The organism is Xanthomonas sp. D-109, assembly GCF_017746095.1.
Classification (GTDB): Bacteria; Pseudomonadota; Gammaproteobacteria; order Xanthomonadales; family Xanthomonadaceae; genus Xanthomonas_A; species Xanthomonas_A sacchari.
In genome coordinates, this window is sequence record NZ_JAGHWV010000003.1 from 169,385 (window position 1) to 224,700 (window position 55,316).

Genomic DNA, 55,316 nt, shown 5'->3' on the forward strand with positions numbered 1-55,316 from the left:
GACCGCGAGACCGGACTGGTGCTCGCCTATCGCGGCAAGACCGGACTGGAACAGCAACAGCACTGGGACATCCAACGGGTCGACTACGGCCCGCAGCCGGATGCCTTGTTCCAGCCGCCCGATCTCGCGCACTGATCCCGCGTCACCTGCAATCCATGCGCACGTCGCCCACTCCTGGTCGACGCGGATTCATGGTTCTGCAGCAAGATCGGCCGATCGCGCCGTTACACTAGATTGGTTCGTCCCCCGACAAGGAGTATCTCCGTGAAAAGAGCAGTAGCGGCGACGTTGGCCCTGGCCGCCATCGCAAGCCTGAGCGCCTGCAAGAAGCATGAGCAGCCCGCGCATCCCGACGACCAAGCGGCGCCCCCCGCGGCGACCGCCAGCGCGACGCAGGACGCGTCCACGCAGCACGCTACCGCCAGCACGGCATTCGATCCGGCCAGCTTGCCGGTGTCCGACGTCGCACTGGGAGATTTCCCGTACATCGCACTGCCCACCGGCTATGTCACCGGCAGCACGCCGGACGTCGCGGACTTCGACCAGGTGCCGTTCTGGACCGGCGATCGGCTGCAGCCGGTCGAGGGCAAGGTCTGGTCGGCGCACATCGATGCGGCGCAGGGCAAGACCTTCTCCGACCTGGAACTGTCCCGCAACATCGAGGCCGTCGTGACCGCACTCGGCGGCAAGAAGATCTTCGACGGTCGGATTCCCGAGGCGGCGACGCAGAAGATCAAGGAGTGGCCGCGCGATTTCGCCACCAAGTACAACAGCGGCCTGGGCGACATCTGGAACAATCCGGCGCAGGTCTTCGTGGTGCATCGCGCCGACCGCGACATCTGGATCCACCTGTGCAGCTACCAGTTCGGTGGCGGCCTGCTGATCGCCGAGACCAAGCCGCTGCAGGTCACCGCCAGCCTGCTGCCGGCCAGCGAACTGAAGACGCAGATCGACAAGACCGGCAAGGTGGCCTTGCACGTCAACTTCGCCACCGACAAGACCGACATCCTGCCCGACTCGCAGCCGCAGATCGCGCAGGTCGTGCAATTGCTCAAGCAGGACGCCGCGTTGAAGCTGGCCGTCAACGGCTATACCGATGGCACCGGCGATGCCGCGCACAACAAGACGCTGTCGGAAGGACGCGCCAAGGCAGTGGTCGCCGCGCTCGTCGCGCAGGGTATCGACGCGTCGCGCCTGACCGCGGCCGGCTTCGGCGATGCCGACCCGGTGGCAGACAATGCGACCGAGCAAGGCAAGTCGCAGAACCGTCGCGTCGAGCTGGTGAAAAAGAGCTGAGCCGCACCGGGTACCGCTGCATGCGGTCACCCTGATGCGTGCGGGTCGTGGTGCGGCGCAACGGCATGACCGATTGCGCCGCATCGTCGACAGGATCGCACGCGCGCTCGTTTTCCGGCATGCGTTCCCGCAGTCGGACGCCTCCCACTCCATGGCGATCCACGTCTCATGCGTATCCTGATTCTCGGCGCCGGCGCGACCGGCGGTTACTTCGGTGGACGCCTGGCCCAGGCCGGCGTCGATGTCAGCTTCCTGGTGCGGCCGCCACGGGCCGCACGCCTGCAGCGCGACGGCCTGCGCATCCGCAGTCCGCGCGGCGATGCGGCGATCGCGGTGAGCACGCTCACCGCCGACACGCTGCCCGGCGCCGCGCAGGCGCGGCCGTTCGATCTGGTGTTGCTCAGTTGCAAGGCCTACGACCTGCAGAGCGCACTGGATGCGGTGGCGCCTGCGGTCCATGAGGGCACCAGCGTGCTGCCGATCCTCAATGGCCTGCGCCACTATCGGGCGCTGGATGCACGCTTCGGTGCGGAGCAGGTCGTCGGCGGGCTGTGCTTCATCAGCGCGGTGCTGGATGCCGACGGCGCGATCCAGCACCTGGCCAAGCCGGCTTCGCTGACCTTCGGCGAGCGCGACGGCCGCGGCGCCGACAGCGCGCGCGTGCGCGCACTGGCCGAGGCCTGCGCGCAAGCCGACGTGGACCATCTGGCCACGCCGCGGATCGCGCAGGAGCAATGGATCAAGTACACCTTCCTCACCGCACTGGCTGCAGCCACCTGCCTGATGCGTGCGCCGATCGGGCGTATCGTCGCCAGCGACGATGGGGTGACGCTGGTGCGCGGCCTGTATGCCGAATGCACGGCGGTGGCCGCGGCGGCCGGCGAACCGGTGCCGGAGGCAGCGCAGGCCAGCGCGCTGCACCTGCTGACCCAGCCAGGCTCGCCGATGAAGGCGTCGATGCTGCGCGACCTGGAGGCCGGACAGCAGGTGGAGGCGCAGCAGATCGTCGGCGACATGCTGGTCCGCGCCAGTAACGCCGGGCATGCGGCACCGCTGCTGATGGCCGCGTACTGCCACCTGCAGGCCTACCAGGCCGGTCTGCCCGCGCGCTGAGGTTTGCCGCGGGACGCCGGTGCCGCGTGCAACGCGCCCCTGCCCTGCGCACGCCGGCCACGGTGCTCCGGGCAGTGCCGTACCCGCGCCGTCCCGAGGGCGGCCGTGCGTCTTCGCGCGCCGCTGACGCGCCTGGCGCCTATGCTCGCCCACCACACAGGGGCGAGCGACGGGCACGCGCATGGAAAAACTGTTCCGCGGCGGGCATTTCCTCATCATCCTGCTGTTCCTGCTGTGCGCGGCCGGACTGATTTGCATGGCCGTGCTCGAGCTATGGCACGGCCTGACGCCGGGCGGCGAACTGGTGGTGCGCGACCGCTTCAACGTGGTGCTGGAAGCGATCGGGCTGCTCACCGTGGCACTGGTGACCCTGGAGCTGGGCCAGACCATCTACGAGGAAGAAGTGCAGCGCGACGTCAAGGTCAGCGGGCCGACCCGGGTGCGCCGCTACCTGTCGCGGTTCTTCGTGGTCATCGTCATCGCCCTGGCGATCGAGACCCTGGTGTCGATCTTCGAACTGATGCACGACGATCCGTCCAAGCTGCCCTACGCGTCTGCCGTGGGCCTGTGCGCGGCGCTGCTGCTGGTCGCCTGGGGCGTGTTCGTCAAGCTCAACCGCAGCGCCGAGGAACTGGAGCCGGAAGCCATGGCCGAAGCCAAGCGCGAGGACGCGCAGGTCGATTGAGGCGGGTGGGCGCCACCCGGGCAAGCCGACTCACGTTACCCACCTAGGAGCGGCTTCAGCCGCGACGGATGAAGCCCAACGCCGACTGACACCGTCGTGCGTCGGGACTGAAGTCCCTCCCACAAGAAAACGCCAACCCACTCCGTCCAGGATATCCACCGACGCATCGGCCGGCACGGTCGCGCAGAGGATCGGCATGACCACCGGACCATCGGCCGCGACCGCTTGACCGGTCGCGGCTGAAGCCGCTCCTACAAAAGACGCGTACAGGCAAACGCGCTTTTACGAATCCCCAATCACGAATCCCCAAACACGAAACCCGCTGCGCCAACGTCCTCAGCCCGGCATCGGCAAGCGGAAGAACGTCCGCGCAGCAGCGGTGCTGGCGGCGGCGACCGTCGCCACGTCTTCGCCACGATCGCGCGCCAGCTCCTCGACGATGTGCGCCAGGAACGCCGGTTCGTTGCGGCGGTCCTTCGGTGTCGGCTTGAGCGTGCGCGGCAGCAGGTACGGTGCATCGGTCTCGATCATCAGCCGCTCGGCGGGGATGTGCTTCACCAGCTCGCGCAGGTGCGCGCCGCGGCGCTCGTCGCACAGCCAGCCGGTGATGCCGATGTACCAGTCGCGGTCCAAGTAGTCGAACAGTTCCTCGCGGCTGCCGGTGAAGCAATGCACCACTGCCGGACCGAGCTTGCCGTCGAACTGGCGCATCAGCGCCATGAAGTCGGCATGGGCGTCGCGCTGGTGCAGGAACAGCGGCTTGCCGGTGTCCACCGCCAGTTGCAGCTGCCGCTCGAACGCTCGGTGCTGCGCCGGCCGCGGCGAGAAGTCGCGGAAGTAGTCCAGGCCACACTCGCCCACCGCCACCACCTCGGCATGCGCATGCAGCGCGCGCAGTTCGGCGTCGCACTCGGCGGTGTACTCCACCGCGTGGTGCGGATGCACGCCAGCGGTGGCGTACAGCAGGCCCGGATGCTGCTGCGCCAACTGCAGTGCCAGCGGCGAGTGTTCGCGGCTGGCGCCGGTGACCACCAGTTGCGCGACGCCGGCGGCGCGGGCGCGCTGCAGCACGGCGTCGCGGTCGCGATCGAAGGACTCGTGGGTGAGGTTGGCGCCGATGTCGATCAGGGTCATGCGGTTGCGCGGGAATCAGCCGGGACAGCAGCCAATTGTACGGGCCACGCGCCTGTCGTCGCTCCACGGCGGCGCGGCGGCCACGTATCCTTTGCCGATGACGTCCGCCGTGTTTCCGATCGATCCGCTGCTGCCGCAACTCCGCGACAGCCTCGCCGCCCACCCGCGCCTGGTGCTGGAAGCCCCACCCGGCGCCGGCAAGACCACCCAGGTGCCGCCGGCGCTGCTCGATGCGCCGTGGCTGCAGGGCCGGCGCATCGTGATGCTGGAACCGCGCCGGGTCGCCGCGCGCAGTGCCGCCACCTTCATGGCCCGGCAGCGCGGCGAGGCGCCGGGCGAGACGGTGGGCTACCGCATCCGCTTCGAGAACAAGGTGTCCGCGCGTACCCGCATCGAGGTGGTCACCGAGGGCATCCTGACCCGCATGCTGCAGGACGACCCGATGCTCGACGGCGTCGGCGCGCTGCTGTTCGACGAGTTCCACGAGCGCCACCTGGCCGCGGACCTGGGCCTGGCGCTGGCCCTGGACGTGCAGGCGCAGGTGCGCGAGGACCTGCGCATCGTGGTGATGTCGGCCACCCTGGACGGCGAGCGCCTGGCGCAGTTCCTCGACGCGCCGCGGCTGTCCAGCGCCGGGCGCAGCTTTCCCGTGGAGATCGCGCATTTCCCGGCGCGACGCGAGGAATCGCTGGAGGCGCAGGCCCGGCGCGCGGTCGAGCACGCGCTGCAGCAGCATCCGGGCGACGTGCTGGTGTTCCTGCCCGGGCAGCGCGAGATCGGGCGGGTGCAGGCGGCGCTGGAGGCGGCGGGGGTTGGGGGTGGTGCGGTGGTGGGTGGTGCTCCGGCAGGTGTCGCTGAGGGTCTTACTCCAGCCGGCACCGCCTCTGGCGCACCCTCATCCGGCGCTGCGCGCCACCTTCTCCCGCAGGGAGAAGGGAGCGGGATCGAGGTATTGCCGCTGCACGGCGAGTTGCCGGTGGAGCAGCAGACCAAGGTGCTGCAGCCCGATCCGCAGGGGCGGCGGCGGGTGGTGCTGGCGACCAACGTCGCCGAATCCTCGGTGACCCTGCCCGGGGTGCGCGTGGTGATCGACGCCGGGCTGGCGCGCGAGCCGCACTACGATCCCAACAGCGGCTTCTCGCGGCTGGACGTGACCGCCATCGCCCAGGCCTCGGCCGACCAGCGCGCCGGCCGCGCCGGCCGCGTCGCCAGCGGCTGGGCCTACCGGCTGTGGCCACAGTCGCAGCGCCTGGAGGCGCAACGCCGCGCCGAGATCCTGCAGGTGGAACTGGCCGGGCTGGCGCTGGAACTGGCCGCCTGGGGCAGCGATGGCCTGCGCTTCGTCGATCCGCCACCGCCCGGCGCGCTGGCCGCCGCCCGCGAACTGCTGCAGCGGCTGGGCGCGCTCGGCGCGAACGGGACCATCACCGCCAGCGGCCGGCGCATGCTCGCGCTGGGCACGCATCCGCGGCTGGCGGCGATGCTGCTGGCCGCCGGCGATGCGCGCGCACAGGCACTGGCCTGCGACCTCGCCGCGCTGATCGAAGCGCGCGATCCGCTACGCCAGGGCGGCGACGCACTGGCTGCGCGCTGGCGCGCCCTGGCCGCGTTCCGCCGCGGCCGCGTGCCGCACGACGCCAACCGCGGCGCGCTGGCGGCGATCGACGCGGCGGCCAGGCAGTGGCGGCGGCGCCTGCGCAGCGACGCCGCCGCGCCGGACAGCGTGGAGGCGCATGAACTCGGCGATCTGCTGGCGCACGCCTTTCCCGACCGCATCGGCACCCGCCATCCCAGCGATCCGCTGCGCTACCTGCTGGCCAACGGCCGCAGCGCGCGCCTGTTCGACAACAGCGACCTGCGCGGCGAACCCTGGCTGGTCGTCACCGAGCTGCGCCACGAGGCCAAGGACGCGCTGCTGCTGCGCGCCGCGCCGGTGGACGAGCGCTACCTGCGCACGCAGTTCCCGCAGCGCTTCGCGCAGGAGGACGTGGTGCGCTGGGATGCCGAGCGGCGCGCACTGAGCGCGCTGCGCGAGACCCGCTTCGACCGCATCGTGCTCGACAGTCGCCCCGCCGGCCGCGTCGCGCCGGCACAGGCGGCCGCGGCGCTGACCGAGGCGGTGCGCGAGCTGGGACTGCAGACGCTGCCCTGGAGCGAGGGTCTGACGCAGTGGCGCGCGCGGGTGGCCGGGCTGCGCCAGTGGATGCCGGAACTGGACCTGCCGGACCTGGGCGATGCCGCGCTGCTGGACAACCTCGACAACTGGCTGCGCCCGGCCTTCGCCGGCAAGACCCGGCTCGACGCGCTGGGCGAGGACGAACTGGGCGAGGCACTGAAGGCGCGACTGCCGTGGGACCGGCGCCAGGCCATCGACCGCCATGCGCCTGTGCGCATCGCGGTGCCCTCGGGCATGGAACGGCGCATCGACTACAGCCTGGACCATGCCGGGCAGCCGCAGCCGCCGGTGCTGGCGGTCAAGCTGCAGGAACTGTTCGGCCTGGCCGACACCCCGCGCATCGCCGACGGCCGCGTGCCGCTGCTGCTGCACCTGCTCTCGCCCGGCGGGCGGCCGCTGCAGGTCACCCAGGACCTGCGCAATTTCTGGTCCAGCACCTATCCGGAAGTGAAGAAGGAAATGAAGGGTCGCTACCCCCGCCACCCGTGGCCGGACGACCCGTGGACCGCCACCGCCAGCCACCGCGCCAAGCCGCGCGGCACCTAGTGGGTCAGGCGCACCGCATTCAGCGGGCAGACGAATCCACGGCGCTGCGCTAACGCCCCGTATACGGTACGAGGGCGACACTGCAGCCCTTCATTCCTGCCAGTAGGGGACGCCCATGAGCAAGCTGACCATCATCACCGACCGCGCCCTGGATCTCGCCAGCCACGCCGGCGACAGCCTCAAGCACTTCGGCCCGCAGGCGAACAAGTGGCTGCAGTCGGGCAAGGCGGTGGGCGCGCTCAAGGCGGGCGCTGCGCTGGGTGCGGTGAAGACCGGCACCAAGGTCGCGCGTACCGCGGTGCGTCGCAATCCGGCCGTGGCCATCGCTGCCGCCGCGGTGGGCGTGGGCCTGCTGGGTTACGCCATCTACCGCAAGCGCCAGCGCGACAAGGGTGCGCCGATCGAAGGCAATGCCCAGCGTATCGAAGCGGCCAACAAGCGCGGCAACGTCGGTGCGCGCCGCAGCGCTGCCAGCACCCGTGGCACGCGCCGCGCCGCAGCCGCGCAGGACGCCACCGAAGAGTGAACTGCGCGCGCGGCCTGACGGTCGTCGCAGTGCCACACACAGCGACCGGGAGAGATCCCGGTCGCTTTTTTTATGGATCAGCCGCGACCCGAAAACATCGGTAACGCCTCGGTCGCGGCTGAAGCCGCTCCTACGCGTCGCGCGGCACCGCACGCATTACAGCGCGCGCCACGCGCCCGGTGCCAGTCCGTCCAAGCGGTGCGCGCCCATCGCCGCGCGCACCAGGCGCAGGGTCGGCAGGCCGACCGCTGCGGTCATCCGCCGCACCTGGCGATTGCGTCCTTCGCGCAACACGACCTGCAACCAGGCATCTGGCACGCTCTTGCGGAAGCGCACCGGCGGATCGCGCGGCCATAGCGATGGCGCTGCCTCCAGCAACGTCACCTCCGCCCGCGCGGTCGGCCCATCGTTCAACAGCACACCGTCGCGCAGGCGTTGCAGTTGCTCCGGTTGCGGCGCGCCCTCCACCTGCACCCAGTAGGTCTTGGGCTGCTTGTGCCGCGGATCGGTGAGGCGATGCGCCAGCGCGCCATCGTCGGTCAGCAGCAGCAGGCCCTCGCTGTCGTAGTCCAGGCGTCCGGCCGCGTACACGTCGGCGGGCAGGCCGAACTCGGCCAGGGTGCGCCGCGGCGGCGTGCTGCGGTCGGTGAACTGGCACAGCACGTTGAAGGGCTTGTTGAAGGCGATCAGCATCGGCGGGAACGGCGGCGGGCCTGCGCCGCACGGCGCGGCGCAGGCATTGTCCCATGCGTCCGCGCCGCGTCGCCCGTGCGCCGGCTCAGCGCTTGACGAACTTCAGGGTCATGCGGTCGCTCTCGCCGATCGCCTGGTACTTGGCATCGTCGGCGGCCTCGTGCTGGTTGCTCGGCGGCAACGTCCACACTCCGCCCGGATAATCCTTGGTGTCGCGCGGATTGGCGTTGACCTCGCTCTTGCCGGCGAGCTTGAAGCCGGCCGCCTCGGCCATGGCGATCACCTGCGCCTGACCGACATAGCCGCTCTTGTCGTCGGCCGGCACGTCGGCCTTGGCACGGTGCTCGACCACGCCGAGCACGCCGCCGGGCTTGAGCACGTTGTAGAAGCCCTTGAACATGCCCTCGGCCTGGCCGGCCATGCGCCAGTTGTGCACGTTGCGGAAGGTCAGCACCAGATCGGCCGAGCCGGGCGGGCCGAACACCGGTGCGTTCGGCGCATACGCGACGATGCGCGCGTGGTCGTACTGCGCCGGCGCCGCGGCGAACTTCTGCTCCAGGCCGGCGCGCGCCTTCTGCTGGTAGTCGCGGCCGCGGCCTTCCGGTACCGCCGCCGGATCGACCACCGCGGCGATGTACTGCCCGCGCTCGCGCAGGTAAGGCGCCAGGATCTCGGAATACCAGCCGCTGCCCGGAGTGACCTCGATCACCGTCTGGGTCGGCTTGATGCCGAAGAACGCCAGGGTCTGGCCGGGATGACGGTAGGCATCGCGGGCGACATTGGCGCGGTCGCGCCAGCTGCCGTCGATCGCCGTCTGCAACGCGGCGTCCGGCGCCGGCAGCGTCGCGGTATCGGCGGGCTTGATCGCCTGAGCCGCGGGAGCGAGCAAGGCAGTGGCGACCGCCAGGGTGCAGGCGCAGGCGAGCGAGGTTCGAAGCGTCATGGCAGCATCCGCAAGAGAGGTTGCGCGAGCCTAGCACGCGGCCCGGTAGCGCCGAATGTTGCGCTTCCGTTAGCGCGCATCACGTCTACAGAACGATGTTTTCGCGAGCATTTGACGACCGCCCAACCCCTGGCGACTATCCTGTCGCCTCCCCCACAGTGGAACGTTTTCCATGCTGCACACGCGCGAACTCGGCCGCTCCGGCCTGCATGCGGCACCGCTGGCGTTCGGCGGCAACGTGTTCGGCTGGAGCGCCGACGCCAAGACCTCCTTCGCCCTGCTCGATGCCTTCGTCGAGGCCGGCTGCAATCTCATCGACACCGCCGACATCTACTCGGCCTGGGTCCCCGGCAACCACGGCGGCGAATCGGAAACGCTGATCGGGCAGTGGCTCAAGCGCAGCGGCAAGCGCGACAAGGTGCTGATCGCGACCAAGGTCGGCAAGTGGGCCGAACGCCCGGGCCTGTCGGCCGACAACATCGCCGCCGCCGCGGAGGACTCGCTGCAGCGCCTGCAGACCGACGTCATCGATCTGTACCAGGCGCACGAAGACGACGACTCCGTGCCGCTGGAAGCGACGCTGGCAGCGTTCGGGCGCTTGATCGAACAGGGCAAGGTGCGCGCGATCGGCGCTTCCAACTACGGCGCCGCGCGGCTGCGCGAGGCGTTGAACGTCTCGTCGCAGTATGGTCTGCCCCGTTACGAGACGCTGCAGCCGGAATACAACCTCTACGACCGCGCCGGCTACGAGGCCGAACTGGAACCGCTGGTGCGCGAACAGGGCCTGGGCGTGCTGTGCTACTACGCGCTGGCCAGCGGCTTCCTCAGCGGCAAGTACCGCCGCGCCGAAGACGCCGGCAAGAGCCAGGCGCGCGGCGCCAGCGTGGTCGCGCGCTATCTCAATGCGCGCGGCCTGCGCATCCTCGCCGCACTCGACGACATCGCCGGCAAGCATGCCGCCACGCCCACCCAGGTGGCGCTGGCCTGGCTGATGGCACGGCCGGGCATCGTCGCGCCGATCGCCAGCGCGACCAGCCTGGAGCAGTTGCAGGACCTGCTCGCCGCCGCGCGCCTGCAGCTGTCGGCCGAGGACATCGCGCAATTGAATACCGCAAGTGAGGAAACCGCATGACCGCCCCCACCCAGACCACCCGCATCGTGCTCGCCTCGCGCCCGCAGGGCGCGCCGGGCACCGACAACTTCCGCACCGAACAGGCACCGCTCGAGGCGCCGGGCCCCGGCCAGGTGCTGCTGCGCAACCGCTGGCTGTCGCTGGACCCGTACATGCGCGGTCGCATGAGCGATGCGCCGTCCTACGCGCCGCCGGTGCAACTGGGCGAGACCATGGTCGGCAGCACCGTGGCCGAAGTGCTGCAATCCAACTCTCCGGACCATGCGCCGGGCGATCTGGTGCTGGTGCAGAACGGCGGCTGGCAGACCCATCTGGTGGTCGACGGCGCCAGCCTGCGACGCAAGCTCGATCCCCGTTCGCCGCTGCCGCCGAGCACCGCGCTCGGCGTGTATGGCATGCCCGGCTTCACCGCCTACGCCGGCCTGCACGAGATCGGCAAGCCGCAGCCGGGCGAGACCGTGGCGGTGGCCGCGGCCACCGGCCCGGTCGGCGCCACCGTGGCTCAGATCGCCAAACTTCGCGGGGCCAAGGTGATCGCCATCGCCGGCGGTGCGGAGAAATGCCGCTACCTGCGCGAGGAACTGGGCGTGGACGTGGCCCTGGACCACCGCGCCAAGGACTTCGCCGAGCAGTTGCGCGCCGCCGCGACCGACGGCATCGACGTGTACTTCGAGAACGTCGGCGGCCACGTGTTCGATGCGGTGCTGCCGCTGCTCAACGACTTCGCCCGCGTGCCGGTGTGCGGCACCATCGCCACCTATAACGCCAACGGCGCGCTGCCGCCGGGGCCGGACCGGTTGCCGGCGCTGATGGGCCAGGTGCTGCGCCAGCGCCTGACCCTGCGCGGCTTCATCGTCGGCGACTTCGTCAAGCTGTATCCGGAGTTTCTGCGCGAAATGGGCGCCTGGCTCGCCGACGGCCGCGTGCGCTACCGCGAACACGTGGTGGACGGGCTGGAGAATGCGCCGCAGGCCTTCATCGACATGCTGAGCGGCGGCAACTTCGGCAAGCTGGTGGTGCGGCTGGGCGACTGAGGCCGGGGACCGAAATTCGAACCCCTCGTAGGAGCGGCTTCAGCCGCGACCGGGCGTTCCCGGGAACGCCCGGTCGCGGCTGAAGCCGCTCCTACAAGAATCGTGGATGTTCATCCGCCACCTGGTGGATGACGATGCTCGCGCACACCACGGCATCGACGCCCGCGGATGCAGCCACTACCATCGGACGCATCGCCGCCGCCGCCGCTTCCATGTCCGATTCCCCGCGTCCCCCTCGCGCACGCCGCACCGCGCGTGCCGCTACCGCTCCCACCCCGCCCGAGCGCGGCCTGGCCGCGGAGCTGATGCGGCGCATCGGCGAATGCGAAGGCGACCCGAACTTCATGACCTCGCTGGCGCGCGGCCTGGCCGTGCTCAGCGCCTTCGGCCAGCACAGCCGCGACGTCAGCATGGCCCAGCTCAGCGCCGACACCGGCATCCCGCGCGCGGCGGTGCGGCGCGTGCTGTACACGCTGGAGAAGCTGGGCTACGCCGGCACCCACGGCCGCGGCTACGTGCTGTTGCCGCGCGCGCTGGGCATCGGCAGCGGCTACCTGTCCACCGCCGCGCTGTCGGTGGCGGCGCAGCCGGTGCTGGATGCGCTGCGCGACGACCTGCACGAATCCTGCTCGCTGGGCGTGCTCGACGGCGACGACCTGCTGTACGTGGCGCGTGCGGAAACCGTGCGGATCATGTCGATCGGCCTGCGTGCCGGCAGCCGCCTGCCGGCGTACTGCACCTCGATGGGCCGGGTGCTGCTGGCGGCGCAGCCGGGCGACACCTTGAACAGCTACCTGGAGCGCAATCCGCTGCGCCCGCGCACCGAACGCACCGTCACCGACCGCGCGCAGTTCCAGGCCCTGCTCGAGCGCGTGCAGCGCGACGGCTATGCGGTGGTGGACCAGGAACTGGAAATCGGCCTGCGCTCGGTGGCGGTGCCGGTGCGCAACCGCCAGGACCGCGTGGTCGCCGCGCTCAACGTCGGCAGCTCGGTGGCGCGGATGACCCTGGGCAGCCTGCAGAGCACGGTGTTGCCGGCACTGCGGCAGGCGGCGCAGCGCCTGAGCCGGGTGCTGGACTGAGCGCCGCGGGCACGGCACCGACCCGACGCGTTGCCCACCAGAACAGCAACGCCAGCAGGCTGACCGCCGCCCCCAGGCGACACACGCCCACCCAGCCGGCCTGCGCGTAAGTCGCGGTCGTGCCGATCGCGCCCAGTCCGCTGCCCACCGCGTAGAACAGCATGTACAGGCCGATCAGCCGGCCGTGCGCGTGCGAACGGCCGCGCAGGATCATGCTCTGGCTGGTGACATGCAACGCCTGCCCGGCCAGGTCGAGCAGGACGATGCCAAGCAGCAGCGCGGCCAGCGAGTGCGGCAGCCACGACAGCGGCCACCAGGCCAGCACCAGCACCACCAGCGCCGCGGCGCTGGTGCGCTGGGCATGGCCGCGGTCGGCCCAGCGTCCGGCCCGCGCGGCCGCCAGCGCACCGACCGCACCGGCCAGACCGAAGGCGCCGATGGCGGTGTGCGAGAACGCGTACGGCGGTGCGCGCAGCGGCAGCACCAGCGCGCTCCAGAAGATGTTGAACGCTGCGAACATCAACAGCGCCAGCACGCCGCGCACCTGCAACACACGCTCCTGCCGCAGCAGCGTCAGCATGGACGCGATCAGGCGCAGATAGCGCAGTGGCTGCGGCGGCACCGGGAGCGCCGGCAACCAGCGCCACAGCGGCAGCGCGAGCGCCAGCATCAGCGCCGCGGCCCCACCATAGACCGCGCGCCAGCCGGCCAGGTCGCTGACGCCGCCGGCGAACACCCGCGCCAGCAACAGGCCGATGAACACACCGCCCTGCGCCGCACCGACCACCCGCCCCTGCTCCTGCGGCGCCGCGGCGCTGGCGGCATAGGCGATCAACCCCTGGGTCATCGCCGTTCCCAGCATGCCGACGGCGAGCATGCCGGCCAGCAACACCGGCGCCGACCGCGCCACGCTCACCGCAACCAGCGCCGCGACCAGTCCCAGCGCCTGCGCTGCCATCAGACGCCGACGCTCCACCAGGTCGCCCAGCGGCACCAGCAACAGCAGGGCCAGCGCGCAGCCGACCTGGGCGGCGCTGACCACGCCGCCCACCGCTGCCGGGCCGATGCGGAAATCCGCTGCAAGCGCATCCAGCAGCGGCTGCGCGTAATAGACGTTGGCCACGCTCAGGCCGCTGGCAATGGCGAACAGCCAGACCAGACGACGCGGCATGGAGGGCACCGCGGTGACGGAGTGCATGATCGAAGACTCGCCCATTCCAGTTTCAAAACGAAACTTGTTTCAGGCTAGGCCGATAGGTTTTAAAATGCAACCACTGCCGCCGAGCGCCGACCGGAAACGCCGATGCCGTCCCGCCCTGCCCTGCCCGCGTCGCCCTGCCCGGTGGCGCGCAGCGCCGACCTGATCGGCGACCGCTGGTCGCTGCTGATCGTGCGCGATGCCTTCGATGGGGTGCGCCGCTTCGGCGACTTCCAGCGCAGCCTGGGCATGGCCCGCAACATCCTGGCCGACCGGCTGCGCAAGCTGGTCGAGGCCGGCATCCTGGAGACGCGCGAGGCGTCCGACGGCAGCGCCTACCGCGAGTACGCGCTGAGCGCCAAGGGCGAGGACCTGTTCGCGGTGGTGCTGGCGCTGCGGCAATGGGGCGAACGGCATCTGTTCGACCAAGGCGAGCGCCACTCGGTGCTGATCGACACGCGCAGCGGCAAGCCGGTCGCGCGCATGCAGCCGCGCGCCGCCGATGGCACGCGGCTGAGCCCGGCGGTCACCGAAGTGCGCAAGGTGCGCTGAGCGCGCGCGGCGCGCGCTATGCGCCGCCTTCGGCGGCCTGCTCGGCCAGGATCGGCGCGGCCAGGGCGAAGGCGTGGTTGGCTGCGGGCACGCCGCAATAAATCGCCGCCTGCAGCAGCACTTCCTTGATCTCGTCGGCGCTGACACCGTTGTTGCGCGCGGCGCGCACGTGCAGCTTGAACTCTTCGTCGTGGCCGCGCGCCACCATCATCGCCAGGGTCAGCAGCGAGCGCGTGTGCCGCGGCAGGCCATCGCGGGTCCACACCGTGCCCCAGGCGGTGCGGGTGATGAACTCCTGGAATTCCTCGGTGAACGGCGTGCGCGCAGCCAGCGAGCGATCGACGTGGGCATCGCCGAGCACCGCGCGGCGCACCTGCAGGCCGGCGGCGTAGCGTTCGTTCTCGTGCATCGGGGCGACTCCTGAAACGTGGGGAAAAGCGGGCGCTGACTACTGCAGCAGGAAGCGCAGCAGCGCGTCGTTGAAGGCGTGCGGCGACTCGACATTGCACAGGTGGCGACCATGCACCTCTGCGTCCTCGCCCTGCGCCACCTGCGCGGCGATGGCCTGCAGATCGGCTGGCGGACACACCGGATCGTCGTGCCCGGCCACGGCCAGCACCGGCACGCGGATCTCGCCCAGGCGCGCGCGGAAGTCGGCCTCGGCCAGCGCCTGGCAGCAGCCGATGTAGGCCTGCGCATCGGTGGCACGGAAGCTGTCCAGGATCGCCTCGACGGTAGCCGGCTGCGCCTCCGCGAAGGCCGGGGTGAACCAGCGCGTGCGGGTGCCGTCGCACAGCGGCGCAAGGCCCTCGGCGCGCACCTGCTCGATGCGCGCCTGCCAGCTCTCGGCGCTGCCGATCCTGGCCGCGGTGGCGCACAGGGTGAGGCTGAGCAGGCGCTCGCCCGCGTGCAGGCCCAGCCACTGCCCGGTCAGCCCGCCGATCGACAGGCCGCAGAAATGGCTGCGCTCGATCGACAGCGCATCCCAGAGCGCCACCACGTCGCCGCCGAGGTCGGCCATGGCGTACGGCGCCGGCGCGCTGGTGGACGCGCCATGGCCGCGACGGTCGTACCGCAGCACGCGGAAGTGCGGCGACAGCGCGGCGATCTGCGCGTCCCACATGTGCAGGTCGGTGCCGAGCGAGTTGCACAGGGTCAGCCACGGACGGCCTTCGCTGCCGTCGATGCGGTAATGCAGACGATGCGTGGGCAGGTCGAGGATCGGCATGGGCGGCGCTCGCAGGGAAAGTGGAAGGAGCCACGGCGGCACGGAACCGCGCGGCACCGACAAGTCTAGAACGTGTCGCCGACACTGCGGCAGACAGGCACGGCGCGGCGCCTCACCCGCGCTCCTGCGCGGCGAGCACGCGCTCGATCCACACTGCGGCCATGCCGCGCCAGCTGTCGCTGGCGAACAACGCATCCAGTTGCGCCGGCACCAGTACCGCGGTCACCTGCGGTTCCTCGGCCAGCACCGCGCGCAGGTGCTGCTGCGTGGCCAGCGCACGACGCACCGCCGTTTCCACCAGCGCGTGCGCGGCGGCCTTGCCCAGGTGCGCGGCCAGGGTCACCGCCACCGCCTCGGCGTAGAGCAGGCCGCCGTGGCTGTCCAGATGCGCGGCCATGCGCGCGCGGTCCAGTTCCAGGCCCTCGGCCAGCACCCGCACCTGCGCCAGGCTGCCGGCGCTCAGGCGCACCAGTTCCGGCAGGGTCTCCCATTCGGCATGCCAACCGCCGACCGCGCGCTCGTGTTCCTGCGGCAGCGCCGCGAACAGGGTCGCCAGCAGGCCCGGCGCCCGCGTGGCCGCGGCGATCGCGACCACGCAGCCGACCGGATTGCGCTTGTGCGGCATCGCCGAGGAGCCGCCCTTGCCCGCCGCGGCCGGCTCGAACGCCTCGGCCACTTCCGACTGCATCAGCAGGGCGACGTCGCGGCCGATCTTGCCGAGGCTGCCGGCGAGCAGCGCGAACGCCGCGCCGATCTCGCCGATGCGGTCGCGCGCCGCATGCCAGGGCAGCGCCGGCAACGGCAGGCGCAACTCCGCCGCCAGCGCCTCGGCTACCGCCAGGCCCTGCGACTGCAGCGCGGCCAGCGTGCCGGCGGCACCGCCGAACTGCAGCACCAGGGCGTCCTCGCGCAGCGCCTGCAGGCGCCGGCGATTGCGCTGCAGCGCGTCCAGCCAGCCGGCGGCCTTCAGCCCGAAGGTCACCGGCACCGCCTGCTGCAACAGGGTGCGCCCGGGCAGGCCGGTGTCGCGCTCGCACTGCGCCAACGCCGCCAGCGCCGTGCACAGCGCGTCCAGTTGCGCTTCCACGTGGTCGAGCGCGGCGCGCAGTTGCAGCACCGCGCCGCTGTCGATGATGTCCTGGCTGGTCGCGCCCCAGTGCACCCAGCGCGCGGCGTCCTCGTCGGCGGCGGCGACCTGCGCGGTGAGCGCCTTGACCAGCGGGATCGCCGGATTGCCGGCCAGCGCGGTGGCGGCGGCCAGCGCCGGCAGGTCGTAGCGCGCGGCATCGCAGGCGGCGGCGATCGGCGCCGCTGCGTCGGCCGGGATCACGCCGCAGCGCGCCTGCGCGCGCGCCAGCGCCGCTTCCACGTCGAGCATGGCCTGCAGGCGCGCACGGTCGTCGAACAGCGCATCGACGGCCGGATCGCCGAACAGCGGACGCAACAGGGACTCGGAGACGCTCATCGGTTCGTATGCGGTGAAGAGATCATGCAGCGTAACCGCTGCGGCCTGTGCGGGATGTCGCTGCGCTCAGTAGCGGAAGAACACGGTCTCGTGCTCGCCCTGCATGCGCACGTCCCACTGGTAGCGGTTGGGCGCCTGCGGTTGCGCGACCAGGGTGGCGCGGCGCTCGGCCGGCACCTGCGCCAGGATCGCGTCGCCGTCCAGGTCGTCGTCGCCGAAGTACAGCCGCGTCGGCGCGGCGCGCAGCAGGCCGCGCATGAACACCAGCACCACCAGGTGCGGCGCCTGCAGGCCCTTGGGCCCGGCGACGCGCCCGGGCTTGACCGTGCGGAAGGCGAAGCGGCCCTGCGCGTCGGTCGGCACCCGGCCCCAGCCGTGGAAGGCCGGATCGTGGTCGCCGCGGCGCGGATCGGCGGCATGGTCGTAGATGCCGGCGGCATCGGCCTGCCAGATCTCCAGCAGCGCATCGCCGACCGGTGCGCCGTTGCCGTCGAACACGCTACCGGCGATCTCCACGTGGGTGCCCTGCGCCTGTGGCGGCGCGATCTCGGTGCGGTACAGCGGTTCCAGCCCGATGCGGTAGTAGGGGCCGACCGTCTGCGAGGGGGTTGCCTGGAAACTCATCGCCTCACTCCCAAGGGGTCTGCTTGCGTCCGCGCAGGACGATGTCGAAACGGTAGCCCAGCGCGAACTCGTTGGCGGTGGTCTCCCAGTCGAACGCGGAGACCATGCGCTCGCGCGCCTTCGGGTCCTCCACGCAGTTGAAGATCGGGTCGAACGCCAGCAACGGATCGCCGGGGAAATACATCTGCGTGACCAGGCGCTGGCCGATGCCGTCGCCGTGCAGCGAGAAATGGATGTGCGCCGGGCGCCAGGCGTTGTAGTGGTTGCGCCACGGATACGCGCCGGGCTTGATGGTGGTGAAGCGGTAGCGGCCGTGGTCGTCGGTCAGCACCTGGCCGGTGCCGGTGAAGTTGGGATCCAGCGGCGCGTCGTGCTGGTCGCCGGCGTGCAGGTAGCGGCCGGCGGCGTTGCACTGCCACACCTCCACCACGCTGTTGCGCACCGGCTTGCCGTTCTCGTCGAGCAGGCGCCCGCTGACGATGATGCGCTCGCCCAGCGGCGCGCCGGGGAAGCCGGCGGTGAGATCGGCGGCGTGTTCGCCGAGGGTGGTGCGGTCCAGGGTCGGGCCGGTGGCCTCGGACAGGGTCAGCGGGATCGCGATCGGATCGCGGGTCGGGCCGCGTGCGCCGGTGGAGGCGTAGGGCGGGTGCAGGTAGGCCGGCTGCGTCCCGGGGTACGGGCGCCGATAGCCGAGCAGGGGATCGATGGGGGTGTTGTCGCGCATCGTGCGGGTCTCGCTGGCTCCGCGCGGAGCCGGTTGGCTGGAAGGATGATGCAGGCGTGCGGGGCGCAGCGTCGATGGGGCGAGCGGCTACAGCCGCTCGATCGCCAGCGCCACGCCCTGGCCGACGCCGATGCACATGGTCGCCAGGCCGCGGCGACCACCCGTAGCCTCGAGCTGGCGCAGCAGGGTCAGGGCGAGGCGCGCGCCGCTCATGCCCAGCGGATGACCGAGCGCGATCGCGCCGCCGTTGGCGTTGACGTGTGCGGCATCGTCGGCGACGCCGAGTTCGCGCAGGCAGGCCAGGCCCTGCGCGGCAAACGCCTCGTTGAGTTCGATCGCATCGAAGTCGCCGATGGACAGCCCCAGCCGCGCCAGCAGCTTGCGCGTGGCCGGCACCGGGCCGATGCCCATGTAGGCCGGCTCCACGCCGGCACTGGCGAAGCCCAGCACGCGTGCGCGCGGGGTCAGGCCCAGCGCCTGCACCTGCGCGTCGCTGGCCAGCAGCAGCGCTGCGGCGCCGTCGTTGATGCCCGAGGCATTGCCGGCGGTGACCGTGCCGGGCTGGCGGAAGATCGGCTTGAGCCTGGCCAGCGCCTCGAGGGTGGTGTCGGCGCGCGGATGCTCGTCGACACCGACCTCGATGGTCTCGCCGCGCTTCCTGCCCGGGGCGGCCACCGGCACGATCTCGCCGTCGAAGAAGCCGGCGGCCTGCGCGGCCGCCGTGCGCTGCTGGCTGCGCAGGGCGAAGGCGTCCTGGTCCTCGCGCGAGATGCCGTAGCGCGCGGCCACGTTCTCGGCGGTCTCGCCCATCAGCTCCACGCCATACAGTTGCTGCAGCTTCGGATTGACGAAGCGCCAACCCATGGTGGTGTCCTCGAGCTGCTGGTTGCGGGCGAAGGCGCTGTCGGCCTTGCCCATCACCCACGGCGCGCGCGACATCGACTCGACGCCGCCGGCGATGGCCAGGCCCAGCTCGCCGGCGCGGATGCCGCGCGCGACGGTGCCGATGGCATCCAGGCCGGAGCCGCACAGGCGGTTGACCGTGCTGCCCGGCACGCCGAACGGCAGGCCGGCCAGCAGCAGGCTCATGCGCGCGACGTTGCGGTTGTCCTCGCCGGCCTGGTTGGCGCAGCCCAGGTAGACGTCGTCGAGTTGCGCCGGGTCCAGCTGCGGCTGCCGCGCCAGCAGCGCCTGCAGCGGCACCGCGCCGAGATCGTCCGCGCGCACCCCGGCCAGGGCGCCGCCGTAGCGGCCGATCGGCGTGCGGACGCCGTCGATGATGTAGGCCTCGTTCATGCCGCCTCCGTGGAATCGGCCAGGGTCAGCGCCAGCCCGGTGGCCTGGCGCAGGTCGTCCAGGCTCACGCCTTCGACCAGTTCGAGTACGCGCGCGCCGTCCGGCCCCAGCGCGAACACGCCCAGGTCGGTGTACACCCGCGACACGCAGCGCAGCCCGGTCAGCGGATAGCTGCACGTGCTGACCAGCTTCGGCTCGCCGCGCTTGGTCAGCAATTCCATCATCACGTAGACCTGCTTGGCGCCGATCGCCAGGTCCATCGCGCCGCCGACCGCGGGAATCGCATCGGCCGCGCCGGTGCTCCAGTTGGCCAGGTCGCCGTGCACCGACACCTGGAACGCACCGAGCACGCACACGTCCAGGCGCCCGCTGCGCATCATCGCGAACGAGTCGGCGTGGTGGAAATAGCAGCCGCCGGTCAGCAGCGTCACCGGCTGCTTGCCGGCGTTGATCAGATCCAGGTCCTCCTGTCCCGGCGGCGGCGCCGGCCCCATGCCGAGCAGGCCGTTCTCGCTGTGCAGGAAGATCTCCTTGTCCGCCGGCAGGAAGTTGGCCACCGCGGTCGGCAGGCCGATGCCCAGGTTGACGTAGGCGCCCTCCGGAATATCGCGCGCCACCCGTGCGGCCAGCGCGTTGCGGTCGATGCCGCGCCCGTTCAATGCGTGCATGCGTCCTCCTGCGCGGTGCGCACCGCCACCAGCCGTTGCACGAAGATGCCCGGGGTCACCACCGCTTCCGGATCCAGCGCGCCCAGCTCCACCACCTTTTCCACCTGCACGATCGCGCAGGTGGCGGCCATCGCCATCAGCGGGCCGAAGTTGCGCGCGGTCTTGCGGTACACCAGGTTGCCCCAGCGGTCGCCGTGATGCGCCTTGATCAGCGCGAAGTCGGCGCGGATCGGATACTCCAGCACGTAGTGGCGGCCGTCGATCTCGCGGGTCTCCTTGCCGGCGGCCAGCTCGGTGCCGTAGCCGGTCGGGGTGAAGATCGCACCCAGGCCGTTGCCGGCGGCGTGGATGCGCGCGGCCAGGTTGCCCTGCGGGACCAGTTCCAGTTCCAGCTCGCCGGCGCGGTAGGCCGCGTCGAAGTGCTGCGAGTCGCTCTGCCGCGGGAACGAGCACACGATCTTGCGCACGCGCTTGTGCTTGATCAGCGCAGCCAGCCCGGTCTCGCCGTTGCCGGCGTTGTTGTTGACGATGGTGAGTTCGCGCGCACCCTGCGCGATCAACGCATCGATCAGCGCGTCGGGCATGCCCGCGGTGCCGAAGCCGCCGATCATCACCGTGGCGCCATCGTGGATGTCGGCCACCGCCGCAGCGCACGAGTCCAGGGTCTTGTCGATCATCGGCGCCGCTCCGCCGTCGCCGGCCGGGGGCGCAGCGCACGGGGGCGCAGGCGCATTACGGGGTCTGCCACGACATCCTCCTCCAGGTCGCTTCGGGAGGCCACGTTAGGCCCGCTCCGGCGGGCGGTCAATCCGATTATCGGATGCACGGTTCGATAAACGAACAATTTAACGCCATGGCAACGGCGTGCCGGTCCCGCCCTGTTGTATACATTCCACCGTCGCCCCGCATCGGGCGACGGCGCGATGGCACTGCGAGTTCGCCATCGGCCCGCAACACGCAAGGATCTTCCCCAGCCTGTTGTATACACAATCGAGGTCGCCGCCATGCAGTCGTCCGCTCCGGCATTTCCGCTCAATGCCTGGTACGCCATCGCCTGGGATCACGAGGTCAAGCACGCGCTGCTGCCGCGCAAGGTGTGCAACCTGGACATCGTGCTGTACCGCACCAGCAGCGGCCGCGTGGCCGCGCTCGAGGACGCCTGCTGGCACCGGCTGGTGCCGCTGTCGATGGGCCGGCTGCGCGGCGACGACGTGGTCTGCGGCTACCACGGCCTGGTCTACGACGCGAACGGGCGCTGCGTGCACATGCCCTCGCAGGACACCATCAATCCGTCCGCCTGCGTGCGCCGCTTCCCCACCGTGGAACGGCACCGCTACGTCTGGGTGTGGCCGGGCGATGCGGCGCTGGCCGACCCCGCACTGGTGCCGGACCTGCACTGGAACGACGACCCGGCCTGGGCCGGCGACGGCCGCACCATCCACGTCAAGTGCGACTACCGGCTGGTGCTGGACAACCTGATGGACCTGACCCACGAGACCTTCGTGCACGGCTCCAGCATCGGCCAGGACGAGGTCGCCGAGGCGCCGTTCGACGTGGTCCACGGCGAACGCAGCACGGTGGTCTCGCGCTGGATGCTGGACATCGACCCGCCGCCGTTCTGGGCCTGGCAAATCGAACACGCGCACGGCTACCGCGGCAAGGTCGACCGCTGGCAGATCATCCGCTTCGAGGCGCCCTGCACCATCGCCATCGACGTCGGCGTGGCGGTGGCCGGCAGCGGCGCGCCGCAGGGCGATCGCTCGCGCGGGGTCAACGGCTACGTGCTCAACACCATCACCCCGGAAACCGACCGTACCTGTCACTACTTCTGGGCGTTCGTGCGCAATCACTCGCTGCACGAGCAATCGATCACCACGCGCCTGCGCGACGGCGTCACCGGCGTGTTCGGCGAGGACGAGCTGGTGCTGGAAGCGCAACAACGCGCCATCGACGCGCATCCGGATCATGTGTTCTACAACCTCAATGTCGATGCCGGCGGCATGTGGGCGCGGCGGCTGATCGAACGCATGGTCGCCGCCGAGCAGCGCAACCAGGACCTGCAACTGCGCATGGTCGGATGAACCGCCGCCAGGATCCCGGAGCCACCGCCATGTCCGCCGCGCATCCGTTCCGCTCCAGTGCCGCCCAGACCACCCGCGCCCTGCTGGAAGTGCGTGAGCTGATCCTGGCCGGCGCCCTGCCCGCCGGCGAACGCCTGTCCGAGGTCGCCCTGGTGGAGCGCCTGGGCGTCTCGCGCACGCCGGTGCGCGCCGCCCTGCAGCGACTGGCCGAGGAAGGCCTGGTGCAGCCGCTGCGCGGCGGCGGCTACGCGGTGCAGGCGTTCGACGAGGCCGATGTGGACGACGCCATCGAACTGCGCGGCACCCTGGAAGGCCTGGCCGCGCGCCGCGCCGCCGAGCGCGGTGCCGAGCCGGCCTTGCTGACGCGGGCGCAGGCGCTGCTGGCGCAGATCGACGCCGTGCTGGCGTCGCGACCGCTGAGCGAGGACGCCTTCGCCCGCTATGTGGACTGCAATGCGCACTGGCACGCGCTGCTGTTCGAGATGGCCGGCAGTGCGCTGCTCTCGCGCGAGTTCGCGCGCGTCGCGCAACTGCCGTTCGCCTCGCCCAGCAGCTTCGTGCTCGAACGCGGCCACGCGGCCACCGTGCTGTCGATCGCGCAGGACCAGCACCGCCAGGTGCTGGATGCGATCGTGCGCCGCGAAGGCGCACGCGCCGAAGCGTTGATGCGCGAACACGCGCGACTGGCGCAGCGCAACGCGCATCACGCCCTGCACGACCAGAACGCGCTGGGGCAGATTCCCGGCAGCCGCCTGCTGCGGCGGCGTCCGCCGGCCTGATCGCGGCGCGCGCCGTACCAACCTCCTCTTCCCGCCTGCCGGACCCCGCCATGCGCAAAGACACCCAGTGGACCACCGCCCGCGTCGTCGCCATCGCCACGCCGTGCCAGGACGTGCGCGAGATCGTGCTTGATCCCGGCCGCGCCAGCCGCCCGTTCACCGTGGGCAGCCATCTCGACGTGCGTGTGCGCATCGGCGAGACCTGGCACGAACGCTCCTACTCCCTGGTCGGCGAGCCGGCCGCCGACGGCCACTACCGCATCGCGGTGCGCGCGGTGCCGGACAGCCGCGGCGGTTCGCGCGCGATGTGGGCGCTTGCGCCGGGCGACCAACTGGAGATTTCCTCGCCCAACAACCACTTCGCGCTGGACGAGACCGCCGAGCACATCGTGCTGGTCGCCGGCGGCATCGGCATCACTCCGATCCTGGGCATGGCGCAGCGGCTGGCACGCGGGCGCATCCCGTTCCAGGTGCTCTACGCCGGCCGCAGCCGTGCGAGCATGGCCTACCTGGAGCATTTGCAGGACCTGCTGGGCGAGCGCCTGCAGCTGTTCTGCCCCGAACACCTAGGCCAGCTCGAGCTGGCGGCGCACATCGCGCAATGGCCGCGCAACGCCGACGTCTACGCCTGCGGCCCGCTGCCGCTGCTGGACGAACTGCGGCAACGCTGGCGCGACGACGGCCGCGCCCGCGCGCGCCTGCACTTCGAGACCTTCGGCAACAGCGGCAACGCGCCGGCGCAGCCGTTCGTGGTGCAGGTGCCGGCGCTGGGCAAGACCGTACAGGTGGCCGAGAACGAATCGCTGCTGGACGCGCTGAGCGCGGCCGGCGTGGAAGTCATGGCCGACTGCCGCCGCGGCGAATGCGGCCTGTGCGTGGTCGAGGTGCTGGACGCGGCCGCCCCGCTGGACCACCGCGACGTGTTCCTCAGCGACGAACAGCGCCACAGCAACCGCAAGCTGTGCGCCTGCGTCTCGCGTGCGCTCGGCGGCAGCGTCAGCATCGACACGGGCTACCGCGCCGACGCGTTCTGACGCCTGCGCGCACTCCCTTCGCAGCACGCAGGCGCCATCCACGCGGGTGGACGGCGCCTGCCGGCGATCAACGCGCGCGACGCGACCTCACTTGGTCGCCGCGTCCCAATGCTCCTGGATCTTGCCGTTCTGGATGCGGAACATGTCGAACCAGGTGGTGGTGTAGGTCTTGCTGGCGTCCTTGGGATCGGGCAGCGTGCGCACTGACACCAGGGTCACGTAGTCGCCCTCGGCCAGGATCGCCACCAGCGGCAACTGCACGCGCGGCTGGATCGGCGTCGGCTTGACGAAGGAGGTCAGGAACGCCAGGAACGCATCGCGGCCGTTGGCCACGTTGGGGTTGTGCTGGATGTAGTCCTTGGCCATGTACATCGGCGCATATTCGGTGTGCCCGGCTTCGAACACGATGCGCCAGAAGTCGTAGACAAGGCGCTTGTTGGCGGTGGTGCGCCAGTCCTCGCCATGCAGCAGCTGTTCGTGGTTGGGATTGGCGGTGACCGCGGTCTGCGCGAACGCGGACGCGACGGGAAGCGCAAGCAGCAGTGCCAGCAGACAGGCCTGAAAACGGATCTTCATGGAAGACGCTCCGATGGGGGAACAGGGGAATGCGCGATGACGTCGCGCTGCCGCGATGCGCGCCAACGAGGGCACCGCCGCGACTGCAGCGTAACAACGTGCAGTGCCTGCGCGATCTCGTAAACCGCCAAAAACAGGCGGATTTACCGGCTTTTTCTCTGGTCTGGGAGAATCGCCACAGTTACCTCGACATCAGAAATGGCGCACTGCACACGCACCTGAAGGTACGCGTGCAGGGTATGGCGCAGCGATGCGTTGGCGCGCTGCACCGTCATCCATCGGCGCGCTCGATCGCCGTCATCGGTCGCAATGATCGACGACTCTCCTGTCGAGCGTGGGGATTCGGAGTTCGGAATTGGAAGAAAGCGGAGCAGGACACGATCGAACGTGCGCAGGGGAACCGGGACGCGGCTTTGCCAATCCACAATCCCGAATAGCGAATCCCCGCTCTAAAGCGCCAACGGCAGTCCCGCGTAATTCTCGGCAATGGTCGCGCGGCCCGCGGCGCTCCCAAGCAGATAGTCCAGTTCCGCATCGTGCAGACGGCGGCTGAACGCGTCCTCGTCCGGGAAGCGATGCAGCATCGTGGTCATCCACCAGGAGAAGCGCTCGGCCTTCCACACGCGTTGCAGCGCCAGTTCCGAATAGCGCTGCAAGGGCGCGTCGCTGCGCTCCTGCTGCGCCTGCGCGAACAGGTGCGCGAGCAGGCCGACATCGCCGGCGGCGAGGTTCAGGCCCTTGGCGCCGGTCGGCGGCACGATGTGCGCGGCATCGCCGGCCAGGAACAGGCGGCCGTACTGCATCGGCTCGGCGACGTAGCTGCGCAGCGGTGCGATGCTCTTCTCCAGCGACGGGCCGGTGACCAGCGCCTGCGCCACGTCGTCGGGCAGGCGCCGGCGCAGTTCGTCCCAGAAGCGCTCGTCCGACCAGTCCTCCACCCGCTCGTCCGCCGGCACCTGCACGTAGTAGCGGGTACGGGTGGGCGAACGCATGCTGCACAGGGCGAAGCCGCGCGCATTGCGCGCATAGATCAGTTCATCGGCCACCGGCGGGGTGTCGGCCAGCACGCCCAGCCATCCGAACGGATAGACCCGTTCGTACACGCGCAGCACCTCGGCCGGGATCGCGCGGCGGCTCACCCCATGGAAACCGTCGCAGCCGACCACGTAGTCGCAATCCAGGCGCTGCGTGGTGCCGTCCTGCGCGAAACTCAGCCAAGGCTGCGGCCCGTCGATGTCGTGCAGATGCACCTCCTCGACGGAATAGAGCGTGGTGGCGCCGGCGGCACGGCGTGCGTCCATCAGGTCGCGGGTCACTTCGGTCTGGCCGTAGACGGTGACCGCACGGCCGCCGGTCGCCGCGCTCAGTTCAATGCGTTCGCGGCGCTGCTCCAGCGCCAGCTCGAAGCCATGGTGGACGATGCCTTCGCGCTGCATGCGCGCGCCGGCACCAGCGGCGCACAGCAGGTCGGCGGTGCCTTGCTCCAGCACACCGGCGCGGATGCGCGACAGCACGTGCTCGGGCGTCTGCCGCTCGACGATGACGGTATCGATGCCGTGGCCGTGCAGCAACTGCCCGAGCAGCAGTCCGGCCGGGCCGGCGCCGACGATGGCGACCTGGGTACGCATGCGTCCTCCGCAGGATGGGACCGACGCACAGTGTTCCGGCTGCGGCGCGCCGAGGACATGGATCATTGCGACCGATTCCGGTACTTTTCGCCGATGCCCCGCAACGCCTCCGCCGCTGCCGCGTCGCCCGTCACGGTCCCGGCCTTCCGCCTGTACGGCGAGACCGGCGACCGCGAGACACCGGACCAGTTGCACTGGGAATCCATCGCCGCGCGCAGCCGCCTGCACGACTGGCACATCCGCCCGCACCGCCACGACGACCTGCTGCAGTTGCTGTATCTGCAGCGCGGCAGCGCTGGCCTGCACTTGGACGGAACGCAGCAGCGCCTGCGGGGGCCATGCCTGCTGCTGTTGCCGCCGCTGTGCGTGCACGGCTTCCGCTTCCAGCGCAACGTGCGCGGCCACATCGTGACCGTATCGGCGCCGCTGCGGCAGCGCCTGGCGGCGCAGTGGCCGAGCCTGGACGAAGCGCTGGCACAGCCGATCTGCCTGCCCGCGGGCGACCAGCAACCGATGCTCGACGCCTGCTTCGCCGCCATCGCCGTCGAACACGCGCAGCGCCGCCCCGGCCGCGAGCCGATGCTGCAGGCGCTGGCGACGCAGGCCCTGCTGTGGGCGGCACGCGGCGCACTGGCGCAGGCCCACGCCGATCCGCACGACGCCGACCGCGGCGCGCGCCATGTGCGCGCCTACACCGCGTTGATCGACGCGCATTACCGCGAACACTGGCCGTTGGCCCGCTATGCCGACCGGCTCGGACTGAGCCGCAGCCATCTCAACGCGCTGTGCCGCCGCCTGGCCGGCGCCTCGGCACTGGAACTGCTGCAACGCCGGATCATGCTCGAGGCACGGCGCAGCCTGGTCTACACCACCCTGACCGTGCAGCAGCTCGCCGAGGTCCTCGGCTATGCGGATGCGGCGTATTTCAGCCGCTGCTTCCGCCGGCATGCCGGATGTTCGCCGATGCAGTTCCGGCAGCGGGCGCAGGGGTGAAAGAAGGGGGGCGTCGGGACGGCTTGGTCGCGGCTGAAGCCGCTCCTACAAGGATGTACAGGGAAATATCGGCGTCGTCCGGTGTAGGAGCGGCTTCAGCCGCGACGAACCGCAGCCGCAATGGCGAGTCACCGCAGAGGCGTCGGGACTGAAGTCCCTCCCACAGTTCAGGGCCAACGCCGTATCGGCCGCGCGTAGCTCAACACGCAAGCGCCGGAGCAGACATAGTTCTGCGAGCAATGCATCCATCATGCATCACCGGGCGCCGATGCGACGCCCGGCGACTCACAACACTCAGAACGGATACTGCGGCGCGCTGTCCTGGATCGTCACCCACTGCCAATGCGTGTACTGGCCCCAGTCGGCGGGGCCGCCCATGCTGGTGCCGTTGCCGGAGGCGCCGGTGCCGCCGAATGGATTGGTGACTTCGTCGGCCACGGTCTGGTCGTTGATGTGCAGCAGGCCGGTGTGCAGGCGTTCGCCCAGCGCCATCGCGCGGCCGACCGAGGCCGACAGGATGCCGGCCGACAGGCCGTATTCGGTCTGGTTGGCCAGCGCCACCGCCTCGTCGTCGCTGTCGAAGGCGATCACGTTGGCGACCGGGCCGAATACTTCCTCCTCGAACGCCGGCATGCCCGGCCGCACGTTCGACAGCACCGTGGGCGCGTAGAACAGGCCCTCGTGGGTACCGCCGGCCTCGACCACGGCGCCGGCCGCCACCGAGGCATCGACCACGTCCTTGACGTGCTGCAGCTGGCGCTGGTCGATGATCGGGCCGAGCGCGACATGGGCGGTGGCCGGGTCGCCGACCGGCAGGTGCCGCGCCTTCTCGGCCAGGCGCCGGGTGAGTTCGGCGGCGATGCTGCGCTGGACCAGCACGCGGCCGGTGGCCATGCAGATCTGGCCCTGGTGGAAATACGCGCCGAAGGCGATCGCCGACACCGCCTTGTCGAGGTCGGCATCGTCGAGCACGATCAGCGAGTTCTTGCCGCCCAGTTCCAGCGCGGTCTTCTTCAGGTGCTTGCCGGCCAGCTCGCCGATGCGGCGGCCGGCGGCGGTGGACCCGGTGAACGCGATCATCGGCACGCCAGGCGCCTCGACCAGCGCCTGGCCGGCGTCCGCGCCGCCCGGCAGCACGTGCAGCAGGCCCTTCGGCAAACCCGCTTGCTGCAGCACCTCGGCGATGACGAAACCGCCGGCGTACGGGGTGCGCGGATCCGGCTTGAGCACCACCGCATTGCCCACCGCCAGCGCCGGCGCCACCGAGCGCAGCGACAGCACCAGCGGGAAGTTGAACGGCGAGATCACTCCGACCACGCCCAGCGGCAGGCGCCGCGCCAGGCTCAGCCGGCCCGGCGCAGTCGGCAGCACCTGGCCCTGCGCCTGCAGCGGCATCGCCGCGGCCTGCTGCAGCAGCACGATCGCCTCGCGCACCTCGTGCTCGCCCTTGGGCAGGATGCCACCGGTCTCGCGCGCGATCAGCGCCGCGGCCGCCGCCGCATGCTGCTGCAGCACCTGCGCGGCGCGATGGAACACCGCCGCACGCTCGCGCGGCGGCGTGGCCGCCCAGGCGCGTTGCGCCTCGCGCGCCTGCGCCACCGCCGTGGCCACGTCGGCCGCATTGGCCTGGCCGACGCGGTGCAGCGGCGTGCCGCTGCCCGGTTCGATCACCTCGAGGACGCCGCCCTGGGCGGCGACCCACTCGCCGTTGAAGATGCGCTCGCTCCAGGTGGACGCGGCGGCCAGGGGTTCGGTGCTGTGCATGATGTCTACTCTCGTGGAAAAGATGGGCAGGGGCGTGCTCAGATCGACGTGGCGGCCAGTCCGCCGTCCACCGGCAGATTGACGCCGTTGATCCAGCGCGCCGCATCGGAGGCCAGGAACACCACCGCTTCGGCCACTTCGTCGGCATAGGCCGGGCGCTTCATCTTGCCGGCATCGGCCTGGACCCGCTCGGGCCCGAGCATGGTGACGAAATCGCCCAGGATCGGCGTGAACACCGGGCCGGGCGCGACGCTGTTGACGCGCACCGAATGGTCGGCGAACCAGTCGCGCGAACGCAGCAGCGTCCACACGATCAGCGCTTCCTTGAAGTACTGGTAGCAGGTGTCCTGCGGCACCGGATGCGCCGCCAGCCAGTCGCTGCCGGCGGCGTAGCTGTCGGTGGCGGCCAGTTGCTTGTGCAGGTCCAGCCGCTGCGGCCACTCGGCACCGAGGATGGAGGCGATGTTGATGATGCTGCCGCCGGGCACGATGCGCGGCAGCAGCGCCTGGCTGAGATGACGCAGGCCCAGGTAGTTGACCTTGGCCACCACGTCCACCGGCGCGGTGCCGGGCACGCCGGCGATGTTGGCCAGCGCATCGATGCGCTCGGGCAACTGCGCCACCAGCGCGTCGATCGAGGCCGGATCGCCCAGATCGGCCTGGTAGAAGCCGTGCAGGGTCATGTTGACCGGCTGGCGGTCGATGCCGATCACCGTGGCGCCGTGGAAGCGCGCCAGGCGCGCGACCTCGGCGCCGATGCCGGAGGCCACGCCGGTGACGAGGAGGGTCTTGTTGTGCAGGTTCATGGCAGCGCGTGTCCGTTGCGGAGTTGATCAGAAGACATGGATGTACTGGACGTTGACGTTGTGGCCGGAAGGCGCGTTCTTGACCTCCACCGGCATGTAGAAGTTGGCGTTGAAGATGTTCTTCTGGTCGATCCGCCACGACAGGCCGGGGCCGAGATAGAACAGGGTCTGCTTGCTGTCGGCCACGCGTTCGCCATTGGTGCGGTTGTCGCGCAACTGCTTGAGGTAGTAGCCGTTGATGCCCAGGTGCAGGTCCTTGACCACTTCCAGCGAGCTGGCGAAGTTGAGCCAGGCGGCGTCGCCGGCCTGGCCGTTGCGGAACACGAAGCCATCGCCCTGCGGCACGTTGGAGGCCTTGTCGGCGCGGAAGTTGTAGATGTAGTTCAGCCGCCCGCTGATCTCCCAGCGCGGCGTCGGCAGGATGCTGAAGGCCCAGCTCGGCAGCACCGACCAGTAGCCCGCGCCCTGGTTGACGTCGCGGTTGCGGTCGAACTTGCCGATCGGCGCCAGCGCATCCAGTTCGAAGCGCTGCGAGAACACCGGCCGGCCGTCGCGGATCACCGGCGCCATCTGCAGGTACGGGCCGATGGTCAGGTCGCCCAGGCCGAGGCCGTTGTCGCGCAGCCGCACCGGGCTGTCGTAGGCGAACGACGTGTCCAGGTCGACCAGCGCGGCCAGCGCGGTGATGCCGAGGGAGCCACCGAACAGTTTGTAGTCGCTGAGGTAGGCCACCTGGGTCACCCACACCGAGGAGCCGATGTGCGGATCGCGGAACACCGGCACGTCGTCGCCGTGCGCGTCCTTGATCGCATCGAAGTCGTAGCGGCGCAGATACTGGATCGCTGTCCAGCCCGGGTTGGGTTTGCTGAAACCGTCGAAGAAACTGGTGCCGCCGGTGTTGATGCCGGTCGGCAGGGTGGCGCTCTGCGGCACCGATTGCGCGGCCGCCGGGGCGGCGCAGGCAATGGTCAGCAGGGCGAGCAGGGACATCCGCGGGCGGGTACGCGGCGGCGACGGAACACGGTGGCAGACACGGGTCACGGACAGGCACTCCAAGCGAAAGGGGAACGACGGGGTGCGGGGGAAGAGAAACGCGAACAGGCGCCGCCGCGCACAGGGCGCGGCCGCACGGCGACGCGCAGCATCAGCGGGACGCTGGCGGCGGGTCGGTCATCAACGGGGAAGACGGGCGCGCGGCGCAGGCCGGCTGCGCCCACGCACAGGGCTACAGGCGGTCGAGCGCGTCCAGCCGGTCCAGCGCCTGCAGCAGCGCGCGCGCCGAGGTCGCGCCGAGCGCGGTGCCGAGCTGCTGCTCCATGCGCACCACTTCGGCTTCGGCCTGCGCCAGCAGCGCCGTGCCGGCGGTGGTCAGATGCAGATGCTGCATGCGCCGATCCTGGCGCCCGCGCACCTGCCGCAGCAGTTTGCGCTTGACCAGGCGCGCGACCACGATCGCCAGGTTCGGCGGCGACACGCTCAGCACCTCGCCCAGCTGCCGCTGGTTGATGCCGGGATTGGCGTCCACCAGCACCAGCAGCGAATATTCCACCGGCTTCAGCTCGAAGGCGCGCACGCAATCCTGAAACAGCCGCCGCACCTGCAGTTCGGTGCGGGTGATGCGGTAGCCGATCAGGCTGGTCAGGCGCCGCTGGTCCACGCTGTCCGCCGAATGCGGATCGGCGGGCAACGCGCTGTGGGACATCTCGGGACTCGGTTTCGAACTCACTGCGCTTCCTGCAAGGGGCATCCTGCGGCCAGGTCGCGGCGGCTGCGCACGCATCCGTCGGCGCCGGCCGGCAACACCGTCGCCATTGCATTGTAGGGGCATGACCGCGCATGGTCACAACGCCGCGTCCACGCGCCGCAGCAGCGCCCGGTACGGCGTGGCGGCGGTCCACAGGCACAGCGCGCCGAGCAGCGCCGCACCCATGCACACCACGCCCAGCGACAGCCCGACCTGGCGCTCGTCGGCGAGCACGTGGTCGGTGCCCAGCGCCACCAGGTACGGCCCCAGGCCCAGTCCGATCAGGTTGACCAGCAGCAGGTAGATCGAGGTGACCTGGCCGCGCAGCCGGTTCGGCGTGACCGCCTGCAGGATCGCCGGCGCCAGCGCCACCGGCATGCCCAGCACGAACGTGGTTAGCGCCACTGCTGCCAGCGCCAGCCACGGCCCCGGCGCGATCGCGAACAGCGCACTGCTCACCACCAGCAGCACCGCCCCGACCAGCGAGATCTTCAGCGCCGCATCGCGGCTGCCGCGCGCGGCCAGGCGATCGGCGAGGAAGCCGCTGAACAGCATGCCGGCGATGCCGAAGGTGAGGATGATGATGCCGTAGGCCGGGCCGATCTCGCCCGGGGTCCACTGCCAGCGGCGGATGAAGGTGGCCGGCAGCCAGGCGGTGATGCCGAAAGTGATCATCGCGATCACGCCGTTGGCCAGGAACAGCGCCACGTACACCCGCGCGTTGTCGCGCAGGTGGCTCAGGTCCGGGCGCACGCTCGGCACCGCCGCGGCCTGCTCGCGCCGCGCCGGCTCGCGCACCGTGGCCATCAGCGCGATCACCGCCAGGCCGGGCAGCGCCACCAGAATGAAGGCCGCCTGCCAGGGCCGGAAGCTGCCCAGCAGCGGCAGCACCACCGTGCTCTCCTTGCTGGTCGCCGCGATCACCAGGCCGCCGACGATGAACGCCGCCGCCGAGCCGATGTAGACCCCGGAGGTGTACACGCTCATCGCCCGCGCGCGTTTTTCCGGCGGGAAGTAGTCGGCCAGCATCGAGTACGCCGCCGGCGACAGCGAGGCCTCGCCGACGCCGACGAACACCCGCGCCAGGAACAGGGTGAAGAAGCTGGTGACGTAGGCGCCGGCCGCGGTGGCCGCGATCCACACCACCACGCCGAGCACGATCAGGTTGCGGCGGTTGCGGCGGTCGGCGACGCGGCCCAGCATCACCCCGATCAGCGTGTAGAACACCGCGAAGGCGAAGCCGTGGACCAGGCTGAAGGCCGAGTCGGACAGCTGCAGGTCGCGCTTGATCGGTTGCACCAGCAGGCCCAGGATCTGCCGATCGACGAAGGACAGCGTGTAGGCCAGCAGCAGCACGAGGGTGACGTACCACGCATACAGCGGGCGGTACGGCGCAGGCGATGACAGCGGATCGCGCATGGGAAGGCTCCGGCTCAGAAGCGCAGGGTCAGGAAGGGGGCGATGTAGAAGTAGTCGCGGCCGCGCACCGCGCCCTCGCGCAGGAACGGCCCGGCCTGGGTGTAGTGGGCGTACACGTCCAGGCTGGCGAAGGCGTTGAAGCGGTACTTCACCCACACCACCGAGCGCGTGCCGATGTCGCGCGCGTCGTTGGCGTCGCCCGGCTGCAGCACCCGCCAGCCGGCCGCGTACACGCCGTCGTGCAGGCTCTGCCGCTGCAGCTTGAGCACGTACATGTCGATCCACAGCCGCTCGCTGGGGCGCAGCACCAGCTCGGGGCCGATGGCGCGCACGTTGCTGCTGATCATGCTGCCGTCGAACACCGAGGCGCGCGCGTACAGGCCGTTGAAGGTGTTCAGTTCGCCGTCGCGCGGATCGCGGTCGCCGGAGGACGCCTCCATGCGCCAGCCCAGGCGCGGCGTCCACGCGGTCGAGGCGAAGGTGTAGCCGCCGAACAGCGTGCCCTGCCAGGCGCGCACGCGCTGGCCGGCGAAATGGCCGCGCTGGCCGATCAGTTCCAGGTCGTAGTCCCAGCCCTGCACCGCACCGCTCAGGCGCGTGGACAGCGTGTGCCGATGCTCCTCGCCGACCACGCCGCCATAGCGGCGCCCGTCCTGCACGGTGTCCAGGTACAGCGTCTCCAGCAGCGCCGCCTTCGGCTGGCTGGGCGAGAGCGGCACTTCGGCATGTGCGCCCCACAGGCGCTGGTCGCGGTTGGTGCGGTCGTCGAAACTACCGGTACGGGTCAGCACCGGGCGCCCCCACAGCAGGCCGCCGCTCCAGCGCGGCTGCCGGGTCAGCAGGCGCACCGCATCGAACGGCATGCGCGAATTGGCCGGGTCGCGCGGATCGAGCAGGCGCTGCCAGCCGTAGGCGATCTGCTGGCGGCCGGCACGCAGGCGCCAAGCCGGCTCCTTCTGCCCGTCGGACAGTTCGACGAAACCCTGCGCAAGATCCAGCGGGTTGCGGTCGGTGGCCTGCACCGGCCGCGTCTGCAGGCCGGCCACGCGGCTGTCGGCGAGTTCGCCGAACAGGCGCAGGTATGTCGACGGCCGATAGTCGGCCCACAAGCGCAGGCGCTGCTGCGCATAGCCGTGCGGATCGGTGGCGAAGCGGCCGAAGCCGGCGTGCTCGCGATAGTCGTACAGCGTGCGGCTCTCGCCGCCGAGGCTGAGCCAGCCATCGCCGACGGGGATGTACTTCCACTTCTCCCAGCCCTGGCGCGGACGCGCCGCCAGCGACGAATAGTCTTCCTGATCGGCCAGCAACTTGCCCTGCGGGCCGTTGTTTTCGGCATCGGCCTGGGCGCAGCCGACGCTGCACAACATTGCCAGGCACACGGTACGGGGCGCACGGCGTGCGCGCGCATGAGGCACAGTCATCGATTCCCTCCCAAGTCTCGAAGCCAGTGGTGCGAAGGAGCGCGATCCGCTATCCGGTCGCGCGGCCGAGCGGTTCGGTCATGACGGCGGCGCCGCCACCGCGCCCGGTGCGGTGCCGGCGTAGAGCTGTTCGACCAGCGCCGCCCGCGCGCGCAGCACGTTGCGCTGGTTGATCGAACCCTTGTCGGTGATTTCGCCGGCCTCCAGGCTCGGCGGCTGTTCCAGCCACGCCGCGCACGCGACATGGCTGGCGCTGCCGGTGGCGCCGCGGTTGAGCGTGTCGAGCAGGCCCTGCAGCCAGTCGCGTACGTGCGGCGCCTGCAGCACCTGCGCCGCCTCGGCCTGCGCCGGCAGCCCCGACAGCGCCTGCAGCGCGTCCAGCCGCGGGAACAGCAGCAGGCCGATGGCGTCGCGGTCGGCGCCGGTCACCACCACGTCCTGCACGTAGGCGGCGCCTTCCATCAGCACGCGCGTGCGCAGCGGGCCGACGCTGACGAACACGCCGGAGGACAGCTTGAAGTCCTCGGCCAGGCGCCCGTCGAACAACAGGCCGCGCTCGGGATGCTGCGGGTCGATCGGCTTGAGCGCATCGCCGGAGCGGTAGAACCCTTCCTCGTCGAAGGCCTCGGCGGTCTGCTGCGGCGCGTTCCAGTAACCGGGCATCACGTGCGGCCCGCGGAAGCGCGCTTCCAGCTTGTCGCCGACCGGCACCAGCTTGACCTCGCAGCCCGGCGCCGGCACGCCGACGTCGCCGGGCGTGTTGCTGGTGCCGTGGGTGAAGGTGCACGACGGCGCGCATTCGGTCATGCCCAGGCCGGCGAGCATGCGGATGCGCTCGCCGCAATGCGCCTCGGCGATGCGTTCCAGGCGGTCCCACACTTCCTGCGACAGCGCCGCGGCGGCGAAGAAGAACATGCGCATGCGCGACAGGAAGGTCTCGCGCAGCGCCGCGTCCTGTTCCAGCGCCTGCGCCAGCTGTTCCCAGCCGCGCGGCACGCTCAGGTACACGGTGGGCGCGATCTCGCGCAGGTTGCGCAAGGTCTGCGCGAACAGCGCCGGCGTCGGCTTGCCGTCGTCGAGGTAGAAGCTGCCGCCGTTGTACAGGGCGATGCCGATGTTGTGGCTGCCGCCGAAGGTGTGGTTCCACGGCAGCCAGTCGACCAGCACCGGCGTCTCGCCAAGCACCGGGAAGGTCTGCAGCAGCATCTGCTGGTTCGCGCACAGCATGCGCTGGGTAGTGATCACCGCCTTGGGCAGCAGGGTGGAGCCGGAGGTGAACAGGAACTTGGCGATGCTGTCCGGGCCGCAGGCGGCGAAAGCGGCATCGGCGGCGTCCAGCGCGCGCGGCGCCAGCAGTTCCTCGAAGCGCAGGCAGGCACGATCGCGCACGGTGCCGCGCACACACACTGCCGGTACATCGGTGGGGAACACGGCAGCGATCGCCGGGGCGAATGCGTCGCCGTCGCAGGCGAACAACAGGCCCGGGCGCAGCACCTCGGCCACATGCCGCAGCTTGGCGAAATCGCGCGACAGCAACGCGTAGCCCGGCGACACCGGGCAGTACGGGATGCCGGCATACATCGCCGCGAACGCGAGCTGCAGGTGTTCCAGATCGTTGCCCGACAGGATCGCCAGCGGCCGTTGCGCCGACAGGCCCATGTCCAGCAGGTGCGCGGCGATGCGGCGGGTGCGCTCGAGCATCTGCGCGTAGCTCAGCCGCCGCCACTGCCCGCTGTCGTCGCGCTGCGCCACGAAGGTCGCCTCGGGGGTGTGCAGCGCCCAGTGCTGCAGGCGCTGCAGCAGGTGCCTGGGCAGCGGCGCCAGCGGTTCGCGCGCACGCAGGCGCAGCACGCCGTCGGCATCGCGGTGGACCTCGGTATCGGCGTGGCTCAGTCCGACAGGACGGTAGCGCACGGCGGTGGCAACGGACTCAGCGGCATTCATCGGAACCATCCGGAGGAGAGAGACGGTACGGCGTGCGGCAGCGCCGCCGCGGCCCCGCGGGGCCGCAGGCGACGCGACGGGTCAGCGCTTGTAGGTCTGCAGACCGGGCTTGATGGTTTTGTCGTCCAGGAATTGCTTCAGGCCCTGTTGCCGGCCCTTCTCGGGATCGCGGTGATTGGACTGGTCGACCTTGGCGTACAGGTAGTCCTCGTTCTGCTCCCAGGTCAGCTCGCGGCAGCGCTTGAAGCCGTGCTTGGCGAAGCGCAGCACCACCGGGTTCTTCTGCTGCAGTTCCTGCGCCAGCTTGGTCACTTCGGCGCGCAGCTGCGCGCGCGGCACGCTGGCGTTGACCAGGCCCATCTGCGCCGCCTCGGTGCCGGTGAAGGTGCGCCCGGTCATGATGTAGAGCATGGCGTTGCGGTGGCCCATGGTGTCGGCGACCGCCTTGCTGACCAGGTTGCCCGGGGGGATGCCCCAGTTGATCTCCGACAGCCCGAACACCGCTTCGTCGGCGGCGATGGCCAGGTCGCAGGCCACCAGCGGCGAGAACGCGCCGCCGAAGCACCAGCCGTTGACCGCGGCGATGGTCGGCTTGCTGTAGAAGCGCAGCAGGCGCCACTGCCACTGCGAGCAGTCGCGGCGCATGCGCTCCTGCACGATCTCTTCCTTGCCGTCGGTCTCGCGGAAGTATTCCTTCAGGTCCATGCCGGCCGACCAGGATTCGCCGGCGCCGGTCAGCACCAGCACCTCGGCGCTGCTGTCCAGTTCCAGCGTCTCCAGCACGTCGATCATCTCGCGATTGAGGGTGGGACTCATCGCGTTGCGCTTGTCCGGGCGGTTCAGGGTGACCCAGGCGATGCCTGCGTCGATCTCGACCTGGACGGTCTGCCAGCGGTCTTGGTAGCTGCTCATGGATAGGCCTGCATGGGAGGGGGGAGGAGCCGGATCACTTAGGACTGATAATAGTTATAGATCATCATTATTTCGGCGCAAGCTGCACTGCAGCATGGCGGGCGGCGCTGTGGCGGGAGCATGGCGGCACGCCCATGGGCGGCGTACAGCAACCGCGATGCGGATTCCTTGGACTCGCAAAGAGAGCAGGCCATCCCAGGACCTTAGATCCGCCGCCGCGTCACCGCGAGGCTTCACGCCCAGCGAACGCAACGCTCACGGGGGACGTTCAGTCCCGGGTTAGCATCCGGGGCACAGGGGTTCCGTCGACACCGGGGTGATGTGATGCACACCGTCTCCGCGCTTGACCAACCAACCCACGCTCGCGTCAGCATCGATCTGGACGCCGAGATGGCGTACTGGCAGCAGGCCCATGCCGAGGGCCGTCTCGGCCGCCAGGGCTTCGCCGACTACGCGCAGCTGCTGAAGATCGGCTACGACGTGTACATGGCCTACCCGCGCGCCAGCGAGGCGCAACTGTATCGGGTGCTGCAGGACGCCTATCACCAGTGCGCGCCGATGCTGTCGGTGCCGTGGGACGAGGCACGCTGGCTGGTGCGGCATGCGTGGCAGCACCTGGCGCATTCTGGGCGTTGTCACTGAGGAGCGCCTCGCGCAGCGGGCATCTCGTCGTTGCCCCGCGTAGGAACGGCTTCAGCCGCGACGGCGTTACCGAGAATGCCTGTCGCGGCTGAAGCCGCTCCTACGACGAGGCTTCGGTCGTTACTGGAGGCGCCCACAAGGCGCCGCGTGCCGGCGTAGCGGCGACAAACAGGACAGCACACCATCGCGTGCATGGCACACCGCGGCCTGCGCCGCGGGTTTGCTGTCGTGCTCCCCCCACGCTACATGGTTCAACGCGACGACGTGGGCGGCGACGCGCTGCGCTCCTTCGCCTCCAGGCGCCCATGGAACGCGTTCGATCCCTTGCCCGGCGCCGTCGCCGCCTCGCCCTCGCTGCGCTTGAGCCGCTGCTTGCGCTGTTCGACCACGCGGCTGGCCAGGGCCACGCGTCGCCCGATCACCATGTCGGTCAACCAATCGATCAGGTAGTGCGTGTAGGCGGCCTGGTGCGCTTTTTCGGTCAGCGCATGATCGGCGCCGGCGATCGTGCGCGTGGTCAGCGAACGCGCGTTGGAGAACGCTGCCGCGTAGTTGCGCAGCACCTGCCCGGGCACGATCACATCGCGCTCGGCCTCCACCAGCAGCACATCGCCACGATAACGCTGGCAGGCCGCCAGCGCGCGGTTGTCCGCCGGCGTCACCACGCGGTTGCGGTACGGCATCAGGTCCGGATCGCGGTTCAGCGCGACCTTCGGCCCGTCCCAGTGCGCGTCCTTGTACAGCGCCGGCGAGCGCAGAGCCAGCCACTCCACCGGCCGCTCCAGCGTCAGCAACGCGGCCAGGTAGCCGCCGTAGCTCAGCCCCACCACCACGATCGCCTCCGGATCCACCTGCGGCGACGCCGCCAGGCGATCGTAGGCGGCCTTGATGTCGTCCAGGTTCTGCGCGCGCGTCACCGTCTCGCGCATAGAGGCCAGGCCTTCGTGGCCGCGCAGGTCGAAGGTCAGGCACACGCAACCCAGACCCGCCGCCTCGCGCGCGCGCACCAGGTTGTGGTGCTGGTTGCCGCCCCAGCCGTGCACGAACAGCACGCCGGGCAGGCGGCTGGTCGGCGTCAGCAAGGTACCGCTGAGCGCCGCATCGTCGACCGGGATGGCGATGCTGGACAGTTCGGCTTCCATGGTCAGGTCACGCTGCGCATATGGCGGTACTTGGTCAACAGGCCGGTGCGTGGCTCCTCGCCGACGTAGTAGACCTGCGCTCCAGCCGGCGGCGGCGGATGCGCGCCGTAGCGTTCGACGGTGGCGGCGACCACGCGCTGCAGGGTCGGCGACTGCTGGAACGCGGCGACCGCGGCCAGTTCCGCCGGCGTGGCGCCGCCGACGCGCCAGGATTGCTCGAGCACGCCGCAGGCGACACTGCCGTCGGGCAGCAGGCCTTCGATCACGTCGTAGTTGCGCCGCGACGCATAGAGGCCCGGATAGGCCGCGGCCACCAGCCGATCGTAGTCGCGCGCCTTCAGCACCGCGGTACGCTGGCGCGGCGGCAACGTCTGTGCCAGCAGCGTGTCGAGGGTGCCGCGGATCACGTGCAGCTCCGAGCCGCCATAGGCTTCGCGGCCGCTGCCGTCGCGGGTGACCGACTGCGTGCCGCAGTAGGCGATGGTGATGCCGGCGCAGTGCGTTTCGCCGACGCTGAAGGTGGTCGGCTGCTGCAGGTGCCGTTCCAGCACCACGCCATGCCGCTGCAACTCGTGCCCGGGCAAGGCCGACAGCGCCGCGTCCAGCGCCGCCGCATCGTGCAGCAGGACCTGCCCCAGCCCGCCCACGCCGTGGCACGGCTTCAGGCGCACTTGGCCGCCGTCGCACAGGCGCGCGAACGCGCGCCGGGCATCCGCGGCGCTGAAGGCGGTGTAGCCCGGCAGCGTCGCGGCCGCCAGGGCCACGCCGAGGTCCGGCTGCCATCCTTCAGGCGCCTGCGCATCGCCATCGACCAGCGGATGGCTGATCGCCTTGGTGGCGACGAAGGCATGCGGCACCACGCCGCCCAGCAGATCGACCGCGCCGTGCACGCCGAGTTGCGCGGCCTGCGCTTCGGTCAGGGTTTCGTCGGGTACGTAGAACGCACCCGACCCGACCGCATCCGACCCGGCGGCAAGACGTGCGTCGTGCAGCGGCAGGCGCATCAATCGCGCGACCTCGGCGACCACCCAGGCATGCGTGGCGGCCTCGTGGCCCCCGGACGCCGCATCGCGTACACGGTAGGCACGGACAGTGGCATGCGCAGCGAACCGGGACATGTCGGGCGCTCCGTGCGGAAGGGGAAGCCGCGACGTCTCAGCCATGGCCGTACCCGCGCAGCAGCACGGCCACGGCAAGCGCAATCACCAGGAGCGACACGACCACGCGCAGCCGGCGGCTGGCGCACAGTTGCTTCCACCAGGCCGAGGCCTCTGGCGTGCCGCTGGCATCCCGGGCGCGCTGCGGCGGCGGCGCGGACGCTGGAGGGGAAGCCGCAGAGTGGCGGTCGTCGTGGCGCATGGACCAAGGCTGTCGCGCACGCTGTCGCATGCGGGTGAACGCGATGTGGTGCGTGTGTCATCGCGCGCGGCCAACCGCATCGTCGCGTTGGCCTTGCGCCTTGCGCCTTGCGTCCGCAGCGAAGACGCCGCAGTGCGCGCGGAACGCGCGCCGCGCTATCGCGATTCCCCCACGGCGCAGCAGCGCACCAATGCTGCGATCGGCATGGCGCTCAGGCGGCAGCCGTCGCCGCCGCGTGGTGCGCGGGCAACCGCGCATCGATCCGGTGCTTGCCGGCCAGCGCCTGCATGCCCTGCAAGGTGGCCTGCACCGCACTGGCATAGCCGCTGCGCCACAGCTCCGCGCGCGACTGCCGCGACGCCGCCGCATTCAGCGCCAGTGCGAATGCCTGCACGCGGGGATCGGCCAGCACGGCGCGCTCCAGGAACGGCTGCTCCGGCGCGATGACGTCGACCGGGGCCAGCCAGGCGTCGGCGACCAGTTCGGCCACGCCGGCGCGGTGCGAGAGCTGGTGCATGGCGCTGAGCGTTTCGTGCAGCATTTCCAGGCATGCCCATTGCCACAGCGCGGCCTTGTACTGCGGGTCGGCCTGGTCCAGGGCGGACAAGGCGCCATCCACATGATCGATGCGAAGATCCTGCATGGCCGACTCCACGATACGGCGTTGCGATCCGCACATTCTGCGCGGCGAAAGTGAGCGCAACGTGAGTCGTGGGGCGGCATCGACGTGCGTGCAGTCACACGGCGCGCGGCGCGGCTGGGTCCACGCACGGGCATCGCGTATACTTGCGCACCGCGCCCGGCTGGCGCGCGCCCGCTCACCACGCTCTCCCATGACGCCACCCTGACACCCGCGACACGCATCGGCCCGCCCTCGACGGCAGGCCGAAGGTTGCTGGTTTTCCCTTGCATCTAGCGAGCACTGCCCTGCGACAGGGCGGTGTCAGGAGCGTTTACCTTGAAGTTTTCCTCTTCCCTGCGCCAGTCCTGGTGCGGCAATCTCCGTGGCGACGTGCTCGCCGGCCTGGTCGTGGCATTGGCGCTGATTCCCGAGGCGATCGCGTTCTCGATCATCGCCGGGGTCGACCCCAAGATCGGCCTCTATGCCGCCTTCTGCATCTGCGTGACCATCGCCTTCGCCGGCGGGCGCCCCGGCATGATCTCCGCCGCCACCGGCGCGATGGCGCTGCTGATGATCGGCTTGGTCAAACAGCACGGCGTGCCCTATCTGCTGGCGGCCACGCTGCTGACCGGCGTGCTGCAGATCCTGGCCGGGCTGTTCAAGCTCGGCGCATTGATGCGCTTCGTCTCGCGCTCGGTGATCACCGGCTTCGTCAACGCGCTGGCGATCCTGATCTTCATGGCGCAACTGCCCGAGCTGATCGGTGTGCCGGTGCCGGTGTATCCGCTGGTGGCGCTGGGCCTGCTGCTGATCTACGGCCTGCCCTGGCTGGCGCGGCGCAGCTTTCCCGGCATCGGCCTGTGGCTGCTGGTGCTGGGTGCGGCCTTGACCGCGGGCAGCATGGCGCCATGGACGCTGCTGCCGGTCGCCGTGGGCGGCGCCGCGGCGCTGCTGCTCGGACACCGCTGGACGCGCGGCCTGGCGGTACCGCCACCGTTGGTGGCGATCGTGCTGCTGACCGGGCTGGCGCTGTACTTCGGCATCCACGTGCCCACCGTCGGCGACAAGGGGCAACTGCCCGATCGCCTGCCCAGCCTGCTGCTGCCGGCGGTGCCGTGGACGCTGGAGACGCTGCGGATCGTGTTCCCGGTATCGGCGACGATGGCGGTGGTCGGCCTGCTCGAGTCGATGATGACCGCGCAGATCGTCGACGACATGACCGACACGCCCAGCGACAAGAACCGCGAGTGCGTGGGCCAGGGCGTGGCCAACATCGTCAGCGGCCTGTTCGGCGGCATGGCCGGCTGCGCGATGATCGGGCAGTCGGTGATCAACGTGAAGTCCGGCGGGCGCGGGCGCCTGTCCGCGCTGGTGGCCGGCAGCGTGCTGTTGCTGCTGGTGGTGTTCGCCGGCGCCTGGGTGCGACAGATCCCGATGGCCGCGCTGGTGGCGGTGATGATCATGGTCTCGGTGGGCACGTTCAGCTGGCGCTCGCTGGCGCAGTTGCGCACCCACCCGACCAGTTCCAGCGTGGTGATGCTCGGCACCGTCGCGGTGACCGTGGCCACCCACGACCTGGCGCGCGGCGTGCTCACCGGCGTGTTGCTGTCGGCGCTGTTCTTCGCACGCAAGGTCGGGCGCATGCTGCAGATCGACCGGAGCGAGGACGCGGACGGCGGCCACACCTACCGCATCCGCGGCCAACTGTTCTTCGCCTCGGCCGGCAGCTTCGCCGGCGCCTTCGACTTCGCCCATGCGCCGGCGCGGGTCACCCTGGACCTGAGCCACGCGCACGTCTGGGACATCAGCGCCATCGGCGCGCTGGACCAGGTGGTGATGAAGTTTCGCCGCCACGGCGCCCAGGTCCACGTGCTGGGACTGAACCCGGACAGTGCAGCGATGGTCGGGCGGCTGGGCAGGCACCAGCGCGACGATGTGGAAAGCGTTCCCCTGCATTGAGGCCCGGCCGGGATGATCGTGTCGCCACGGCGGCACGGCGCAGCGCGCGGTCACGCCGCGCGCCGTCCCGCGTACCGACACGGCGACGACATCGGCCGATTAGCATCGAACTGCTAACGGCCATGCAGGAGATCCGCCGATGTCACTGGACCACTGGCAACTGCCGCCACACGGTTGGGTACCCAACCACCCGTTCCTGCCGGTGCTGCACTACCGGCAGTGCGTGGGCGCCATCGACGCCGACGGCTTCGAACGCCGCTTTGCCGCGCACGGCTGGCCGCCGCAATGGCGCGACGGCATCTACGACTATCACCACTATCATTCCACCGCGCACGAAATGCTCGGCGTCGCCCGCGGCAGCGCCCGCGTGCTGCTCGGCGGCCCGGGCGGCATCGAGGTCGCGCTCGCGGCCGGCGATGCGCTGCTATTGCCGGCCGGGACAGGCCATTGCCGGCTGGCGGCCAGCGCCGACTTCATGGTCGTCGGCGCTTATCCGGACGGGCAGCACTGGGATATCTGCCGGGAGCCGCCCAGCGCCGCGATGCTGCAACGGATCGCCAATGTGCCGTTTCCGCGGAGCGATCCGCTGCTCGGGGCGGATGGGCCATTGCTGGAGTACTGGCGGATGCCGTGACCAATATGCCGGCAGGCCATGTCCATGCGCGCCAACGGTCGGTCAGCGCAACAGCGTCGCGCAGCGTGTTCCCTGCACTGCAGCGGACACCCAGACGCACGGACCCCCAGCCTCTCGCGCTGGGTGCTGCCGATGCCGCATCTGCGGCGGTGGCCACTGCCGCCTATGCCACCACGAACCGACCTGCGCTGTTGTCGCCAGGCGAATTGGTGACCTGCGGGTCGTAGGCCACTCGCTTGCGCGGCTGTTGCGTGTCGCTGAATTGCAGGGACAGCGAAATCAGGCTCGCATGCGTATTGGAGTGGACGTAACACAACGTGTCTTGGACCTGCGGCTCGCCCGGATCCGCCGATCCGGCTCCGCTGCTCTGCAGATACGGGCCGTTGAGCTGGAAGCGCGGGTCGTTGGCGAAAGCGCCGGTGAACGCGAAGCCACGCGCGACGGTGTCGGGGCTGAGCCGATAGACGATGTTGGTGGAGATACCCGCGGCTTCCACGTGCACCACGTCCTTGTCGAGCAGGACGATGTACTGGCCGCTGGCGGTGTTGCCGTGCGCCTGCGGCGCCTCCTCGTCTTCGATCCGATAGACGTAAACCGTCACATCGATCTGGGCGACAGGATCAGTGGCAGGCAGAGGATTACGAGCGTTCGGCGTCATCAGGCGGGCGTCCATGGGTGGAAGGAGAATCGAAGTCGTCATGCGATGCGCTGCGATAGCCGATCCTGGCCAGCACGCGCGCGGCGCGCGCGCCGGCCGCATCGTTGCCCAGGCAGTGCTGGCTGCGCATCCACGGCAGCAGGATAAGGTAGTCCTCGCTGGTCTGGTTGGCGGCGGCGAACAGGTCGGCGCTGCGCTGGCACGCCGCATGGGCGCCCACCGTGTCGCGACCGGCGATCTGCGCCGATGCCAGCCACGCCTCGGCCAGCGCTTGGCGGCCATTGATGTTGTCGGGATTGCGCACATAGGCGGACTGCAGGATCGCCAGCGCTGCTTCGATGCTGTCGCCGGCCTGCACGCGGGCACCAGCGGCAGACAACGACAGAGCCAGCTGGGTCTGCGCGGCGGCCAGCAGTCGCTGCCATTGCGCATTGCTCGGATCGTGCGCCACCAACGCCTGTGCGGCATCGGCCAGCGTGCGCCATGCGCTCGGCGACCGCGCCGATGCATCCGGCGCGGCCAGCCGTGCGCGCAGCAGTTGCGCGTACAGCCGGTCGCGCTGCCACTGCAATTGCTCCGGCTGCGCGGCGACCAGCGGATCGAGCAAGGCGATGGCGCGCTGCAGTCGCGCCGTCGCGCTGGTGCTCTTGCCCATGGCGGCATCCAGTTCGGCGCCGTTGATCAGTGCGGTGGCCAGACGATGGCCCCACAGCGCATCGCGCGGCACCGCGCCCTGCATGCCTTCGAGCGTTCGAATCGCCTCGGCGTAGGTGCGGGACGCCTCCGCCAACGCACCACTGCGGCGCTGCGCGGAGGCCTGCCAGGTCAGGCTGTCGGCCAGTTCGGCGGTCAGCGTGGGATCGTGCGGACGCTGCGCCAGCGCGGCGCGCTTGAGCGCGATGGACGCGGCGAAGGCATCGGCCGCGCGCGGCAGCGCGTCGTGCCTGAGCCACAGCGTGCCCAGGCTGTTCAGTGCGTACGACTGCTCGACCCAGGCGTCGATGTCGTGCGGGCGCTGCGCCTGCCAGCGCCGCCCGGCCTGCAGGTAGGCGAGGAACTGCGCCTGCGCCTGCCGCCATGCGTTGCGGTCCAGCGCGATCTTGCCCAGCCAGAAGGCATTGGCGCCGGACAGACGAAGGGCGTCGACGTCGTGCGGCGCCTGCGCCAGGCGCGCCTGCAGGATCGCCTGCGCGGCGTCCAGCGCCTGCACCGCCTGCTGCGGATGGCCGCGCGCCACCTCCACCTCGGCCACCAGCGCCAGCGCCTGCGCGCGTTGCCGCTGTTCGGGGGCGGTGCGCGCCGGTGCCGAGGCATCGGTCAGGTAGGCCAGCGCCTTGGCGCTGATGTCCTCGAGCAGATCCAGCCGCCCCAGCGGCCGCAACTTGTCTCCGAAGTCGCCGAGCATGTAGGTCAGCAGCCCCTCCGCGCGGCTACGCTGCGCCTGCGCCTGCCGATCGGAACGCAGCGCCGCCAGTCCGAAAGCGCCGGCCGCCAGCCCCAGCCCGACGATGCTGCCGAACGCGGCGATGCGCAGGCGCCGACGGCCGCCGGCACGCCGCGCGGAGGCGGCGATCAGTGCGCGTTCCGGCGCGCCCAGCGGCATCGTGCCCTCGGCCAGCAGTTGCCGCGCTTCGTCCAGCTGACGCCCTTCCGGCAACAACAGGTCGTGACTGCGCCGCTCTTCCTGCCAGCGCGCGGCCAACGCCGCCAGCCGGGCGCGCACGCGCAAGGCGGCGCGATGCTGCTCGATCCAGGCGATGGCGCGCGGCCAACGCCGCAGCAGCGCCTCATGCGCGACCGCGAATTCGGCGTCGCCGGCACCGGCGCTGCTGACCAATAGCCGCGCCTCGACGAACGCATGCACCAGATGTCGCTGGGCGGCGCTATCGAGGTCGCGCCAGGCGACGCGGCGCCCGACCACGGCCGCGTCCTCGGCCAGCGACACCAGCCGCGCCAGGATCTGCGGCAGGCAGGCCCGCTCGCGCGGGTCGAGCGCAGCCAGCACGGTTTCGGCACGGTAGCTCACCGCCCCCTCGAGACCACCGATGCGCTGGTAGGCCTCGGTGCTGAGTTCGCCGAGCGGCGTGCGCGCCTCATAGAGTTGCTGCAGGGCGTACTGCAACAGGGGCAACGCATCCGGGCTGGCCGCGGCGGCGGCGCACAGCACGTCGTCCAGGTGCGCCTGGGTCCGCGGGTCGATGCCGAAGCGCAGGCCGGCGGCCCGCGCCGGCAGGCGGATCATCTGCGCGATCTCGGCCTGGCTCGGCGGCTGCACGTCGTAGTGCCCGCCGCGCTGCTTCAATGCCAGCAGCGGCGCCAGCGCGGTCAGTTGCGGATAGAAGTCGTTGCGGCAGGCCAGCAGCACCAGCACCTCGCCGCTGGCTGCCAGCGCCTGCAGGACGTCGACGAAAGCGGTACGGGCGGGTTCGTCCAGATCTTCGGCCAGGAACACCTGCTCCAGTTGATCCACCACCAGGCCGAGCGCAGGGCCGCGGCGCTGCCGTCCCAGGCGCTCGTCCAATTGCCAGCGCAGCTCGGTCAGCAGCAGCGGCGAGGCCTCGGCCAGGCGCCGCGCCAGCACCGTCGCCGGCTGCCCCGGCCACAGCGGCTGCCCTGCCAGGCACCAACCGAGCATGGCCTCGGCCAGCGGCAACCAGGGGCCGGCCAGGGCGATGCGGGCGCTGTCCACGTTGGATACCGTGTGCAAGGCGAGGTCGCCGGCAGCGGGATCCTGCAGCGCCGGCAACAGCCCGGCCTGCAACAGGGAGGTCTTGCCGCTGCCGCTGGGGCCGAGCAGCAGCGCCATCGGCATGCCGTGCGTTTGCTGGGCGCGCACGCAGGCGAGCAATTCGGCCTGGGCGCGGGCGCGGCCGTGGAACACCGCGGCATGCTGCGAGGCGAACGGCTCCAGTCCACGGAAGGGCGAACCATCGCGCCAGGGATCGGGATCGCACGGCGACGCATGCAGCGCATCGCGCTGGACCGCGGCGACGGTGCGGTAGCCACGCTTGCGGATGGTCTGGATGTAGCGCGCCTGCCCCGGCGGGTCGCCCAGGGCCTTGCGCAGTTGCGCAATGGCCTTGTGCAGCGGCCCGTCGCCGTACAAGGTGGTGCCCCAGCAGGCGTGCAGCAGTTGCTCGCTGCTGAGCACCTCGCCGGGTCGCGTGCACAGCGCGACCAGCACCTGCATCAGGCGTGGTTCCAGTTGCCGGCGTGCCCCGTCCGCTTCGTCGGCAATGGCGTTGGCCTGCGGCCAAACCCACCACACGCCGAAACGAAAGCGCTCCTGGATCGCGGAGACGGGACGCGCGGCCCCCTCGGCCTCGGGAACAATCCCCTGTTCTTCCAACAAGTTACGCATCGTAAGGTAATCGGAAGAGACGCCGCACCGGGCCATGGCCAGTCTATCGAACGCGCCATCACACCTCGTATACATCCGCCAGGTGGTGCACGTCTGGAGCCGCACCCATGCAGGACAGCCACCCGCACCCGGACACCGCCGCCGCCGGTGCCGCATCGAACCCCGCGGCCCCGGAGTACGCCGAGGCGGTACGCGCGGCCCTGGCCGGCGTGCTGGCGAGCCCGCCGTTCGCCCGCTCGCCCTGCATGCGCCGCCTGCTGCGCTACCTGGTGGAGGCCAGCCTCGACGGCCAGCACGCACGGCCGAGCGAGTACCGGATCGGTCTGGAGGCGCTGGGCAAGAACCCGCGTACCTACAGCCCCCAGGAGGATCCCAGCGTGCGTGTGCAGGTCGGGCGGCTGCGCGAGCGGCTCGGCCGCTACTACGCCGGCGATGGCGCCGCCGATCCGCTGCGCTTCGAGATCCCGTGCGGCAACTACACCGTGCTGGTCCACCATGCCCAGACCCAGCGCACGGCGCCCGACGCGGCGCAGCGCACGCTGCTGGTGTCCGCCTTGCAGGCGCTGGCCGACGGGCTGGGTGCGGTGGGCTTTGCGCTGGGTTTGCGCGAGGAACTGATGCATCGGCTGCATCGCGAGCTGGACGGGCTTGCGATCGTCTCGCCCTGCGTGGCGAGCGGCACCGCCCTGCGCTCCGCACGCCCCTCGGCTGCGGCATCGGCCTACCGGCTGGAAGGCAGCGTGCGGCAGGTGCAAGGCATCGCCCGGGCGACCCTGCGCCTGGTCGATCGGCACAGCGAGCGCGTCCTGTGGTGCGAGCGCTTCGATCAGCCCGACGAGGGTGTGCTGCAGACCCAGGAAGCCCTGTCCGCGGCGATCTGCGCCGGCCTGCGCCGCGACGTGTTCGCGCCGCCGCATCGGGCTCAGCGATAGCGGATGATGTGATTGAGGTAGAGATTGACCGGACGGGTCTCCTTGTCCGCGCGCGGCGCGCCGTCGCCGGCCTGGTCGGCGAGCTGGCTGGTGGTCGCCTGGACGGTGTCTACCGGGCCGAACACCGGCACCTCGCCCGGCTCCACCTCGATGCTGGTGCTGGGCGCGCTGTAGTCGTGCTCGTGGCCCTGGTAGGCGTCCGCCTGCACCGAGCCGACCTGGTTGCCGGTGTTGCCACCCGAAGCCGCGGGCTGGCGTTTGTCCAGCGACGGATCGCGCCCACTGCCGCCATCCACCCCGCGCACGAAGCGGCCACGCAGGTCCGGCAGGTTGAAATGCCCGTTGCCGTCGCCGCCGAAGGCCGTGCCGATCACCGCGTAGAGCAGCGCGTAGTCCTTGCAATCGAGCGCATCGCCATTGCAGAACAGCCAGCCGGCCGCGGCCAGGCGCGTCCGCACCTCGGCCCGGGCCGCGCTGGACAGCGCATCGGTGTCGGCAAGCGGACCGGCGTAGGGCAGCACCACGCCGATCGGCAGGTGTCCCCTGAGCAGCGGCAGGCCGGTGAAGTAGAACGTGTCATTGGTCATCGGCAGACTCCTGGCGCATGTGCATGGGCAGGCCTGCGCCGTCCTGCAGATACAGCAAGGTGGTGGGGATGCGCACGGTCCAGCGCGGCGCCGGCTCCGGCGGACGCTCGGCGGCGCCGTGCAGCGTCTCGAGTACGCCTACGCTGCTGGCGACCACCGGCGTGTCGGCAGGCCCGCCGGCCCACGGCGCCGGGCATTGCAGCAACCACAGCAGCCAGGCTTCCCAACCTGCCGCGACCGGCATCAGCACCCGCGCGCTGCGCGCTTGCAGGAAGCCCTGCAGGCTCTCCTGCTGGGACGCGTGCTGCGCCTGTCCCGGCGCCGGCATCGGCCAGGGGTGAATGCTGTCCAGCGGCCACGCCTGGTACTGCCAGGTCATGTGCGCGGCATCCAGCACCGCCTCCAGTTCGCGCGGCCCCAGCACATCGACCGGCAGCGCCGGCAGCAGCGCGCCGAGGCACGCCTGCTGCAGCACCTGGCGCTGCAACACGAGCGGCTGCACTGCCGCCGTATCGATGCACGCGTGCAGCGCGGCGTCATATGCCGCCCACGCCTCGCCGCAGGCGCGCTGCAAACGCGCGAACTGGCGCAACTGCCAGGCCTGGAACAGCGAGGAGGCCGCTGCGCCGCCGATCAGCACGCAGTCGAGGCTGACGCACACCGCGAAGGCCGGTGCCGAGGTCATCACCGTCACCGGCACCGCACCGGTCAGCGTCAGCCCACTCAATTGTTGGGTCTTCTGATACGGCTGGATCACCACCGGCGGCGCGATCTGCGCCGGGCCGGCGGCGGTGGCGGTCGCGTAGGCGGGCACCGCCGCGCTCAACGCCGGCAACGCCGTGGGCGAGGTGGCGCTGGCGTCATGGCCGCCGATCGAACAGGCCATCACGTAACGGCTGTCGGCCACGGCGAGGGTCACCCATGCCGTTTGCGCCTCATAGCCCTCCGGCACCCGCAGCACCCCCAGATCGGCGAGCGCCACCCGGTCCAAGGTCGCGCTGACCGTGCATTGCAGCGGCGGCGGCGGCTCCAGGTCGAACACGCCGTAGGTCGCGCCCAAGGCCAGGTAGTTATCCGCAGTGACCACGCTGCACGGCGGCTTCCCGCTCTCCGGCAACGGCAAGGACGGCGGCGGCGGCAGCGGCGGCGTGGCGGCCTGGCGCAGTTGCGCCAGCCACGGCTGCGCCGGCTGCGCCAACTCGAATTCCAGCACCAGGCGACCACCCAGCGAGTCCAGCCGCACCTGCACCATCCGGTCGATCCAGCGGTACACGCCGACCAGCCGGCCATGGCCGCTGTTGTCGATCGACTGCGCGCGGCGCTGCTCGCGCAGCGCATGCCATTCCTGGCCGCGACGCTGGCTGACCCGGTCGTTCATGCGCCGCGCGGCGCGTTCGGTGATGCGTTGCGCCAGCGACGCACTGTCGCGGCTGCGCCAGCCGGATTTGGCCGCGGCGCCGGCCCAGGTACCGCTGAGCTGCATGTTGAGGTTCTCGTAGCTGGGCTGCACGCCGCTGAGGTTGCGCCCCAGGCCATCGGCCGCCATCACTTCGGCGATGCTGTCGGCCAGTTCGCTGCTGGCCGAACGCAACTGGCGCTGCTCCTGCACCTGCGTTTCCACCGTGCTGGTGCGGGTGCGTTCGACATGACGCTCGACGCTGCGCTCGGACACCTCCTGGCGTTCGCGCGGCATGACGTTGACCACGTCGGCCAACTCGCCCGGTGCGTAACCAGCGAGCCGATGCCGCGCCATCTTCAGTTCGCCCACGCCCAGCACTTCCCAGCGCGCCTGCGCATCGGCGCTGGTGCCGCGCAGCGCCGGTTGCGGCGGTTGCGTCGCGACGGCGTCGGGCACCACCACCCGGGCATGCAGCAACGCCTGACGGACCGAGGCGTGCTGCGGCGACGGCGCGGGAGGTGCAGGAGGGAATGGCGTTGGCGCGGGGCCTGGGTTGGGGCTGGCAGGATCGGGATCGGGATCGGGCGCGGCGGAGGCGACCGCCTCGGGATCGGCCGTGGCGGGCGTTGCGATCGCTGCCTGCACCGGCGCCGGCAGCAGCGCCAGCAAGCGGCCCACCCGCAAGACCGCGATCAATTCTGCGGCCAGCTCCGCATCGGCCGCGGCCCCCACCAACGCCAACGCGAACACGCTTTGCCACAGCCTCGGCTCGGCCGCCTGCCACTCGGACCCTGCCAGGTAAACCGCCGGCGTGGTTCCCGCAGGCAAGCCCAGCGCGGCGCTGGCGTAGGCGCTCAGTTCGGGCAACGGCCATTCGCCTCCGGCGCGGCGCAACTGCGCCGCCAGCGCCGGCATCGCGGCGACGGTCGCCCCCAGCGCCTTCACGTCGGGAACGAACGCCGCGGCGGCGCGGAATTGCCGCGCCGCCGCGATCTTCGCCGTGGCATCGGCGGCGGCCTGCAGGGCGGCGTACAACGGCATCGCGGTGGCTGCGTTCTTCAGCAACGCATCCGGGCAACGCAGGAAGCGCAGCGCGGCGTCGGCGGCCTGCGACGGGCTCGGCGGCTGCATCCACACGAAGGGGAACAGATCCTCTGCGCGTGCCTGCGCCTGGATGATGGACGCCTCGCCCGCGCCTTCGTCCGCGTCGTCATCCGGCCGATCCGGCACCGCCGTACGCCAGTCGCCGATGCGTTGCATGAGATAGCGACTGTCGTCCAATGGCAGGTTGCACATCAGCGCGACCGCCTCGGATTCGCGCACCAGTTGCAGCGTCACGTCGATGAAGCTCTCCGGTTGCCTGCCTGGCGCATGCGTCAGCATCAGCAGCGCTTTGTGCGCACCCGCCGTCAGGCTCAGCGCGAACGCGACGGCCTCGCCGCCGCGCAGGTCGCGTACTTCCCCTTCGACGTCGCGCCCATGCTCTCGCCAGGTCCAGCTCACCTGCACCTGGAAGCCGGCGCGCGCCGCGTGCTGCCACACGTGACGATGCTGCGCGACCGGGGGCACCACGGCGTGCTCGGAGAGAAAGGAGTCGGCAGGAAGGGACATGAGCGATCCACGCAGGAGAAGGCAATGGGCATACCGCAGCGGCGACGGCAAGAAGGGCGCTGCTGCGGAGCGAGGCGATCAGCCGACCGGCGATTCCGTATCGGGGTGCGACGATGCGAACGCCTGCTGCGCACGTCGCGCTTCCGGCCATAGCGCGTCGAAGAAGGCCGATGCCCGATAGGCGCCACCTTGCACGGCAGGCACTGTCCCGATGAAGGGGAACACCATCGCCTCGCCGCCGACAGGCAGTGCCACCAGCGCTTCCACGTTGACGCCACGGCAGCGCAACAGCGCCAGCTCGACGCTGCCGCCGGCACCCGGCGCTGGATATGCGACGATCCGCGCGAGCGCGCTGGTCAGGCGGCTCGACCAGTCGCCATGACTCAGCGACTTGACCCACAGCGGCGCGTCCTCGCTGCGGCCGATGGCGACATCGGCCACCGCCGCGACCGCATCCGGCGTCTTGGGATTGCGCAGCAGATAGCGAATGCCGGCACGCGTCGCGCTGCCAAGGCCCTGGCCGTTTGCCAGGTCCTGCAACGAGAGGTCCAGGATCGCATGCGGCGTGTCGGTAACGACCTGCTCGGCGCGCAAGCCCTGCAGGCCAGGCGGTGCGACCGAGTTCGCCAGGGCTTCGGCGACCAGTGCCATGACCTGCGGCTGCGCAGCCGGCAGGCTCTGATTGGGGACGATCTTCATGATGAGAGCTCCAGATTCAAGCGCGGGTGGTGACGGTCCAGTTCCAGGTGCCGCCATTGGGGAAGTCATCCAGGGCGACCAGCGCGGTCGCTGCGCCGGCTGGATCCTGCACCCTGACGTACGCCCGGTTCTGCAGCGTGGCGTAACCGCTGATCACCACCGCGTGGCCACCACCGCCGGCCCAGTGCACGGTGACCGCGATGGGCCTACCGGCGTCGATTTCCGTGCGGATCTCGGAGAAGGACAGCCGTCCGCTGCTGGACGTGCGGCGATGCCCCACGTGTTGCAACGCCTGGCTCTGCAACTGCGGCTGGTTGCAGACGGTGCTGCTGCCGTCGGTGCAGCAACTGTCCGCACCGGTCGCCCAGCAGGCCAGCCGGCACTGGCTGAACTCGGGATTGGGCGGCGCATAGAAGGCCGCCACCGACGACGCGACCGCGGCCCAGCACCATTGGGTCTGCAACTGCGCCTGCTGCACGAAGTCGGCGATGTCGGCATGCAAAGACCGCTGTGGCGGCACAACGATCGCTGCAGCGTCGGCGTGCGGCGCGGAAAACCCGGCCGCTTGCTCGGCCGACACGGCAGACGTCGCCCCTGCCTGTGGAAGCGACGAGGACCCGGCGGCGGTCGACGACGGCGACGCATCATCCGTGTCGGCTGCCCATGCGCCTGCCGGCGACGATGCCGAGGACGGGGCGACCGTCGAGTAGTAGCCGTGGCTCACGGTGATCGTCGAGTCGCCCTGCTGCACCTGAAACTGGCCCTGGGACAGCAGCTGTCCCTGCTTGTCGTCGTTGACGTAGTAGGCGACCGTCCACGGCGGCACATCGTCGCCGCAGTTGTGCTCCATCGTGCCGTCCTGGGCCAGCGAAAACTTGACGGGCTTCGCGCCCGGCGTACTGTCGGTGAATGCGTAGGTCAACACAGCGCCTTGCGGGATCGCGCTCTTGAAGATGAGTGTGGGTTTGTCCATGGTGATGCTCCTGCGGCATGGTTGGGGCGGATCACGGCCGTGCCGGGGTCCAGTGCAACTGCGGTTCTTCGGTCTCCTGCGACAGGTCGATCGCGACGCGGCTGCCGCTCCATGGCACAAGCGGCAACGCCGCGGTGGTGATGCCCTCCAGCGTCGCCGCCATCTGTATGGAAGATGGACGCACGACGTGTTCGGTCTGCGGCGGCACATCCAGGACAAAGGCGAACGGCGTACCGAGAAATCGGCAGCGCAGTCGCACCGGCACCGCGGTCAGATTCAGCAGCGCGACGACGCCGGCCTGCACCGGCGCCTCCTGTTCGACGACGAAACCGCGGCTGCCGCCGCCGGCCAGCATCTTGGCGACCAGCAGCGGCGTCTCGGTGCCGCTGCGGCCGATACCGCCCGCGATACGCGTGCAGATCCTGCTGGTCACCTGCGTCTGCGCATCCAGATGGCCGACCTCGATCTCGATGTCGGCACAAGCCAGGTCAGGCACGTCCAGCACGGCACCAGCCTGCAGAAGGGTGTCCCACAGCACGCGACTGTCGCAGTGGAAGCGCAGGCGTGCATCCATGCGCGTGCGATTGCGTAGCTGCAGCGGTGCGCCGCGTTCGTTCGTCATGATCGCGTCTTCCGGCGGAAATCCGGCCCGCGGGCGCAGGCCGGACGTGCGCTCAACTCAGATCGAGGGTCGCGTAGCCGCTTTCCAGATCGCTGGTGTCGGTCACGGCGGTGACGGTGGCAGTGGGGTTGCTGGTGACCACCGTGTCGGTGGTGACGCCGTTGACCACGGCATAGATGGAGAACGTATCGCCGATGTTCAGCGGCTGCACCTCGAACGAGTCGGTCACCACCACGCTCTGCAGCGCCCGTCCGTTCTTGGTGATCGTGAAGGTGACCGGGCTCAGGCAGGTCTTCTGGAACTGCAACTGGTTCGGATTGCGGCTGGCGATTTCCCGCACGTTGAACTCGTAGGTACCCTGCGAGCGGACCTGCAGCACCTGCGCCAGGAAGCCGGTGGGCCCGGACACGTCCAGCGGCGCGGAGATGTAGGTATTGCCGTCGATGACCGCGGTGGCGATCACCTGGTAGGTGTTGTCGGTCGGCACCAGCATCGTGGCATTGGGTTCGATGCCCGGAATGCGCGCGACGACCAACTGGTCCTTCGTGACCACGAACTGGGCCACGTAATTGCTGTTGTTGCGCAAGGTCATGTTTTTCATGTGTGCTCCTGGAGGATTGGACCGAAGGCGACTTGGCGTCGGCGCTGCTGCGCTTCGCAATCCCGGCGTGGCGAGAACCGACAGGGCAGACGTTAGGGGCAACGACGTCGCGATCGAAGTATCGTTACGGTATCGGCGAACGCAGATACGCTGTCGTGCACGTATCAGCACCGCTTCGACGCGCCGCAACTGCCCTGTCGATGCCCATGACCACATCAGCGCCAGCGAACTGCCGCAGGCGCCATGGCGCCAGGCCAAAGAACGCGCTGTCTTGTCGGCAGAAGGGGACGCGGAATGCG

53 protein-coding genes (1 of these 53 cut by a window edge) are annotated in these 55,316 nt (G+C 70.5%); 19 read left to right on the forward strand and 34 right to left on the reverse strand.

Going from position 1 to position 55,316, the window contains the following annotated elements:
- The 4 genes from J7357_RS05190 to J7357_RS05205 form a co-directional block, all read left to right on the forward strand.
- A protein-coding gene (locus tag J7357_RS05190; protein ID WP_209245244.1) for a hypothetical protein crosses the window boundary here: on the forward strand, positions 1–135 show its final stretch. It extends 474 nt beyond the left edge of the window; 135 of the gene's 609 nt are visible here — the last part of the coding sequence; its start codon lies beyond the left edge, outside the window; its stop codon occupies positions 133–135.
- Between the two features lie 129 nt (positions 136–264).
- Positions 265–1,296: an OmpA family protein gene (locus J7357_RS05195; RefSeq protein ID WP_343237391.1), complete on the forward strand. Its 1,032-nt coding sequence runs from the start codon at positions 265–267 to the stop codon at positions 1,294–1,296.
- A 168-nt stretch (positions 1,297–1,464) separates the two neighbouring features.
- Positions 1,465–2,409 (forward strand): 2-dehydropantoate 2-reductase, encoded by a 945-nt coding sequence (panE, locus tag J7357_RS05200; RefSeq protein WP_209245245.1) that lies wholly within the window; start codon positions 1,465–1,467, stop codon positions 2,407–2,409.
- A gap of 181 nt (positions 2,410–2,590) precedes the next feature.
- Positions 2,591–3,094 (forward strand): hypothetical protein, encoded by a 504-nt coding sequence (locus J7357_RS05205; protein ID WP_010340560.1) that lies wholly within the window; start codon positions 2,591–2,593, stop codon positions 3,092–3,094.
- A gap of 336 nt (positions 3,095–3,430) precedes the next feature.
- Here J7357_RS05205 and J7357_RS05210 read toward each other — a convergent pair whose 3' ends face one another.
- Complete coding sequence (locus J7357_RS05210) at positions 3,431–4,228, reverse strand: TatD family hydrolase (protein ID WP_209245246.1); 798 nt, start codon at positions 4,226–4,228, stop codon at positions 3,431–3,433.
- A gap of 97 nt (positions 4,229–4,325) precedes the next feature.
- Between J7357_RS05210 and hrpB the strand changes: the two genes are divergently transcribed.
- Together hrpB and J7357_RS05225 are read left to right on the forward strand one after the other, a co-directional pair.
- A complete protein-coding gene (hrpB, locus tag J7357_RS05220; RefSeq protein ID WP_244667289.1) occupies positions 4,326–6,950 on the forward strand; it encodes an ATP-dependent helicase HrpB in 2,625 nt (874 codons plus the stop codon).
- Positions 6,951–7,065: 115 nt separating this feature from the next.
- Positions 7,066–7,476: a hypothetical protein gene (locus J7357_RS05225; protein ID WP_010343704.1), complete on the forward strand. Its 411-nt coding sequence runs from the start codon at positions 7,066–7,068 to the stop codon at positions 7,474–7,476.
- Between the two features lie 156 nt (positions 7,477–7,632).
- On the opposite strand, the gene J7357_RS05230 is transcribed toward J7357_RS05225, so the two are convergent.
- Together J7357_RS05230 and J7357_RS05235 are read right to left on the reverse strand one after the other, a co-directional pair.
- Positions 7,633–8,169: a pseudouridine synthase gene (locus tag J7357_RS05230; protein ID WP_019800809.1), complete on the reverse strand. Its 537-nt coding sequence runs from the start codon at positions 8,167–8,169 to the stop codon at positions 7,633–7,635.
- Positions 8,170–8,254: 85 nt separating this feature from the next.
- On the reverse strand, positions 8,255–9,112 hold the full coding sequence (locus J7357_RS05235) for a class I SAM-dependent methyltransferase (RefSeq protein WP_010343706.1): 858 nt from the start codon (positions 9,110–9,112) through the stop codon (positions 8,255–8,257).
- A 172-nt stretch (positions 9,113–9,284) separates the two neighbouring features.
- Between J7357_RS05235 and J7357_RS05240 the strand changes: the two genes are divergently transcribed.
- The 3 genes from J7357_RS05240 to J7357_RS05250 all read left to right on the forward strand — a co-directional run bounded on the left by J7357_RS05240 (position 9,285) and on the right by J7357_RS05250 (position 12,360).
- Positions 9,285–10,244: an aldo/keto reductase gene (locus tag J7357_RS05240; protein WP_209245247.1), complete on the forward strand. Its 960-nt coding sequence runs from the start codon at positions 9,285–9,287 to the stop codon at positions 10,242–10,244.
- Positions 10,241–11,278 carry an NADP-dependent oxidoreductase gene (locus J7357_RS05245; RefSeq protein WP_209245248.1) on the forward strand — a complete coding sequence of 346 codons (1,038 nt, stop codon included), beginning with the start codon at positions 10,241–10,243 and terminating at the stop codon, positions 11,276–11,278. The genes J7357_RS05240 and J7357_RS05245 overlap by 4 nt, the downstream gene beginning before the upstream one ends.
- A 212-nt stretch (positions 11,279–11,490) precedes the next feature.
- Positions 11,491–12,360 (forward strand): IclR family transcriptional regulator C-terminal domain-containing protein, encoded by an 870-nt coding sequence (locus J7357_RS05250; RefSeq protein ID WP_209245249.1) that lies wholly within the window; start codon positions 11,491–11,493, stop codon positions 12,358–12,360.
- Here the strand turns inward: J7357_RS05250 and J7357_RS05255 are convergent.
- Positions 12,254–13,531, reverse strand: coding sequence for an MFS transporter (locus J7357_RS05255; protein ID WP_209245250.1), 1,278 nt, complete (start codon positions 13,529–13,531; stop codon positions 12,254–12,256). The two genes, J7357_RS05250 and J7357_RS05255, sit on opposite strands and share 107 nt — an antisense overlap.
- Before the next feature lie 132 nt (positions 13,532–13,663).
- Here J7357_RS05255 and J7357_RS05260 point away from each other — a divergent pair, with 132 nt between their 5' ends.
- Positions 13,664–14,110, forward strand: a complete 447-nt coding sequence (locus J7357_RS05260; RefSeq protein WP_152235696.1) for a helix-turn-helix domain-containing protein — start codon at positions 13,664–13,666, stop codon at positions 14,108–14,110.
- Between the two features lie 16 nt (positions 14,111–14,126).
- Here the strand turns inward: J7357_RS05260 and pcaC are convergent, their stop codons facing one another.
- The 8 genes from pcaC to J7357_RS05300 all read right to left on the reverse strand — a co-directional run bounded on the left by pcaC (position 14,127) and on the right by J7357_RS05300 (position 20,792).
- Positions 14,127–14,519, reverse strand: coding sequence for a 4-carboxymuconolactone decarboxylase (gene pcaC, locus J7357_RS05265; RefSeq protein WP_209245251.1), 393 nt, complete (start codon positions 14,517–14,519; stop codon positions 14,127–14,129).
- 39 nt (positions 14,520–14,558) lie between these two features.
- Positions 14,559–15,338 carry a 3-oxoadipate enol-lactonase gene (gene pcaD / locus J7357_RS05270; RefSeq protein WP_209245252.1) on the reverse strand — a complete coding sequence of 260 codons (780 nt, stop codon included), beginning with the start codon at positions 15,336–15,338 and terminating at the stop codon, positions 14,559–14,561.
- 112 nt (positions 15,339–15,450) lie between these two features.
- The gene (locus J7357_RS05275) at positions 15,451–16,803 is read right to left on the reverse strand and encodes a 3-carboxy-cis,cis-muconate cycloisomerase (protein WP_209245253.1); all 1,353 of its coding nucleotides are present in this window, start codon (positions 16,801–16,803) and stop codon (positions 15,451–15,453) included.
- Between the two features lie 66 nt (positions 16,804–16,869).
- Positions 16,870–17,427, reverse strand: coding sequence for a protocatechuate 3,4-dioxygenase subunit alpha (pcaG, locus tag J7357_RS05280; protein ID WP_209245254.1), 558 nt, complete (start codon positions 17,425–17,427; stop codon positions 16,870–16,872).
- A 4-nt stretch (positions 17,428–17,431) separates the two neighbouring features.
- Positions 17,432–18,151 carry a protocatechuate 3,4-dioxygenase subunit beta gene (gene pcaH / locus J7357_RS05285; RefSeq protein ID WP_209245255.1) on the reverse strand — a complete coding sequence of 240 codons (720 nt, stop codon included), beginning with the start codon at positions 18,149–18,151 and terminating at the stop codon, positions 17,432–17,434.
- Between the two features lie 87 nt (positions 18,152–18,238).
- Positions 18,239–19,447 (reverse strand): 3-oxoadipyl-CoA thiolase, encoded by a 1,209-nt coding sequence (gene pcaF / locus J7357_RS05290; RefSeq protein ID WP_209245256.1) that lies wholly within the window; start codon positions 19,445–19,447, stop codon positions 18,239–18,241.
- Entirely contained in the window at positions 19,444–20,115 is a 672-nt protein-coding gene (locus J7357_RS05295; RefSeq protein ID WP_209245257.1) for a 3-oxoacid CoA-transferase subunit B, read from the reverse strand. The genes pcaF and J7357_RS05295 overlap by 4 nt, the downstream gene beginning before the upstream one ends.
- Positions 20,103–20,792, reverse strand: a complete 690-nt coding sequence (locus tag J7357_RS05300; protein WP_209245258.1) for a 3-oxoacid CoA-transferase subunit A — start codon at positions 20,790–20,792, stop codon at positions 20,103–20,105. Before J7357_RS05300 ends, J7357_RS05295 begins: the two co-directional genes overlap by 13 nt.
- A gap of 327 nt (positions 20,793–21,119) precedes the next feature.
- Here J7357_RS05300 and J7357_RS05305 point away from each other — a divergent pair, with 327 nt between their 5' ends.
- From J7357_RS05305 to J7357_RS05315, 3 genes are read left to right on the forward strand one after another with little or no spacing between them, the layout of a single operon-like run.
- Complete coding sequence (locus tag J7357_RS05305) at positions 21,120–22,196, forward strand: aromatic ring-hydroxylating dioxygenase subunit alpha (RefSeq protein WP_209245259.1); 1,077 nt, start codon at positions 21,120–21,122, stop codon at positions 22,194–22,196.
- Positions 22,197–22,225: 29 nt separating this feature from the next.
- Entirely contained in the window at positions 22,226–22,975 is a 750-nt protein-coding gene (locus J7357_RS05310; protein ID WP_209245260.1) for a GntR family transcriptional regulator, read from the forward strand.
- 50 nt (positions 22,976–23,025) lie between these two features.
- Positions 23,026–24,009 (forward strand): PDR/VanB family oxidoreductase, encoded by a 984-nt coding sequence (locus J7357_RS05315; RefSeq protein WP_209245261.1) that lies wholly within the window; start codon positions 23,026–23,028, stop codon positions 24,007–24,009.
- An 87-nt stretch (positions 24,010–24,096) separates the two neighbouring features.
- Here the strand turns inward: J7357_RS05315 and J7357_RS05320 are convergent, their stop codons facing one another.
- Entirely contained in the window at positions 24,097–24,585 is a 489-nt protein-coding gene (locus J7357_RS05320; RefSeq protein WP_209231239.1) for a nuclear transport factor 2 family protein, read from the reverse strand.
- A 29-nt stretch (positions 24,586–24,614) separates the two neighbouring features.
- Between J7357_RS05320 and J7357_RS05325 the strand changes: the two genes are divergently transcribed.
- Complete coding sequence (locus J7357_RS05325; protein ID WP_209245262.1) at positions 24,615–25,022, forward strand: hypothetical protein; 408 nt, start codon at positions 24,615–24,617, stop codon at positions 25,020–25,022.
- 12 nt (positions 25,023–25,034) lie between these two features.
- On the opposite strand, the gene pobA is transcribed toward J7357_RS05325, so the two are convergent.
- A complete protein-coding gene (pobA, locus tag J7357_RS05330) occupies positions 25,035–26,213 on the reverse strand; it encodes a 4-hydroxybenzoate 3-monooxygenase (protein WP_209245263.1) in 1,179 nt (392 codons plus the stop codon).
- Between the two features lie 93 nt (positions 26,214–26,306).
- Between pobA and J7357_RS05335 the strand changes: the two genes are divergently transcribed.
- On the forward strand, positions 26,307–27,206 hold the full coding sequence (locus tag J7357_RS05335) for a helix-turn-helix domain-containing protein (RefSeq protein ID WP_209245264.1): 900 nt from the start codon (positions 26,307–26,309) through the stop codon (positions 27,204–27,206).
- 294 nt (positions 27,207–27,500) lie between these two features.
- Here J7357_RS05335 and J7357_RS05340 read toward each other — a convergent pair whose 3' ends face one another.
- The 8 genes from J7357_RS05340 to J7357_RS05375 all read right to left on the reverse strand — a co-directional run bounded on the left by J7357_RS05340 (position 27,501) and on the right by J7357_RS05375 (position 37,216).
- Positions 27,501–28,970 (reverse strand): benzaldehyde dehydrogenase, encoded by a 1,470-nt coding sequence (locus J7357_RS05340; RefSeq protein WP_209245265.1) that lies wholly within the window; start codon positions 28,968–28,970, stop codon positions 27,501–27,503.
- Between the two features lie 38 nt (positions 28,971–29,008).
- Entirely contained in the window at positions 29,009–29,776 is a 768-nt protein-coding gene (locus tag J7357_RS05345; RefSeq protein ID WP_209245266.1) for a coniferyl-alcohol dehydrogenase, read from the reverse strand.
- Between the two features lie 27 nt (positions 29,777–29,803).
- A complete protein-coding gene (locus tag J7357_RS05350; RefSeq protein ID WP_209245267.1) occupies positions 29,804–30,766 on the reverse strand; it encodes a transporter in 963 nt (320 codons plus the stop codon).
- Between the two features lie 235 nt (positions 30,767–31,001).
- Positions 31,002–31,478, reverse strand: a complete 477-nt coding sequence (locus J7357_RS05355; protein WP_209245268.1) for a MarR family transcriptional regulator — start codon at positions 31,476–31,478, stop codon at positions 31,002–31,004.
- Between the two features lie 138 nt (positions 31,479–31,616).
- Positions 31,617–32,939 carry an MFS transporter gene (locus J7357_RS05360; RefSeq protein ID WP_209245269.1) on the reverse strand — a complete coding sequence of 441 codons (1,323 nt, stop codon included), beginning with the start codon at positions 32,937–32,939 and terminating at the stop codon, positions 31,617–31,619.
- Positions 32,940–32,953: 14 nt separating this feature from the next.
- Positions 32,954–34,306, reverse strand: coding sequence for an alginate export family protein (locus J7357_RS05365; protein ID WP_209245270.1), 1,353 nt, complete (start codon positions 34,304–34,306; stop codon positions 32,954–32,956).
- A gap of 132 nt (positions 34,307–34,438) precedes the next feature.
- Positions 34,439–36,304 carry a feruloyl-CoA synthase gene (locus J7357_RS05370; protein ID WP_209245271.1) on the reverse strand — a complete coding sequence of 622 codons (1,866 nt, stop codon included), beginning with the start codon at positions 36,302–36,304 and terminating at the stop codon, positions 34,439–34,441.
- A gap of 81 nt (positions 36,305–36,385) precedes the next feature.
- Positions 36,386–37,216: a p-hydroxycinnamoyl CoA hydratase/lyase gene (locus tag J7357_RS05375; protein ID WP_209245272.1), complete on the reverse strand. Its 831-nt coding sequence runs from the start codon at positions 37,214–37,216 to the stop codon at positions 36,386–36,388.
- 324 nt (positions 37,217–37,540) lie between these two features.
- Between J7357_RS05375 and J7357_RS05380 the strand changes: the two genes are divergently transcribed.
- On the forward strand, positions 37,541–37,858 hold the full coding sequence (locus tag J7357_RS05380; RefSeq protein WP_209245273.1) for a hypothetical protein: 318 nt from the start codon (positions 37,541–37,543) through the stop codon (positions 37,856–37,858).
- 251 nt (positions 37,859–38,109) lie between these two features.
- On the opposite strand, the gene J7357_RS05385 is transcribed toward J7357_RS05380, so the two are convergent.
- The 4 genes from J7357_RS05385 to J7357_RS05400 all read right to left on the reverse strand — a co-directional run bounded on the left by J7357_RS05385 (position 38,110) and on the right by J7357_RS05400 (position 41,002).
- Positions 38,110–39,000 carry an alpha/beta fold hydrolase gene (locus tag J7357_RS05385; RefSeq protein ID WP_209245274.1) on the reverse strand — a complete coding sequence of 297 codons (891 nt, stop codon included), beginning with the start codon at positions 38,998–39,000 and terminating at the stop codon, positions 38,110–38,112.
- A 2-nt stretch (positions 39,001–39,002) separates the two neighbouring features.
- Positions 39,003–40,118: a DUF3182 family protein gene (locus J7357_RS05390; RefSeq protein WP_209245275.1), complete on the reverse strand. Its 1,116-nt coding sequence runs from the start codon at positions 40,116–40,118 to the stop codon at positions 39,003–39,005.
- A gap of 37 nt (positions 40,119–40,155) precedes the next feature.
- Complete coding sequence (locus tag J7357_RS05395) at positions 40,156–40,359, reverse strand: hypothetical protein (RefSeq protein WP_209245276.1); 204 nt, start codon at positions 40,357–40,359, stop codon at positions 40,156–40,158.
- Between the two features lie 211 nt (positions 40,360–40,570).
- Positions 40,571–41,002: a hypothetical protein gene (locus tag J7357_RS05400; protein WP_209245277.1), complete on the reverse strand. Its 432-nt coding sequence runs from the start codon at positions 41,000–41,002 to the stop codon at positions 40,571–40,573.
- Positions 41,003–41,317: 315 nt separating this feature from the next.
- Between J7357_RS05400 and J7357_RS05405 the strand changes: the two genes are divergently transcribed.
- Entirely contained in the window at positions 41,318–42,940 is a 1,623-nt protein-coding gene (locus J7357_RS05405) for a SulP family inorganic anion transporter (protein ID WP_209245278.1), read from the forward strand.
- A 139-nt stretch (positions 42,941–43,079) separates the two neighbouring features.
- Positions 43,080–43,574: a cupin gene (locus tag J7357_RS05410; RefSeq protein WP_209245279.1), complete on the forward strand. Its 495-nt coding sequence runs from the start codon at positions 43,080–43,082 to the stop codon at positions 43,572–43,574.
- Positions 43,575–43,737: 163 nt separating this feature from the next.
- Here J7357_RS05410 and J7357_RS05415 read toward each other — a convergent pair whose 3' ends face one another.
- Entirely contained in the window at positions 43,738–44,247 is a 510-nt protein-coding gene (locus tag J7357_RS05415) for a hypothetical protein (protein ID WP_209245280.1), read from the reverse strand.
- Complete coding sequence (locus J7357_RS05420; RefSeq protein ID WP_209245281.1) at positions 44,213–47,593, reverse strand: winged helix-turn-helix domain-containing protein; 3,381 nt, start codon at positions 47,591–47,593, stop codon at positions 44,213–44,215. The genes J7357_RS05415 and J7357_RS05420 overlap by 35 nt, the downstream gene beginning before the upstream one ends.
- Positions 47,594–47,700: 107 nt before the next feature.
- On the opposite strand from J7357_RS05420, the gene J7357_RS05425 reads away from it, so the two are divergent.
- Positions 47,701–48,525 carry a hypothetical protein gene (locus tag J7357_RS05425; protein ID WP_209245282.1) on the forward strand — a complete coding sequence of 275 codons (825 nt, stop codon included), beginning with the start codon at positions 47,701–47,703 and terminating at the stop codon, positions 48,523–48,525.
- Here J7357_RS05425 and J7357_RS05430 read toward each other — a convergent pair.
- From J7357_RS05430 to J7357_RS05455, 6 genes are all read right to left on the reverse strand, one after another.
- A complete protein-coding gene (locus J7357_RS05430) occupies positions 48,516–49,112 on the reverse strand; it encodes a phage tail protein (RefSeq protein WP_209245283.1) in 597 nt (198 codons plus the stop codon). The genes J7357_RS05425 and J7357_RS05430 overlap by 10 nt on opposite strands.
- The gene (locus J7357_RS05435; RefSeq protein WP_209245392.1) at positions 49,102–52,122 is read right to left on the reverse strand and encodes a hypothetical protein; all 3,021 of its coding nucleotides are present in this window, start codon (positions 52,120–52,122) and stop codon (positions 49,102–49,104) included. Before J7357_RS05435 ends, J7357_RS05430 begins: the two co-directional genes overlap by 11 nt.
- 78 nt (positions 52,123–52,200) lie before the next feature.
- Positions 52,201–52,821 (reverse strand): hypothetical protein, encoded by a 621-nt coding sequence (locus J7357_RS05440; RefSeq protein WP_209245284.1) that lies wholly within the window; start codon positions 52,819–52,821, stop codon positions 52,201–52,203.
- 16 nt (positions 52,822–52,837) lie between these two features.
- Positions 52,838–53,794, reverse strand: coding sequence for a papain-like cysteine protease family protein (locus J7357_RS05445; RefSeq protein WP_209245285.1), 957 nt, complete (start codon positions 53,792–53,794; stop codon positions 52,838–52,840).
- Positions 53,795–53,825: 31 nt separating this feature from the next.
- Positions 53,826–54,416, reverse strand: a complete 591-nt coding sequence (locus J7357_RS05450; RefSeq protein WP_209245286.1) for a hypothetical protein — start codon at positions 54,414–54,416, stop codon at positions 53,826–53,828.
- Between the two features lie 52 nt (positions 54,417–54,468).
- Positions 54,469–55,017, reverse strand: coding sequence for a hypothetical protein (locus J7357_RS05455; RefSeq protein WP_209245287.1), 549 nt, complete (start codon positions 55,015–55,017; stop codon positions 54,469–54,471).
- Positions 55,018–55,316: the final 299 nt, after the last annotated feature.

Coding starts and splice junctions, on each gene's coding strand:
- panE (WP_209245245.1), top strand. CDS start 1,465: ATGCGTATCCTGATTCTCGGCGCCGGCGCGACCGGCGGTTACTTCGGT.
- J7357_RS05205 (WP_010340560.1), top strand. CDS start 2,591: ATGGAAAAACTGTTCCGCGGCGGGCATTTCCTCATCATCCTGCTGTTC.
- J7357_RS05210 (WP_209245246.1), bottom strand. CDS start 4,228: ATGACCCTGATCGACATCGGCGCCAACCTCACCCACGAGTCCTTCGAT.
- hrpB (WP_244667289.1), top strand. CDS start 4,326: ATGACGTCCGCCGTGTTTCCGATCGATCCGCTGCTGCCGCAACTCCGC.
- J7357_RS05225 (WP_010343704.1), top strand. CDS start 7,066: ATGAGCAAGCTGACCATCATCACCGACCGCGCCCTGGATCTCGCCAGC.
- J7357_RS05230 (WP_019800809.1), bottom strand. CDS start 8,169: ATGCTGATCGCCTTCAACAAGCCCTTCAACGTGCTGTGCCAGTTCACC.
- J7357_RS05235 (WP_010343706.1), bottom strand. CDS start 9,112: ATGACGCTTCGAACCTCGCTCGCCTGCGCCTGCACCCTGGCGGTCGCC.
- J7357_RS05240 (WP_209245247.1), top strand. CDS start 9,285: ATGCTGCACACGCGCGAACTCGGCCGCTCCGGCCTGCATGCGGCACCG.
- J7357_RS05245 (WP_209245248.1), top strand. CDS start 10,241: ATGACCGCCCCCACCCAGACCACCCGCATCGTGCTCGCCTCGCGCCCG.
- J7357_RS05250 (WP_209245249.1), top strand. CDS start 11,491: ATGTCCGATTCCCCGCGTCCCCCTCGCGCACGCCGCACCGCGCGTGCC.
- J7357_RS05255 (WP_209245250.1), bottom strand. CDS start 13,531: ATGCCGCGTCGTCTGGTCTGGCTGTTCGCCATTGCCAGCGGCCTGAGC.
- J7357_RS05260 (WP_152235696.1), top strand. CDS start 13,664: ATGCCGTCCCGCCCTGCCCTGCCCGCGTCGCCCTGCCCGGTGGCGCGC.
- pcaC (WP_209245251.1), bottom strand. CDS start 14,519: ATGCACGAGAACGAACGCTACGCCGCCGGCCTGCAGGTGCGCCGCGCG.
- pcaD (WP_209245252.1), bottom strand. CDS start 15,338: ATGCCGATCCTCGACCTGCCCACGCATCGTCTGCATTACCGCATCGAC.
- J7357_RS05275 (WP_209245253.1), bottom strand. CDS start 16,803: ATGAGCGTCTCCGAGTCCCTGTTGCGTCCGCTGTTCGGCGATCCGGCC.
- pcaG (WP_209245254.1), bottom strand. CDS start 17,427: ATGAGTTTCCAGGCAACCCCCTCGCAGACGGTCGGCCCCTACTACCGC.
- pcaH (WP_209245255.1), bottom strand. CDS start 18,151: ATGCGCGACAACACCCCCATCGATCCCCTGCTCGGCTATCGGCGCCCG.
- pcaF (WP_209245256.1), bottom strand. CDS start 19,447: ATGAACGAGGCCTACATCATCGACGGCGTCCGCACGCCGATCGGCCGC.
- J7357_RS05295 (WP_209245257.1), bottom strand. CDS start 20,115: ATGCACGCATTGAACGGGCGCGGCATCGACCGCAACGCGCTGGCCGCA.
- J7357_RS05300 (WP_209245258.1), bottom strand. CDS start 20,792: ATGATCGACAAGACCCTGGACTCGTGCGCTGCGGCGGTGGCCGACATC.
- J7357_RS05305 (WP_209245259.1), top strand. CDS start 21,120: ATGCAGTCGTCCGCTCCGGCATTTCCGCTCAATGCCTGGTACGCCATC.
- J7357_RS05310 (WP_209245260.1), top strand. CDS start 22,226: ATGTCCGCCGCGCATCCGTTCCGCTCCAGTGCCGCCCAGACCACCCGC.
- J7357_RS05315 (WP_209245261.1), top strand. CDS start 23,026: ATGCGCAAAGACACCCAGTGGACCACCGCCCGCGTCGTCGCCATCGCC.
- J7357_RS05320 (WP_209231239.1), bottom strand. CDS start 24,585: ATGAAGATCCGTTTTCAGGCCTGTCTGCTGGCACTGCTGCTTGCGCTT.
- J7357_RS05325 (WP_209245262.1), top strand. CDS start 24,615: ATGCGCGATGACGTCGCGCTGCCGCGATGCGCGCCAACGAGGGCACCG.
- pobA (WP_209245263.1), bottom strand. CDS start 26,213: ATGCGTACCCAGGTCGCCATCGTCGGCGCCGGCCCGGCCGGACTGCTG.
- J7357_RS05335 (WP_209245264.1), top strand. CDS start 26,307: ATGCCCCGCAACGCCTCCGCCGCTGCCGCGTCGCCCGTCACGGTCCCG.
- J7357_RS05340 (WP_209245265.1), bottom strand. CDS start 28,970: ATGCACAGCACCGAACCCCTGGCCGCCGCGTCCACCTGGAGCGAGCGC.
- J7357_RS05345 (WP_209245266.1), bottom strand. CDS start 29,776: ATGAACCTGCACAACAAGACCCTCCTCGTCACCGGCGTGGCCTCCGGC.
- J7357_RS05350 (WP_209245267.1), bottom strand. CDS start 30,766: ATGTCCCTGCTCGCCCTGCTGACCATTGCCTGCGCCGCCCCGGCGGCC.
- J7357_RS05355 (WP_209245268.1), bottom strand. CDS start 31,478: ATGTCCCACAGCGCGTTGCCCGCCGATCCGCATTCGGCGGACAGCGTG.
- J7357_RS05360 (WP_209245269.1), bottom strand. CDS start 32,939: ATGCGCGATCCGCTGTCATCGCCTGCGCCGTACCGCCCGCTGTATGCG.
- J7357_RS05365 (WP_209245270.1), bottom strand. CDS start 34,306: ATGTTGTGCAGCGTCGGCTGCGCCCAGGCCGATGCCGAAAACAACGGC.
- J7357_RS05370 (WP_209245271.1), bottom strand. CDS start 36,304: ATGAATGCCGCTGAGTCCGTTGCCACCGCCGTGCGCTACCGTCCTGTC.
- J7357_RS05375 (WP_209245272.1), bottom strand. CDS start 37,216: ATGAGCAGCTACCAAGACCGCTGGCAGACCGTCCAGGTCGAGATCGAC.
- J7357_RS05380 (WP_209245273.1), top strand. CDS start 37,541: ATGCACACCGTCTCCGCGCTTGACCAACCAACCCACGCTCGCGTCAGC.
- J7357_RS05385 (WP_209245274.1), bottom strand. CDS start 39,000: ATGGAAGCCGAACTGTCCAGCATCGCCATCCCGGTCGACGATGCGGCG.
- J7357_RS05390 (WP_209245275.1), bottom strand. CDS start 40,118: ATGTCCCGGTTCGCTGCGCATGCCACTGTCCGTGCCTACCGTGTACGC.
- J7357_RS05395 (WP_209245276.1), bottom strand. CDS start 40,359: ATGCGCCACGACGACCGCCACTCTGCGGCTTCCCCTCCAGCGTCCGCG.
- J7357_RS05400 (WP_209245277.1), bottom strand. CDS start 41,002: ATGCAGGATCTTCGCATCGATCATGTGGATGGCGCCTTGTCCGCCCTG.
- J7357_RS05410 (WP_209245279.1), top strand. CDS start 43,080: ATGTCACTGGACCACTGGCAACTGCCGCCACACGGTTGGGTACCCAAC.
- J7357_RS05415 (WP_209245280.1), bottom strand. CDS start 44,247: ATGGACGCCCGCCTGATGACGCCGAACGCTCGTAATCCTCTGCCTGCC.
- J7357_RS05420 (WP_209245281.1), bottom strand. CDS start 47,593: ATGCGTAACTTGTTGGAAGAACAGGGGATTGTTCCCGAGGCCGAGGGG.
- J7357_RS05425 (WP_209245282.1), top strand. CDS start 47,701: ATGCAGGACAGCCACCCGCACCCGGACACCGCCGCCGCCGGTGCCGCA.
- J7357_RS05430 (WP_209245283.1), bottom strand. CDS start 49,112: ATGACCAATGACACGTTCTACTTCACCGGCCTGCCGCTGCTCAGGGGA.
- J7357_RS05435 (WP_209245392.1), bottom strand. CDS start 52,122: ATGTCCCTTCCTGCCGACTCCTTTCTCTCCGAGCACGCCGTGGTGCCC.
- J7357_RS05440 (WP_209245284.1), bottom strand. CDS start 52,821: ATGAAGATCGTCCCCAATCAGAGCCTGCCGGCTGCGCAGCCGCAGGTC.
- J7357_RS05445 (WP_209245285.1), bottom strand. CDS start 53,794: ATGGACAAACCCACACTCATCTTCAAGAGCGCGATCCCGCAAGGCGCT.
- J7357_RS05450 (WP_209245286.1), bottom strand. CDS start 54,416: ATGACGAACGAACGCGGCGCACCGCTGCAGCTACGCAATCGCACGCGC.
- J7357_RS05455 (WP_209245287.1), bottom strand. CDS start 55,017: ATGAAAAACATGACCTTGCGCAACAACAGCAATTACGTGGCCCAGTTC.